53 protein-coding genes and 3 pseudogenes (1 of these 56 running past the window's edge) are annotated in these 57,191 nt (G+C 67.5%); 36 read left to right on the top strand and 20 right to left on the bottom strand.

Features of this window, described 5'->3' with window-relative positions:
- Together ACFTZB_RS02130 and ACFTZB_RS02135 are read left to right on the top strand one after the other, a co-directional pair.
- Nucleotides 1-671, top strand: a pseudogene (locus tag ACFTZB_RS02130) (pyruvate dehydrogenase); the annotation flags it as partial.
- 17 nt (nucleotides 672-688) lie between these two features.
- Entirely contained in the window at nucleotides 689-1,861 is a 1,173-nt protein-coding gene (locus ACFTZB_RS02135; protein ID WP_378429887.1) for an NAD(P)/FAD-dependent oxidoreductase, read from the top strand.
- Here ACFTZB_RS02135 and ACFTZB_RS02140 read toward each other — a convergent pair.
- Nucleotides 1,834-2,727: a DMT family transporter gene (locus ACFTZB_RS02140; protein WP_378429888.1), complete on the bottom strand. Its 894-nt coding sequence runs from the start codon at nucleotides 2,725-2,727 to the stop codon at nucleotides 1,834-1,836. The two genes, ACFTZB_RS02135 and ACFTZB_RS02140, sit on opposite strands and share 28 nt — an antisense overlap.
- A gap of 69 nt (nucleotides 2,728-2,796) precedes the next feature.
- Between ACFTZB_RS02140 and ACFTZB_RS02145 the strand changes: the two genes are divergently transcribed.
- Nucleotides 2,797-3,663, top strand: a complete 867-nt coding sequence (locus ACFTZB_RS02145; protein WP_378429889.1) for a LysR family transcriptional regulator — start codon at nucleotides 2,797-2,799, stop codon at nucleotides 3,661-3,663.
- Here the strand turns inward: ACFTZB_RS02145 and ACFTZB_RS02150 are convergent.
- Nucleotides 3,660-4,910: a LuxR C-terminal-related transcriptional regulator gene (locus ACFTZB_RS02150; RefSeq protein ID WP_378429951.1), complete on the bottom strand. Its 1,251-nt coding sequence runs from the start codon at nucleotides 4,908-4,910 to the stop codon at nucleotides 3,660-3,662. The genes ACFTZB_RS02145 and ACFTZB_RS02150 overlap by 4 nt on opposite strands.
- Nucleotides 4,911-5,101: 191 nt before the next feature.
- On the opposite strand from ACFTZB_RS02150, the gene hxlB reads away from it, so the two are divergent.
- Together hxlB and hxlA are read left to right on the top strand one after the other, a co-directional pair.
- On the top strand, nucleotides 5,102-5,683 hold the full coding sequence (hxlB, locus tag ACFTZB_RS02155; RefSeq protein ID WP_378429890.1) for a 6-phospho-3-hexuloisomerase: 582 nt from the start codon (nucleotides 5,102-5,104) through the stop codon (nucleotides 5,681-5,683).
- Between the two features lie 45 nt (nucleotides 5,684-5,728).
- Nucleotides 5,729-6,358 (top strand): 3-hexulose-6-phosphate synthase, encoded by a 630-nt coding sequence (hxlA, locus tag ACFTZB_RS02160; protein ID WP_378429891.1) that lies wholly within the window; start codon nucleotides 5,729-5,731, stop codon nucleotides 6,356-6,358.
- Between the two features lie 125 nt (nucleotides 6,359-6,483).
- Here hxlA and zwf read toward each other — a convergent pair whose 3' ends face one another.
- Complete coding sequence (gene zwf / locus ACFTZB_RS02165; RefSeq protein WP_378429892.1) at nucleotides 6,484-8,043, bottom strand: glucose-6-phosphate dehydrogenase; 1,560 nt, start codon at nucleotides 8,041-8,043, stop codon at nucleotides 6,484-6,486.
- 197 nt (nucleotides 8,044-8,240) lie between these two features.
- On the opposite strand from zwf, the gene gnd reads away from it, so the two are divergent.
- Together gnd and pgi are read left to right on the top strand one after the other, a co-directional pair.
- Entirely contained in the window at nucleotides 8,241-9,146 is a 906-nt protein-coding gene (gnd, locus tag ACFTZB_RS02170) for a phosphogluconate dehydrogenase (NAD(+)-dependent, decarboxylating) (protein ID WP_378429893.1), read from the top strand.
- Complete coding sequence (pgi, locus tag ACFTZB_RS02175; RefSeq protein WP_378429894.1) at nucleotides 9,143-10,804, top strand: glucose-6-phosphate isomerase; 1,662 nt, start codon at nucleotides 9,143-9,145, stop codon at nucleotides 10,802-10,804. Before gnd ends, pgi begins: the two co-directional genes overlap by 4 nt.
- 26 nt (nucleotides 10,805-10,830) lie before the next feature.
- Here the strand turns inward: pgi and ACFTZB_RS02180 are convergent, their stop codons facing one another.
- Together ACFTZB_RS02180 and ACFTZB_RS02185 are read right to left on the bottom strand one after the other, a co-directional pair.
- Nucleotides 10,831-11,238 carry a hypothetical protein gene (locus ACFTZB_RS02180; protein WP_378429895.1) on the bottom strand — a complete coding sequence of 136 codons (408 nt, stop codon included), beginning with the start codon at nucleotides 11,236-11,238 and terminating at the stop codon, nucleotides 10,831-10,833.
- Nucleotides 11,239-11,288: 50 nt separating this feature from the next.
- Nucleotides 11,289-12,719, bottom strand: a complete 1,431-nt coding sequence (locus tag ACFTZB_RS02185; protein WP_378429896.1) for an aldehyde dehydrogenase family protein — start codon at nucleotides 12,717-12,719, stop codon at nucleotides 11,289-11,291.
- 272 nt (nucleotides 12,720-12,991) lie between these two features.
- On the opposite strand from ACFTZB_RS02185, the gene ACFTZB_RS02190 reads away from it, so the two are divergent.
- The 4 genes from ACFTZB_RS02190 (at nucleotide 12,992) to ACFTZB_RS02205 (ending at nucleotide 17,601) form a co-directional block, all read left to right on the top strand.
- Nucleotides 12,992-15,214 (top strand): thiamine pyrophosphate-dependent enzyme, encoded by a 2,223-nt coding sequence (locus tag ACFTZB_RS02190; RefSeq protein ID WP_378429897.1) that lies wholly within the window; start codon nucleotides 12,992-12,994, stop codon nucleotides 15,212-15,214.
- A 127-nt stretch (nucleotides 15,215-15,341) separates the two neighbouring features.
- Entirely contained in the window at nucleotides 15,342-15,875 is a 534-nt protein-coding gene (locus ACFTZB_RS02195) for a gluconokinase (RefSeq protein ID WP_378429898.1), read from the top strand.
- Complete coding sequence (locus ACFTZB_RS02200) at nucleotides 15,872-16,645, top strand: SDR family oxidoreductase (protein ID WP_378429899.1); 774 nt, start codon at nucleotides 15,872-15,874, stop codon at nucleotides 16,643-16,645. Before ACFTZB_RS02195 ends, ACFTZB_RS02200 begins: the two co-directional genes overlap by 4 nt.
- Before the next feature lie 29 nt (nucleotides 16,646-16,674).
- Nucleotides 16,675-17,601, top strand: a complete 927-nt coding sequence (locus ACFTZB_RS02205; RefSeq protein WP_378429900.1) for a D-isomer specific 2-hydroxyacid dehydrogenase family protein — start codon at nucleotides 16,675-16,677, stop codon at nucleotides 17,599-17,601.
- On the opposite strand, the gene nac is transcribed toward ACFTZB_RS02205, so the two are convergent.
- Nucleotides 17,595-18,512, bottom strand: a complete 918-nt coding sequence (gene nac, locus ACFTZB_RS02210) for a nitrogen assimilation transcriptional regulator NAC (protein ID WP_072944342.1) — start codon at nucleotides 18,510-18,512, stop codon at nucleotides 17,595-17,597. The two genes, ACFTZB_RS02205 and nac, sit on opposite strands and share 7 nt — an antisense overlap.
- Before the next feature lie 283 nt (nucleotides 18,513-18,795).
- Between nac and ACFTZB_RS02215 the strand changes: the two genes are divergently transcribed.
- The 8 genes from ACFTZB_RS02215 (at nucleotide 18,796) to ACFTZB_RS02250 (ending at nucleotide 26,666) form a co-directional block, all read left to right on the top strand.
- Entirely contained in the window at nucleotides 18,796-19,602 is an 807-nt protein-coding gene (locus tag ACFTZB_RS02215) for a LamB/YcsF family protein (protein WP_378429901.1), read from the top strand.
- The gene (locus tag ACFTZB_RS02220; RefSeq protein ID WP_378429902.1) at nucleotides 19,590-20,312 is read left to right on the top strand and encodes an allophanate hydrolase subunit 1; all 723 of its coding nucleotides are present in this window, start codon (nucleotides 19,590-19,592) and stop codon (nucleotides 20,310-20,312) included. The genes ACFTZB_RS02215 and ACFTZB_RS02220 overlap by 13 nt, the downstream gene beginning before the upstream one ends.
- A complete protein-coding gene (locus ACFTZB_RS02225; protein WP_378429903.1) occupies nucleotides 20,305-21,348 on the top strand; it encodes a biotin-dependent carboxyltransferase family protein in 1,044 nt (347 codons plus the stop codon). Before ACFTZB_RS02220 ends, ACFTZB_RS02225 begins: the two co-directional genes overlap by 8 nt.
- Nucleotides 21,345-22,694 carry an MFS transporter gene (locus tag ACFTZB_RS02230; protein ID WP_378429904.1) on the top strand — a complete coding sequence of 450 codons (1,350 nt, stop codon included), beginning with the start codon at nucleotides 21,345-21,347 and terminating at the stop codon, nucleotides 22,692-22,694. Before ACFTZB_RS02225 ends, ACFTZB_RS02230 begins: the two co-directional genes overlap by 4 nt.
- An 89-nt stretch (nucleotides 22,695-22,783) precedes the next feature.
- Nucleotides 22,784-23,539: an SDR family oxidoreductase gene (locus tag ACFTZB_RS02235; RefSeq protein ID WP_378429905.1), complete on the top strand. Its 756-nt coding sequence runs from the start codon at nucleotides 22,784-22,786 to the stop codon at nucleotides 23,537-23,539.
- An 8-nt stretch (nucleotides 23,540-23,547) separates the two neighbouring features.
- On the top strand, nucleotides 23,548-24,612 hold the full coding sequence (locus ACFTZB_RS02240) for an L-idonate 5-dehydrogenase (protein ID WP_378429906.1): 1,065 nt from the start codon (nucleotides 23,548-23,550) through the stop codon (nucleotides 24,610-24,612).
- Between the two features lie 140 nt (nucleotides 24,613-24,752).
- Nucleotides 24,753-25,961 carry an aspartate transaminase gene (locus ACFTZB_RS02245; protein ID WP_378429907.1) on the top strand — a complete coding sequence of 403 codons (1,209 nt, stop codon included), beginning with the start codon at nucleotides 24,753-24,755 and terminating at the stop codon, nucleotides 25,959-25,961.
- 33 nt (nucleotides 25,962-25,994) lie between these two features.
- Entirely contained in the window at nucleotides 25,995-26,666 is a 672-nt protein-coding gene (locus ACFTZB_RS02250; RefSeq protein WP_219460307.1) for a 4-carboxy-4-hydroxy-2-oxoadipate aldolase/oxaloacetate decarboxylase, read from the top strand.
- Nucleotides 26,667-26,715: 49 nt separating this feature from the next.
- Here the strand turns inward: ACFTZB_RS02250 and ACFTZB_RS02255 are convergent, their stop codons facing one another.
- From ACFTZB_RS02255 to ACFTZB_RS02270, 4 genes are all read right to left on the bottom strand, one after another.
- Complete coding sequence (locus ACFTZB_RS02255) at nucleotides 26,716-26,883, bottom strand: hypothetical protein (RefSeq protein ID WP_378429908.1); 168 nt, start codon at nucleotides 26,881-26,883, stop codon at nucleotides 26,716-26,718.
- 136 nt (nucleotides 26,884-27,019) lie between these two features.
- Complete coding sequence (locus ACFTZB_RS02260; protein ID WP_378429909.1) at nucleotides 27,020-27,316, bottom strand: putative quinol monooxygenase; 297 nt, start codon at nucleotides 27,314-27,316, stop codon at nucleotides 27,020-27,022.
- Nucleotides 27,317-27,424: 108 nt separating this feature from the next.
- Complete coding sequence (locus ACFTZB_RS02265) at nucleotides 27,425-27,679, bottom strand: hypothetical protein (protein WP_378429910.1); 255 nt, start codon at nucleotides 27,677-27,679, stop codon at nucleotides 27,425-27,427.
- Nucleotides 27,676-29,223 (bottom strand): amidase, encoded by a 1,548-nt coding sequence (locus tag ACFTZB_RS02270; RefSeq protein WP_378429911.1) that lies wholly within the window; start codon nucleotides 29,221-29,223, stop codon nucleotides 27,676-27,678. Before ACFTZB_RS02270 ends, ACFTZB_RS02265 begins: the two co-directional genes overlap by 4 nt.
- Nucleotides 29,224-29,506: 283 nt before the next feature.
- On the opposite strand from ACFTZB_RS02270, the gene ACFTZB_RS02275 reads away from it, so the two are divergent.
- From ACFTZB_RS02275 to ACFTZB_RS02325, 11 genes are all read left to right on the top strand, one after another.
- Nucleotides 29,507-30,469 (top strand): helix-turn-helix domain-containing protein, encoded by a 963-nt coding sequence (locus ACFTZB_RS02275; RefSeq protein WP_378429912.1) that lies wholly within the window; start codon nucleotides 29,507-29,509, stop codon nucleotides 30,467-30,469.
- A gap of 81 nt (nucleotides 30,470-30,550) precedes the next feature.
- Nucleotides 30,551-31,483 carry a helix-turn-helix domain-containing protein gene (locus ACFTZB_RS02280; protein WP_378429913.1) on the top strand — a complete coding sequence of 311 codons (933 nt, stop codon included), beginning with the start codon at nucleotides 30,551-30,553 and terminating at the stop codon, nucleotides 31,481-31,483.
- Nucleotides 31,484-31,636: 153 nt separating this feature from the next.
- A complete protein-coding gene (locus ACFTZB_RS02285) occupies nucleotides 31,637-32,692 on the top strand; it encodes a phenylacetaldoxime dehydratase family protein (protein WP_378429914.1) in 1,056 nt (351 codons plus the stop codon).
- Between the two features lie 39 nt (nucleotides 32,693-32,731).
- Nucleotides 32,732-33,355: a nitrile hydratase subunit alpha gene (gene nthA, locus ACFTZB_RS02290; RefSeq protein WP_378429915.1), complete on the top strand. Its 624-nt coding sequence runs from the start codon at nucleotides 32,732-32,734 to the stop codon at nucleotides 33,353-33,355.
- A gap of 25 nt (nucleotides 33,356-33,380) precedes the next feature.
- A complete protein-coding gene (gene nthB / locus ACFTZB_RS02295; protein ID WP_378429916.1) occupies nucleotides 33,381-34,022 on the top strand; it encodes a nitrile hydratase subunit beta in 642 nt (213 codons plus the stop codon).
- Nucleotides 34,023-34,135: 113 nt separating this feature from the next.
- Entirely contained in the window at nucleotides 34,136-35,362 is a 1,227-nt protein-coding gene (locus ACFTZB_RS02300; protein WP_378429917.1) for a GTP-binding protein, read from the top strand.
- Between the two features lie 167 nt (nucleotides 35,363-35,529).
- Nucleotides 35,530-36,639, top strand: a complete 1,110-nt coding sequence (locus ACFTZB_RS02305; RefSeq protein ID WP_378429918.1) for a ring-opening amidohydrolase — start codon at nucleotides 35,530-35,532, stop codon at nucleotides 36,637-36,639.
- A 100-nt stretch (nucleotides 36,640-36,739) separates the two neighbouring features.
- The gene (locus ACFTZB_RS02310; protein ID WP_378429919.1) at nucleotides 36,740-38,245 is read left to right on the top strand and encodes an amidase; all 1,506 of its coding nucleotides are present in this window, start codon (nucleotides 36,740-36,742) and stop codon (nucleotides 38,243-38,245) included.
- A gap of 9 nt (nucleotides 38,246-38,254) precedes the next feature.
- Nucleotides 38,255-39,949 (top strand): PucR family transcriptional regulator, encoded by a 1,695-nt coding sequence (locus ACFTZB_RS02315; RefSeq protein WP_378429920.1) that lies wholly within the window; start codon nucleotides 38,255-38,257, stop codon nucleotides 39,947-39,949.
- Nucleotides 39,950-40,035: 86 nt separating this feature from the next.
- Nucleotides 40,036-40,251 carry a hypothetical protein gene (locus tag ACFTZB_RS02320; RefSeq protein WP_378429921.1) on the top strand — a complete coding sequence of 72 codons (216 nt, stop codon included), beginning with the start codon at nucleotides 40,036-40,038 and terminating at the stop codon, nucleotides 40,249-40,251.
- Nucleotides 40,252-40,927: 676 nt separating this feature from the next.
- Nucleotides 40,928-41,593 carry a ScbR family autoregulator-binding transcription factor gene (locus ACFTZB_RS02325; protein WP_378429922.1) on the top strand — a complete coding sequence of 222 codons (666 nt, stop codon included), beginning with the start codon at nucleotides 40,928-40,930 and terminating at the stop codon, nucleotides 41,591-41,593.
- A gap of 1,096 nt (nucleotides 41,594-42,689) precedes the next feature.
- Here ACFTZB_RS02325 and ACFTZB_RS02330 read toward each other — a convergent pair.
- Nucleotides 42,690-43,763, bottom strand: coding sequence for an LLM class flavin-dependent oxidoreductase (locus ACFTZB_RS02330; protein ID WP_378429923.1), 1,074 nt, complete (start codon nucleotides 43,761-43,763; stop codon nucleotides 42,690-42,692).
- Nucleotides 43,760-44,398, bottom strand: a complete 639-nt coding sequence (locus ACFTZB_RS02335) for a TetR/AcrR family transcriptional regulator (protein ID WP_378429924.1) — start codon at nucleotides 44,396-44,398, stop codon at nucleotides 43,760-43,762. The genes ACFTZB_RS02330 and ACFTZB_RS02335 overlap by 4 nt, the downstream gene beginning before the upstream one ends.
- 84 nt (nucleotides 44,399-44,482) lie before the next feature.
- Here ACFTZB_RS02335 and ACFTZB_RS02340 point away from each other — a divergent pair, with 84 nt between their 5' ends.
- The 4 genes from ACFTZB_RS02340 to ACFTZB_RS02355 all read left to right on the top strand — a co-directional run bounded on the left by ACFTZB_RS02340 (nucleotide 44,483) and on the right by ACFTZB_RS02355 (nucleotide 48,290).
- A complete protein-coding gene (locus ACFTZB_RS02340; protein WP_378429925.1) occupies nucleotides 44,483-45,685 on the top strand; it encodes an FAD-dependent oxidoreductase in 1,203 nt (400 codons plus the stop codon).
- 524 nt (nucleotides 45,686-46,209) lie between these two features.
- The gene (locus ACFTZB_RS02345; protein ID WP_378429926.1) at nucleotides 46,210-46,467 is read left to right on the top strand and encodes a sulfatase-like hydrolase/transferase; all 258 of its coding nucleotides are present in this window, start codon (nucleotides 46,210-46,212) and stop codon (nucleotides 46,465-46,467) included.
- Entirely contained in the window at nucleotides 46,464-47,756 is a 1,293-nt protein-coding gene (locus ACFTZB_RS02350; protein ID WP_378429927.1) for a sulfatase-like hydrolase/transferase, read from the top strand. Before ACFTZB_RS02345 ends, ACFTZB_RS02350 begins: the two co-directional genes overlap by 4 nt.
- A gap of 222 nt (nucleotides 47,757-47,978) precedes the next feature.
- Complete coding sequence (locus ACFTZB_RS02355; RefSeq protein ID WP_378429928.1) at nucleotides 47,979-48,290, top strand: hypothetical protein; 312 nt, start codon at nucleotides 47,979-47,981, stop codon at nucleotides 48,288-48,290.
- A gap of 114 nt (nucleotides 48,291-48,404) precedes the next feature.
- On the opposite strand, the pseudogene ACFTZB_RS02360 reads toward ACFTZB_RS02355, so the two are convergent.
- Nucleotides 48,405-48,500: pseudogene (locus ACFTZB_RS02360) on the bottom strand (DUF4193 family protein); the annotation flags it as partial.
- A gap of 273 nt (nucleotides 48,501-48,773) precedes the next feature.
- On the opposite strand from ACFTZB_RS02360, the gene ACFTZB_RS02365 reads away from it, so the two are divergent.
- A complete protein-coding gene (locus tag ACFTZB_RS02365; protein WP_378429929.1) occupies nucleotides 48,774-49,046 on the top strand; it encodes a hypothetical protein in 273 nt (90 codons plus the stop codon).
- A 16-nt stretch (nucleotides 49,047-49,062) separates the two neighbouring features.
- On the opposite strand, the gene ACFTZB_RS02370 is transcribed toward ACFTZB_RS02365, so the two are convergent.
- The gene (locus tag ACFTZB_RS02370) at nucleotides 49,063-49,779 is read right to left on the bottom strand and encodes a TetR/AcrR family transcriptional regulator (RefSeq protein WP_378429930.1); all 717 of its coding nucleotides are present in this window, start codon (nucleotides 49,777-49,779) and stop codon (nucleotides 49,063-49,065) included.
- A 93-nt stretch (nucleotides 49,780-49,872) separates the two neighbouring features.
- Here ACFTZB_RS02370 and ACFTZB_RS02375 point away from each other — a divergent pair, with 93 nt between their 5' ends.
- A complete protein-coding gene (locus ACFTZB_RS02375) occupies nucleotides 49,873-51,084 on the top strand; it encodes an FAD-dependent monooxygenase (protein ID WP_378429931.1) in 1,212 nt (403 codons plus the stop codon).
- Here ACFTZB_RS02375 and ACFTZB_RS02380 read toward each other — a convergent pair.
- The 6 genes and pseudogenes from ACFTZB_RS02380 to ACFTZB_RS02405 all read right to left on the bottom strand — a co-directional run.
- Nucleotides 51,049-51,462 (bottom strand): VOC family protein, encoded by a 414-nt coding sequence (locus ACFTZB_RS02380; RefSeq protein WP_087556144.1) that lies wholly within the window; start codon nucleotides 51,460-51,462, stop codon nucleotides 51,049-51,051. The two genes, ACFTZB_RS02375 and ACFTZB_RS02380, sit on opposite strands and share 36 nt — an antisense overlap.
- A 101-nt stretch (nucleotides 51,463-51,563) precedes the next feature.
- A pseudogene (locus ACFTZB_RS02385) lies at nucleotides 51,564-52,855 on the bottom strand (CHAT domain-containing protein).
- A gap of 75 nt (nucleotides 52,856-52,930) precedes the next feature.
- The gene (gene ahpF, locus ACFTZB_RS02390) at nucleotides 52,931-54,523 is read right to left on the bottom strand and encodes an alkyl hydroperoxide reductase subunit F (RefSeq protein WP_378429932.1); all 1,593 of its coding nucleotides are present in this window, start codon (nucleotides 54,521-54,523) and stop codon (nucleotides 52,931-52,933) included.
- Between the two features lie 172 nt (nucleotides 54,524-54,695).
- Nucleotides 54,696-55,259 (bottom strand): alkyl hydroperoxide reductase subunit C, encoded by a 564-nt coding sequence (ahpC, locus tag ACFTZB_RS02395; RefSeq protein ID WP_072944388.1) that lies wholly within the window; start codon nucleotides 55,257-55,259, stop codon nucleotides 54,696-54,698.
- A 243-nt stretch (nucleotides 55,260-55,502) separates the two neighbouring features.
- The gene (locus ACFTZB_RS02400) at nucleotides 55,503-57,017 is read right to left on the bottom strand and encodes a tetratricopeptide repeat protein (RefSeq protein WP_378429933.1); all 1,515 of its coding nucleotides are present in this window, start codon (nucleotides 57,015-57,017) and stop codon (nucleotides 55,503-55,505) included.
- Between the two features lies 1 nt (nucleotide 57,018).
- Nucleotides 57,019-57,191: the 3' end of a hypothetical protein gene (locus ACFTZB_RS02405; RefSeq protein ID WP_378429934.1), read on the bottom strand. It continues 862 nt past the right edge of the window; only the last 173 of its 1,035 coding nucleotides appear in the window; its start codon lies off the right edge, out of view; it ends in the stop codon at nucleotides 57,019-57,021.

Genomic DNA, 57,191 nt, shown 5'->3' on the forward strand with positions numbered 1-57,191 from the left:
CCGCGGAGGGTGGGGCGCATCAGTCGATCAAGACGCCGTCGATCGGGCTGGAGCAGCCCGGGTGTGTGAGTTTCGAGCCGGCGTTCGCGATCGACACCGAATGGACTTTGCTCGACAGTATTTCCCGGTTGGGCCGGCCGGAGGGGTCGTCGTCGTATCTGCGGCTGTCGACCCGACCGGTGGATCAGACTCTCGCCGCGGTGCCGTCGGATCCGGCGGCGCGGGAGCGTCGCCGCCGGCAGGTGGTCGCCGGCGCCTACACGCTCCGGCACACCGGCACGCCGGTGGTGACGTTGGTGGGGATGGGGGCGGTGATCACCGAAACCCTGACTGCGGCGGACCGGTTGGCGGAGCAGGGGATTGCGGTGGATGTGGTGTGTGTGACCAGTGCGGGGTTGTTGTTCGAGGCGGTGCAGGCGCGGCGTGGTCTGACCGAGGGTCCGTCGTGGATTCTGGATCAGGTGTTTCCGGCTGACCGGGCGGCGCCGATGGTGACGGTGCTGGACGGGCATCCGCACACTTTGGCGTTCCTGACCGGGATCAACCGGGTGGCCGGGGCGGCGCTGGGTGTCAGCAGGTTCGGTCAGGTCGGGTCCCTCGACGAGGTGTACCGGTATCACGGCATCGACACCGACAGCATCGTCCGCGCCGCCCTCGACCTCACCGACTGAAAGCTGCCGTGTCCGTCGTGAATTCACGGTGCGCCTGGGACGATGACCCGGTCGTGGCGGCGTGGGCGGGGTTGCCCCGGTTGGAATCAGGCCTGACCGCGGATGCGTGCGTCGTCGGACTCGGCGGTTCCGGTCTCGCCGCTGTCGAGGAACTGACGGCCCGCGGGCTCACCGTCGTCGGCCTCGATTCGGGTCGCGTTGCCTCGGGCGCGGCCGGACGGAACGGCGGATTCCTGCTGGGTGGTCCGGCGGCCTTCCTGCATTCGGCGGTCGCCGACTGGGGTGCGGCGTCGGTGGACCTGTACCGGGCGACGCTCGCCGAACTTGAGCGCCTCGCCGACATGCTGGGTACGGACGTGATCGCGCGAACCGGGTCGATTCGGCTGGCCGGACTTCCCGGCGATCCCGTCGACGACACCGAAGCAGCTGAGCGGGCGGCCGAACTGGAGGATTGCCACGCGCTCGCACAGGCGTTGCGGGACAATGCCATCGCCGTCGAAACCTACGACGGGGAGCTGGGGCAGGGAATATTCCTGCCCGACGACGCGGCGACGAATCCGTCGCGCCGAGCATTGGGTCTCGCGTCGATACTGCGGAATTCGGCGGGCCTGTACGAGAATTCGCCGGTCACCTCACTCGTGCCCGGGGGCGTGCACACCGGGCACGGCACGGTGAGCGCACCGGTGATTCTGGTGGCCGTGGACGGAAAGCTCGAGCAGGTACTTCCGGAGCTGGCCGGCCGAGTCCGCACCGCGCGACTGCAGATGCTCGGCACCGCGCCCGGGCTGCCGCCGCGGCTGCCGTGCCCGGTGTACGGGCGGTGGGGATACGACTACGCCCAGCAATCCACCGACGGCCGATTGCTGGTCGGCGGTGGCCGCGACCTGTTCGCCGACGCCGAGTGGACGTCCGACGCGGAGCCGACCCGACCGGTGCAGTCCCACATCGAGAGGGTGGCCGAACGGATGGCCGGGCGGCCGGTGTCGGTGACACGGAGATGGGCGGCCTCCGTCGGCTTCACTCCCGACGGTCGCCCCCTGTGCTGCGAGGTGCGGCCCGGCGTCTTCGCGGTCGGCGGGTACAACGGGACCGGCAATCTGGTGGGGCCCGTCGCCGCCCGGGCCGCGGTCGCACTGGCGCTGGACGGAATCGCGCCGCCGGGCTATCTGGTTGCGTCGGTGGCCGACTGAACCCGGCGCTCCCGACTCTGCCGTGCAAAACCGGCAACGGTGACGGCGATGTTGCTCGCGGCTATGAGACCGATTCCGGTCAACTGGTGGGCAGACAGCATCTGATGCAGGATCAGCCAGCCGGACAGCGCGGCCCACACCGGGTTCAGGCTGGTGAGGGTTCCGAACAGGCCCGCGGGCAGTCGTCGCAGTGTGATGAGGTCCGCGGCGAAAGGTATGGCGGAAGCCAGGATTCCGCACGCCACCGCGAAGACCAGCGATTCGCCGGTCGGCGGGTGGTGGACGAACCAGACGGCCGTCAACGGTATCCACGCTACGGCGGACAGTGCGCTGGCGGCAGCGGTTCCCTGAACGCCGGGAAGTCGTTGGCCCAGAGTCTTATTGAGCAGAATGTACCCGGCCCACGCCGCCGCGGCGGTCAGGGCTGATCCGATCCCGAGGTAATCGGTGGTCGGGCCGGGATCGGTGAGCACCAGGACGCCGGCGCCCGCCACGATCGCGCACGCGACGTCGACGACACGTCGCGAGGTGAGCACTGCCACGGCCAGCGGGCCGAGGAACTCCAACGTCACCGCCAGTCCGAGACCGATGCGCTCGACGGCGATGTACAGACTGGCGTTCATGACGCTGAAAACCACCGCAAGCCCGAGGACCGGCCGGAACTGCGCACCGGTCATCGACCGGAACCGAGGCCGCACGGCAGCGCCGAGGACCAACGCGGTGACGAGTTGGCGCACCGCGACCACCCCGACCGGCCCGATGACCGGGAACGCCAGTGCGCCGATCGCGGCCCCGGCCTGGTTGCTGACGGAACTTCCGACCATCGTCGCGACACCCATCTGGACATTCGATCGTGGCTGTGTCACGACAGATACGGTAGGTCGGCTGCTCGGATACGTAAAATGCATTCTGTGGGGGAGGTATACGCTTTGGTTATGGATTGGACCTTGCGGGAACTGCGATACTTCGTCACCGCCTGCGATCTCGGATCGTTCACCGACGCCGCGGCCGAACTCGACGTGTCCCAGGCCGCTGTCTCGCGCACCATCGCGAGCCTGGAGAACCGGCTGGGTGAGCGTCTCGTCCGGCGGACGCCGCGTGGCTGCGAACCCGCAGCGCTCGGGCAGCATGTGATGCCGCAGGTCCGGCGGGTGCTCGCGGAAGTCGCCAAGCTCGACGAGGTGATCCGTACCCGGCAGGCCATCCTTCGGGTGGGTTACGCGTGGGCCGCCGTCGGCCGTCACACCACACCGTTGCTGCGCACGTGGCCGAAGGCGCATCCCGACATCGACCTGCAACTGGTTCGGCACAACTCCCACACCGCGGGGCTGGCCGAAGGCGTCTGTGACGCGGCGATCGTGCGCACGCCCGTCGACTCGCGCCGATTCGATTCCGTCGTCATCGGCCTCGAACGCCGCATGGTTGCGTTCGCGTCGGACGACCCGGAGTGGCGCCGTCGACGGCAGGTGACGATGTCGGAGATCGCCACGCGCACAATCGTGATCGATCCCCGGACCGGCACGACCTCCAGCGAGTTGTGGACCGCGGGAACGGGTCCGGAGCGCTTCGTCGAATCCACCGATGTGGAGGAGTGGCTCGACACCATCGCCGCGGGCCGGGGTGTCGGAACCACCGCGGAAGCGACGGCGTCGCACCATCCTCGCGACGGCGTCACCTACCGCCCCATCAGCGATGGCCCGCGGGTTCCGGTGCACCTGGCCTGGTGGCGTCACGACCCACCGACCGGACTCGCCGCGCTGATCGACACCCTCACCGCGACCTACACCGACGCGCCCCGCTAGCGGCGTGAGACGGCGACCGTCGTTGCTCCGGGTGAAATGCCGGCGCGGATTCCGATCGCACCGGCCTCGCCGCGGTTGGTGACGTCGAGTTTCTGCAGCACGCTGGCGACGTGGAACTTGACCGTGCTCTCGCTGATGCCCAGTTCGGAGGCGATGGCCTTGTTGCGTTTGCCGACCGTCAGATGCGCGAGGACCTCGAGTTCCCGGGGATTGAGGGTGGACAACAGGTGCTCGTCCGGGCGTGCGGCCGGGGGATCCAGCGGAATCACGAGCGACACCCGGCTGCCCCACCCGGCGATGCTCTCGATGTCGACGCGTCCGCGCAGCGTGTGCAGCCGCCCGGCCAGTTGCCGGGTGAGGGCGCTGCCGTCGATCGCCCCGGAGCCCTGATCTCGGACCTCGAGCAGCACGTTGTCGCCGTCGCAGTCCCACGCGACCCGCAGCCGGGCCAGCACGGGTTGCGCCCCGAACGCCAGGACGATGGTGCGGACCATCGCCCTGGCCGCATGCGCGATCTCGCCCGGAAGCGGTCGCCCGTCCGCCGGGGGATCGACGTAGTCGATCTCGACCTCGCAATGCCGCAGCAGCGGACGTAGTTCTCCCTGGAGCCGGGCGAACGCGGTGGTGACCGCCTCCTCGGAGAGGGCGCGGTCGGCATCGCCCGCCGATCGCAGCGCGATCAACGCCGCCGACGCCGTCTCGCTGGCGGTGATGCGGGAGCGGCGATCGTCGAGATCGTTCGATCGCAGTGTCCCCAGGATCGAGGACAGGGTGGCGTCGTGAATTTCGGTGAGTTCGGCGATGGTGCGGGCCCGTTCACTGGACGCGGCGCGGGACTCGGCGAGGTAGTCGGGGCTGGCCTGGGCGACCTGCTGACGGATCGAGGTGGCGACGATCCCGAACAGCGCCACGATCAGGTCCGGGTCGGGCGGTTCGGGTTGCACCCGCTTGGGCACGACGACCAGCAGGGTGTCGGTGGCATCGCGCACCACCCAGAGCGGACGCCGCGCCCCTCCGAGAATGTGGACCCCGTCGAAAACCGTGCCGAGGTCGGCCGACTTCTTCAGTGCGTCGAGTTCGTCGATGGTGACGCGGTCGACGATCTCCCGGTTCCCGGCGACCTTCCGTGGTCGCCCGGTGCATTCACACGTGAAGATCACCAGCGCGTCATGCGACCACAGTGAGGTCAGATACCGCGAGAAGCGCGCCGCGATGTCCGGCAGCGGGCCCGCGATCACGGAGCGCATGTCCACCCACGACTGCGCTTGCTTCCGATCGGTGTCCTCGACGCTTACCACGGGACCCACCGTAGGGCCGATCGGTGTGCGGCGGCACTGGCCATCTGGCCAGCGCGCACTCGTCGAGCGACCGGGTGCCGTCGGGGTGCGGGCTCGGCAATCTTGTCTCCACGACCGGACCCGCTCTACCGAGGAGGATCATGACCGTCACCATCGAAGACACTCGAACGCGGTTCGACGATGGGCGTCGCATCGTGCTGGACGAGAACGCACGGCTGCTCAATTCCGTTGCCGCCGAACAGTGGGATCGTGCCGGCGCGCTGATCACCTCCGCCCGCGCGGTGTTCGTGATCGGCAACGGACGCAGCGGACTGGCCGTGCAGATGGCCGCGATGCGCCTGATGCACCTCGGCCTGCGCGTCCACGTGGCCGGTGAGGTCACCGCCCCCGCCGTCGGATCGGGCGACGTCCTGATCGCCGTGTCGGGGTCCGGGACCACCGCCTCGGTGATCGGCGCCGCCGACACCGCCCGGAAGGTCGGCGCCGCCGTCGTCGCGGTCACCATCGCCGCCGAGTCGCCGCTCGCGCAGCGCGCCGACGAGACCCTCGTGCTCCCGGCGGCCGACAAGCAAGACCACAGCGCCGCCATCACCGCGCAGTACGCGGGCAGCCTGTTCGAGCAGTCCGTCCTCCTCGCCTTCGACGCGCTGTTCCAGGCGCTGTGGAACAACGCGGACCAGACCGCCGAACGGCTGTGGGAACGCCACGCCAACATCGGCTGAACCAGCACCACCCCAGAACCCCCAAGAAAGAAACAGGAGAAATACATGACGAAGCTGCAGGTAGCAGTCGACCTTCTCACCACCGCCGACGCGCTGGCCCTGACCAACAAGGTCGCCCCGTACGTCGACATCATCGAACTGGGCACCCCGCTGATCAAGAGCGCTGGCCTCAGTGCCATCAGCGCGATCAAGGCAGCGCACCCGGACAAGGAGGTCTTCGCCGACCTCAAGACCGCCGACGCCGGTTTCCTCGAGGCCGACCTCGCGTTCGCGGCCGGTGCCGACCTGGTCACCGTCCTCGGTGCCGCCGGTGACGCCACCATCAAGGGTGCCGTCGAGGCCGGTCAGAAGCACGGCAAGAAGGTCGTCGCCGACCTGATCGGTGTCGAGAACCGTGTCGAGCGGGCCCGGGAGATCGCCAAGCTCGGTGTCGCGTTCGTCGAGATCCACGCCGGACTCGACGAGCAGGCCCAGCCCGGCTACTCCATCCAGACCCTGCTCGACGACGGCAAGATCGCCGGCGTCCCGTTCTCGGTCGCCGGTGGCGTGAAGGTCGACACCATCAAGGCCGTGCGCGACGCGGGTGCCGATGTCGCCGTCGCCGGTGGCGCCATCTACAGCGCCGCCGACCCGGCCGCCGCGGCGAAGGCCCTCAAGGACGCACTCGCCAAGTAGTCTTCCGGAACCCGAAATACCCTGAGCAGAATCGCTGCTCAGGGTATTTCGCGTGCCTGGGAACTACGGGAGACAGGTGAGTGCCAAAGCGTGCCGGGGCACACTTTGGCACTCACGTGGGGCGACTACCGCGCTGAAAACTCGAGCGTGCGCCACACCCGGCCGGAGCGGCTCAGGATGTCGTCGGCGGACGCGGGGCCCGAGGTGCCTGCCGGGTAGGTGTCCGGCCGGCCGGCCGCGGCCCAGTGCTGCAGGAGGGGGTCGATGATCCGCCAGGAGTGCTCGACTTCCGCGCGACGGGGAAACAGTGTTCCGTCCCCACGGAGGACGTCACCGATCAGCCGCTCGTACGCCTCCGGCGCCGGATCGAACACCGATCGGAAGTCCATGCCCAAGCTCACCGGCTGGATCTGCATGCCCCCGCCCGGGCGCTTGGCGCCGATGTGCAATTCGATCCCGTCGTCGGGTTGGACGCGGTACACGAGGACGTTCGAGACGCCGGCGGCGCGGGCCGCGGGCGACCCGTGAGCGGGTGGCGTGAACGTGACCGCGATCTCGGTGGTCCTGCGCGCCAGCCGTTTTCCGGTGCGGATGTAGAACGGCACTCCCGCCCAGCGGCGGGTGGTGATCCCGATGGTCAGGGCGGCGAAGGTCTCGGTCGACGAGTCGGCAGGGAACCCGTCCTCCTCCGTCAGGCCGGGCAGCCGAACGTCGTCGTCGATGCCGGGCCCGTACTGGCCGCGGGCCGACGTCTGATCCAGAGGTCCGAGTAGTTCGGTGGCGGAAAGGATCTTGACCTTCTCGGCGGCGATGCTGTCGGCGTCGAAGCCGACGGGTTCCTCCATCGCGATCAGCGCCAGCAACTGGAGCAGGTGGTTCTGGATGACGTCGCGGGCGGCGCCGACGCCGTCGTAATAGCCGGCCCGCCCGGTCACCCCGACACTCTCGGCCATCGTGATCTGCACGTGGTCGATGTGCCGGTTGTTCCACAGCGGTTCGAACATCCCGTTCGCGAACCGCAGCGCGAGGATGTTCTGTACCGTTTCCTTGCCCAGATAGTGGTCGATCCGGTAGATCGACGACGGTGGAAAGTATTGGGCCAGTACGACCTCGAGTGCCCGGGAGCTCGGCAGGTCGTGACCGAACGGCTTCTCGACCACCACCCGTCGCCACCCGCGCGCGGGCCGATTCAACCCGACGACCGCGAGCCGGCTGCACACGGTGGCGAAAGCGGACGGCGGGACCGACAGGTAGAAGACGTAATTGTCCGGCTTGCCGCGGCGCTGATCGAGGACGGCCAACAGCGAAGCCAGCTGCCTGAATCCGCCCGGATCGTCGAACGACCCCTCGACCAGGTGGATGCGCTGTGTCAGGGACTGCCAGACTGCGGGGTCGAACGGCCGCCGGGCGTGAGCTTTCACCGATTCCCGCAACACCGGTTCGCTGTTCGCGGCGTCGCGGGCGAATCCGACGAGATCGAATCCCGCGGGTAGCTGACCACAATGCGCGAGATCGTAGATGGCGGGAACCAGTTTCTTGCGGGCCAGATCCCCGGTGATGCCGAAGATCACCAGCGAAGACAAGTCGGCCACCGGGCCGAGGTCACCGATCACCAGTTCCCCGCCGACGCGGCCACCGACCTCGCTCGAGAGCGGGACGCTCTGCTGCACTTCAGACACGGTCACTTCTGCTGCACTCCGTACATTCGCTCCTCGACAGGCGCATTCGGACAATGCGTCGGCTATCAGTGTCGGAGTGGCGAACGGCGAAAGCACTTGGCCGGGCGACCAGTAGCGGCTCCCCATCCGGTCAGGTGAACCGCGCGTCGCGCGGCACTACACATAGAGCAGGTACTCGACGGATCGACGGCGAAAGTGAAACGGTGACGATGAAACTCGGTGTGGTAGGGCTCGGTCGGATGGGATCGAACATGCGTGAGCGTCTGCGTGACAAGGGGCACGACGTCCTCGGCTACGATCCGAATCCCGACGTCAGCGACGTCCGCAGCCTCGAGGCCCTCGTCGAGGCCCTTCCCGCACCCCGGGCCGTGTGGGTGATGGTGCCCGCCGGCGCGCCCACCCGCCAGGTGATCGAGCAACTCTCCCGGCTCCTCGCCCCCGGCGACGTGGTCGTCGACGGCGGCAACTCCCGGTTCACCGACGACAAGGTGAACGCAGCGCTGCTCGCCGAACACGACGTCCGTTACGTCGACTGCGGAGTATCCGGCGGCGTCTGGGGACGTCGGAACGGGTACGCGCTCATGGCCGGTGGTCATGAAGACGACATCACAAGGCTGCTACCGATCTTCGACGCCCTCCGCCCCGAAGGGGACCGTGCGGACTCGTTCGTCCATGCCGGCGGCATCGGAGCCGGGCACTACGCGAAGATGGTGCACAACGGGATCGAATACGGGCTCATGCAGGCGTACGCCGAGGGCTACGAACTCCTCGCGGCCGAGGAATCCATCGCGGACGTCCCGGCGGTGCTGCGGGCCTGGTCGCAGGGCACCGTGGTCCGTTCCTGGCTGCTCGACCTTCTGGTGCAGGCCCTGTCCGAAGACCCGGGGCTGGGCTCGATCTCCGGGTACACCGAGGACTCGGGTGAAGGCCGGTGGACGGTCGAGGAAGCGATAGCCCACGCCGTCCCCGCCCCCGTGATCTCCGCGGCACTGTTCGCCCGGTTCGCGTCCCGTCAGGACGACTCCCCGGCGATGAAGGCGGTCTCCGCGCTGCGCCGGCAGTTCGGTGGACACGCCGTCCGCAGCGCCGAGCCCGTCGAGGTCGCGTGACCGCGACGTCCGTATCACCGAGCATCACAGCATTTCTCGAATGGCAGCGCCTGCAGGACCACTACGGTGACATTTCCCGGGTGCATCTGAGGGAACTGTTCGGCGCCGACCTCCGGCGCGGCAGGGATCTGACGGTCATCGCCGGGGATCTCTTCATCGACTACAGCATGAGCCGCATCGACCGCGACACGCTGCCGCTGCTCGTCGCGCTGGCCCGTGCCGCCGGCCTCGAGGACCACCGCGACTGCATGCTCCGCGGGAACCCGGTCAACACCACGGAGAACCGGCCCGCCCTGCACACCGCGTTGCGGCTGCCCCCATCTGCGGAACTGTCCGTGGATGGTCGCGATGTCGTCGCCGACGTGCATCGCGTGCTCGACCGGATGGCCACATTCACCGACCGGGTGCGCAGCGGACGGTGGCGAGGGGCCACCGGCCGGCGCATCACCACCGTCGTCAACATCGGAATCGGCGGATCCGACCTCGGTCCGCGGATGGTGTGCCAGGCGCTGCGCCCCTACTCCCACCGCGATCTGTCGGTGCGATTCGTCTCCAACGTCGATCCGGCCGACCTGCTGGCCGCCCTCGACGGCCTCGACCCGGCGGCCACCCTGTTCGTCGTCGCGTCGAAGACCTTCGCGACGATCGAGACCCTCACCAACGCCACCGCGGCCCGGTCCTGGGTCACCGGGGCGCTCGGGGAGGACGCGGTCGACCGGCATTTCGTCGCCGTGTCCACCAACGCGGCGAAGGTGGCCGAGTTCGGCATCGACCCGGCCAACATGTTCGAGTTCTGGGACTGGGTCGGTGGCCGCTACTCGATCGGCTCGGCGATCGGCCTGCCGGTGATGCTCGCGATCGGACGAGGTGCGTTCGGCGACTTCCTCGCCGGCATGCACGCCGTGGACCGGCACTTCGCGACGGAGCCGCTCGAGTCGAACGCACCGGTCCTGCTCGGTCTGTTGGGTTTCTGGTATGCGAACTTCTTCGGTGCCGAGACCCGGGCGGTCCTGCCCTACGCCAACGACCTCGCCGCCCTGCCCGCGTACCTGCAGCAACTCGCGATGGAATCGAACGGCAAGTCCGTGCAGCTGAACGGGATGCCGACCGACGTCCCCACCGGGGCGATCTGGTGGGGTGAGCCCGGCACCAACGGGCAGCACGCCTTCTACCAGCTCCTGCACCAGGGCACTCGCATGGTTCCCGTCGACTTCCTCGGATTCGCCGAACCGGCCGCCGATCTGCCGCTGAGCGACGGCAGCGGCAGCATGCACGACGTTCTGGTCAGCAACTTGCTCGCCCAGCGCAGAGTGCTCGCATTCGGCCGCACCGCCGCGGATCTCGCCGCCGAGGGGATCCGGGAAGACCTCATTCCCCACCAGGTGATGGCGGGGAATCGTCCGTCGACCACGATTCTCGCCCCCGAGCTGAGCCCCGGCGTGCTCGGGCAGCTGATCGCGCTCTACGAGCACCAGGTCTTCACCGAAGGTGTGCTGTCGAACATCAACTCGTTCGACCAGTGGGGTGTCGAACTCGGCAAGGATCAAGCCCTGCAACTACACCGGGCAGTCGGTGGGAACGGGGTCGCCGAGGGAGTGGACAGTTCCACCGAATCGATCGTGCAGTGGTACCGGGCAATCCGGGACGGTTCCGGGTGAACGTGAGCACCGCCGCTCAATGAGCGTCATCGCATCATCTCGCTCCGGATGGCGTCCTGGACCTTCTCCCGGGTTCCGGCGATGTGGCCCGCCATCTCGGCGAGATCTGCGGTTCGGTTGAACGACTCGGTGTGTTGCGAGAGCTCCTCGAGTTGTCGCAACACGTCCGGGCCGGCGACGACCTTTGCCTGGCTGAGCAGGCCGTCCAATTCTTCGATGCCGATAGTCTCCGTCTCGGCAGCGGGATTCGGCGCCCCCGCGTGTGCTTGTGCTGCGAGGCGGGCCGTCGCTCCCAGTAACTCGGCATAGATGGCGAGCCGCAGCTTCATGAGCTGGTCTTTCCGCGCATTCTTGCTGCGCAGGCGTTCCGCGATCCACGGTGAGACGGCCGTGCCGATGATCCCGGCGATGCCCATCCACATGATCGGATTCACGATCCATCCCTCCAGTGCCTCCGTCGTGCCGAATTCGGAACGCTCCCAGCTCAGTTCTCGTTGTCGCCGAAGATGGCCTTCGCTTCGAGGTATTCGGCGAGACCGAATTTGCCGAACTCGCGGCCGTTGCCTGATTGTTTGTAGCCGCCGAAGGGCGCGTCGAACGCCAGCGGCGCCCCGTTGACGTGGACCATTCCCGTCCGCAGTTTCCGGGCGACGTTCCGTGCGCGCTGCGGGTCGCTCGAGGAGACCATTCCGGAGAGCCCGTACGTGGTGTCGTTCGCGATGCGGATCGCGTCGGCCTCGTCCTCGTAGCCGATCAACATCATGACGGCGCCGAAGATCTCCTCCCGCGCGATGGTCATGTCGTTCGTGACGTTCGCGAACACGGTGGGCCGGACGAAGTATCCGGCGGAGAGCCCGGGCGGGCGGCCGACACCGCCGGCGACGAGTGTGCCGCCCTCGTCGATGCCGGTCTGGATCAGACGCTGAACCTTGTCGAACTGTGCCTGCGAGACGAGGGGACCCACGGTCGTTCCGTCGGCGTCCGGAGGCCCGACCACGATCGTCTCGGCGGCCGCCTTCGCGATCGCGCAGGCCTCGTCCATGCGATCCGACGGAACGAGGATGCGAGAGCCCGCGTTACAGGACTGGCCCGCGTTGACGACCACGCCCATCACGTCCCGGGTGATGACTTCGTCGAAGTCCGCGTCGACCAGCACGATGTTCGCGGACTTGCCGCCGAGTTCCTGCGCGACGCGTTTCACGGTCGGCGCAGCATTTCGCGCGACCTCGACACCGGCACGGGTCGATCCGGTGAACGACACCATGTCGACGTCCGGATGCGTCGACAGGGCGGCTCCGACGGTAGGTCCGTCACCGTGAACAAGGTTGAAGACGCCGGCCGGGACCCCTGCTTCGTGGAGTATCTCGGCGAAGATGATCGCATTGAGGGGCGCGATCTCGGACGGCTTCAGCACCATCGTGCATCCGGCGGCCAGTGCGGGCGCCACCTTCGCGGCGATCTGATTGACGGGCCAATTCCACGGTGTAATGAACGCGCACACGCCGACCGGCTCGTGCACGACCGTAGTGGTGCCGATCTTCTCCTCGAATTCGAACCCGCGGAGCGCATCGAGGGCGGCGGCAAGGTGCGCCATGCCGCACGGTGCCTGAGCGGTCGCGGCGAGCCCCGCAGGTGCGCCCATCTCCTGGGTGATGGTCGTGGAGAGGTCGTTCATCCGCCGCCCGTAGACCTCGATGACCCTGCTCAGCAACTCGATTCGGTCGGCACGGGTCGTCGCCGCGTAACTGTCGAACGCTGTTCGCGCCGCGGTGACGGCTCGGTCGACGTCCTTCTCGTCCCCCAGCGCGATCGTGGCGATGGCCATCTCCGTCGCAGGGTTGACGACGTCGAGCGTGTCGGTGCCGATCGGCTCGACCCACTCGCCGTCGATGTAGAACTTCCGGGTGTTCTGCATGGTGCTCCTCGTTGTCTGCCGTCCGGTGTGTGCGGCATGTGACAACGATGACGTCTCGCCGTCCCGACGTCTGTCCGCCGACGGGGCCTTCCTCGGGGTGAATGCGCTGTCCCCCGATCGGGGGATGGCCCCGATGGTCGATACCGTTTCGGTTCGGCAACTGGTCCCGGACGAACGGGACGGTCGTTGCGTCAGATCGAACGGGCGTCCCGTTCGTGCGGTGACGGGCGTGCTCGGCGGCTATCATCACCAGCACGTCAGGAGGTGGATCGATGGCCGAACAGATCGACGACTACTTCACCTCCGTCGTGTCGGGGCTTGTCCGCGGGAAAAGCAGCACCGGGGTCCGTCCGGAGGACCCGATCCGGCCCCCGTCGCCGTTGTCGGTGCAGTCCGCTCTGGATCTCTTCGACGCCCAACTGGGCAGCAGGCATCTCGATCTGGCGGCCCGGTGGTTGCGGTCGCAGGGTAAGGGTTTCTACACGATCGGTTCCTCCGGGCACGAGGGCAATGCTGCCGTCGCCGCCGCGCTGCGTCCCACCGATCCCGCTCTGCTGCACTATCGTTCCGGTGGATTCTTCCTCGCACGGGCGCGGCAGGTGGGCGGCAGTGATCCGCTCCGCGACGTCCTCCTCGGCGTCGTGGCGGCGACGGAGGAGCCGATCTCGGGTGGACGGCACAAGGTGTTCGGCCGCCACGATCTCGGCATCATTCCCCAGACCTCTACCGTCGCTTCGCATCTGCCGCGTGCGGTCGGTGTCGCGTTCTCGATCGCCCGGGCACTCAAACTCCACCTGCCCTCGCCGTGGCCCGCCGACGCGGTGGCGGTGTGCAGTTTCGGGGATGCGTCGGCGAACCACTCGACCGCGGTCGGCGCGATCAACACCGCCGTCCACTCGGCCTATCAGGGGTTGCCGCTCCCGTTGCTGTTCGTCTGCGAGGACAACGGGATCGGGATCAGTACCAGGACGCCGACGGGGTGGATCGCCGCGAATTTCGGTGAGCGGGCGGGTCTGGAGTACTTCGAGGCGGACGGTTCCGACCTGCCGGCGGCGTATGCCACCGCAAAGCGTGCCGCCGACTGGGTGCGCGTGCACCGCAAGCCGGCGTTCCTGCACCTGCGGACCGTCCGGTTGATGGGTCACGCCGGATCCGATCTCGAGTCCGCATACCGGACGTCCGCCGAGATCACCGCCGACTTCGACCGGGACCCGGTGCTGTGCACCGCAAGATTTCTGATCGAAGGCGGACACCTCGGCCCCACCGAGATCCTCGCGCGCTACGAGGACACGCGCGCGGAGGTCCTCGGACTCGCCCGGGAGGTCGCCGAACTACCCCAACTGGACAGTCCCGCGGCGGTGATGAGGCCCCTCACCGAAACCGCCACGCAGGCCGCCGGGGCGGTGCCGGAGCGCGTCGACCCGGCCGAGCGCGCGGAGTTCGTCGGATCGCCGCTGCCGGAGGAGGAAGGCAGGCTGACCCTCGCCCTGTCGATCAACCGTGCCCTGCTCGACGTGCTCGCCCGCTGCCCCGAGGCGCTGGTGTTCGGTGAGGACGTGGCCCGCAAGGGCGGGGTGTACGGGGTGACCCGCGGCCTGATGAAGAAGGCCGGATCGGCGCGCGTGTTCGACACCCTGCTCGACGAGCAGGCGATCCTGGGACTCGCGTTGGGTGCGGGGGTGTCCGGGTTGCTGCCCATCCCGGAGATCCAGTACCTGGCGTATCTGCACAATGCGGCCGACCAGATCCGCGGGGAGGGTGCGACGCTGCAGTTCTTCTCCGACCGGCAGTACCGCAATCCGATGGTGGTGCGGATCGCCGGGTACGGGTATCAGAAGGGCTTCGGCGGGCACTTCCACAACGACAACGCCGTCGCCGCACTGCGCGACATCCCCGGTGTGGTGGTGGCGTCGCCGTCCCGCCCCGAAGACGCCGCGGCCATGATGCACAGCTGTGTGGCGGCGGCGCGTACCGCCGGCGCGGTGTGCGTGTTCCTGGAACCGATTGCGCTGTACCACATCAGGGATCTGTACGACGAGGGCGACGGGCTGTGGCTGGCACCGTACCCGGACCCCGCGACGCAGGCCGAGAACCACGTTCCGATCGGCTCGGCCCGCACCCACGGTGACGGCACCGACCTGACGATCGTCACCTACGGCAACGGTCTGCGGATGAGCCTGCGGGTCGCGCGGAAGCTCGAGCGTGCGCACATCGCCGCCCGGGTGGTGGACCTGCGGTGGCTCGCACCGCTGCCGGTGCGGGACGTCGTCCGGGAGGCGCACGCTACCGGCCGGGTGCTCGTGGTCGACGAGACCCGCACGTCGGGGGGTGTGTCCGAGGGCGTGGTCGCCGCGCTGGTCGACGAGGGCTTCACCGGGCCGCTCGCGAGGGTGACGAGCGAGAACAGCTTCATCCCCCTCGGCGACGCCGCGCTCGAGGTGCTGCTGTCCGAGGACACCATCGAGGCGGCGGCGATCGCACTCGTGAGCCGCTAACACCGGCATCCCTCGCACTTCGGTATGACGGCAACGTCAACCGGTATCCCCTCCGCCATTGCCAAGCCGTCGTGCGGTCGGGCATGTTCGAACTGCATCTCTCCACACCGGCGGACAGGAACAATTCATGAGTGGCGATCAGCTACCCCACATCGTGGTGATGGGGGTGACCGGCTGCGGGAAGACGACAGTCGCGCAGCAACTTTCCGCACTGACCGGCCACCGGTTCCTCGACGCCGACGATCTGCACCCGCCGTCGAACGTCGCGAAGATGGCCGCCGGCATCCCGCTGACCGACGACGACCGGGCCCCGTGGCTGGGCGTCGTCCGGGACCGGCTGCAGGAGCTGTCCGGGCAGGGGCGCCGCGGTGTGGTGGCGTGCTCGGCGCTGCGGCGCAGCTATCGGAGGATCCTCGGCGACGTCTCCGACCCGGTGCTGTTCGTGCACCTCACGGGAGACCAGCAGGTGATCCGAGGGCGGATGCAGGCACGGAGCGGGCACTTCATGCCGCCTGCGCTGCTCGATTCCCAGTTCGCGCTCCTCGAACCGCTCGACGCCGACGAATTCGGTGTCGCGCTGGACGTCGCACCGGCGCCGGACCTGATCGCCCGAGCCGCCGTCGAATACCTGCACGAAGAACGAAAGGTCGCCACACAGTGAGTTCGCATCGGAGCTTCGACGTCGAGGGCAAGATCGCGCTCGTCACGGGGTCGAGCCGGGGAATCGGTTTCGCACTCGCCAACGGACTCGCCGAGGCGGGCGCGGAGGTCGTGCTCAACGGACGCGACGCGGCAGCCCTGGCGCGCAGTCGCGACGAGATCGTCAAACACACCGGCGCGACGGTCCACACCTGCGCCTTCGACGTGACCGCTCCCGAGGAGGTCGCTGCCGCCGCGAAGCGGGTCGAGAACGAGATCGGCCCCGTCGAGATCGTCGTCAACAACACCGGCGTCCAGCACCGCAGCCCCCTGCTCGAGTTCGGCGACGACGACTTCCGTCGTGTTCTCGACACCAATCTCAGCAGCGCCTTCTTCGTCGGCCGCGAGTTCGCGCGGGCGATGGTCGAACGCGGGCACGGCAAGATCGTCAACATCTGCTCCGTGCAGAGCGAACTCGGCCGGGCGGGCATCGCCCCGTACGCCGCCAGCAAGGGTGGGCTGAAGATGCTCACCCGCGGAATGTGCGCCGACTGGGCGCCATTGGGGCTGCAGGCCAACGCCATCGCGCCCGGCTACTTCGACACCCAGCTCACCGAGGCGCTGGTGAACGACGCCGAGTTCAGTGCGTGGCTCACCAAGCGCACGCCGGCCGGGCGGTGGGGCCGCACGGACGAACTCGTGGGTGCGCTGCTCTTCCTCTCCTCGCCGGCGTCGGACTTCGTGAACGGCCAGATCCTGTATGTCGACGGCGGACTGACCGCCGTAGTCTGATCCCCACCCGACCGACTCGAAAGACGAAGATGCCGAACACCGCACCGCCCCGCATCCACCTCGGACCGCACCCCGACGCAGCCCTGATACGCGGGATCGAGAGGGGCGGCGGCGTACTCACCCCGCTCGACGACGCCGAGGCCGTCGTCTGGGCGCAGGGCCCCGACACGTTTCCGGCGGAACTGCCGGACTCCGTGCGCTGGGTGCAGCTGCCCTCGGCGGGGGTGGAGCCCTGGATCTCCGCGGGCATCGTCGACACCGACCGGGCCTGGACGTCCGCGGCCGGCGCCTACGCCGGCAACGTCGCGGAACACGGCGTCCTGCTGCTCCTGGCCGGGGTTCGGGCCCTCACCGAGCAGGTGCGCGCGACGTCGTGGCGCAAGGCCGAGTTCGACCCCCAGGTGGGCACGCTGCGCGGGGCGACGGTCGCCATCGTCGGCTGCGGCGGCATCGGTCGCGCGATGATCCCGCTGCTCGCCGCGTTCGGCGCGGACGTGCTGGCGGTCACTCGCTCGGGCACCCCGGTTCCGGGTGCGTGCGAGACGCTGCCGGCCGACCGGACCTCGGAAATCTGGTCCAGGGCAGACCATTTCGTCATCGCCGCACCGGCGACGTCGGCCACCGCCCACCTCGTCGACGAGGCCGCGCTCGCACAGATGAAATCGACGGCGTGGATCGTCAACGTGGCGCGCGGTTCCCTCATCGACACCGAGGGTCTGGTCCGCGCGCTGCGCGCCGGGTCGATCGGCGGCGCCGCACTCGACGTCACCGACCCCGAACCGCTGCCCGACGGGCATCCGCTCTGGGCCCTGCCGAATGCGATCATCACCCCGCACGTCGCGAATCCCGCGACCAGACTGACCGGGTTGCTCGCCGATCACGTCGCGACCAATGTCGAACGCTTCGCCGCGGGCGCGCCGCTGCTGGCGCCGATCGATCCGGCCCGGGGTTACTGAGGGCCGCGTTCGGCTTCCGAACTGGTCCTGATGTAGTTGGCCACGACACTGCGCAGCACCTCGCGCACCGCCTCCGCCGGTCCGGACAGCGGCTGATTGGCGGGTGTCCCGAGGGAGACCTGGACTTCGATCGACGGTTCGATGCGGCGGAGTTCCAGGTTCTCCACGTTCATGATTCGGCGTGCCACCGAGAACGGTAATACGGTCGCGCCCAGTCCGTTTCGGACCGCCTGCGCCATCAGTGTCACCGATTCCACCTCGCCGACCACCCGCGCGTGCTCGAAGGCGTGCTCGTATGCCTGCTCCACCACCTTGCGGATCGTGTGCATCGGACCCGGCAGCAGCAGCGGGAGATCGACGAGGTCCTTGATGGCGACGGCCGTCCCGGTGTCGCCGGGCAGTCCGGTGCCCGCCGGGGCGACGACCATCAGTTCCTCGGTGAGTAGACGCTCGAAGTTGACGCCCTTGATCGGGCCGGCGTCGTACAACAGGGCCATGTCCATCCTGCCCGTCATCATGGCCTCGCTCAGCACACCGCCGAAATTCTCGTTGATGTGCAGAAGGATGCTGGGGTAGCGCGACCGCACCGCGGTGAGCAGCGGCAGCGCGATGGAGCTGACGGTGCTGTACGGCGCGAGTCCGACGGAGACACCGCCCGCCAGTTCCCGGCCGACGACGCTCACCTCGGCCTGAGCGCTCTCCACCTGCCGCAGGATCACCTGTGCGTGCCGGTACAGCGCGCGCCCCGCGTCGGTGGGTTCCACTCCCTGCTTGCTGCGGATCAGCAGTTGCTGACCGAAGTGCGTCTCCAACGCCGTCATCTGCTGGCTGAGAGCCGGCTGCGCGATGTGCAGTATGTCCGCCGCCCGCGTGATGGATCCGGCGTCGACGATGCGGACGAATGAGAACAAGCGTCGGGTATCCACGAGCGATCTGCCTTTCTGACGATGCGCGCGACGCGAGCACGCCGCGGTTTCGAGAAGGTTGCCGGGCGGAAACACCGCTGTAGCCAAGTGCGGGGCCCGATTCTTCCGTCTGTGCATCGTCGCTGTTCAAACACCATAGACGTTCGTTATCGCCTCACGTAAAACAGGTATTAACCGCCTGAACCGGAACCTGCGTAGCGTCCGTTTACATCGAAAGTTCACTGGAACGGCACCCGCGGTTCCACTGCAGGCCCCCCTTGGAGGCACCGTGACTGTCACGATCGATCTCGTCGCCGACCTCGGCGAGAGCTTCGGCGCTTGGACGATGGGCGACGACGACGCATTGCTCGACGTGCTGACGTCCGCCAACGTCGCGTGCGGCTTTCATGCCGGCGACCCCCGGACCATGGATGCGACGGTCCGAGGGTGCGTCGCCCGCGGAATCGGCATCGGCGCACACCCCAGCTTCCCCGATCTCGCAGGGTTCGGCCGGCGCGCGATGGACCTCACCGCCGAGGAGGTCCGCACGGACGTTCTGTACCAACTCGGCGCACTGCACGCCTTCGCGACGGCCCACGGCACAGCGCTCTCGCACCTCGCACCGCACGGTCGGCTGGGAAACCTCGTCGCGACCCGCGCCGACTACGCGGGCGCCGTCGTCGACGCGGTGGAGGCGTTCGACCCGCGACTCATCGTGCTCGCCCAGGACGGGGAACTCGCCGACCACGCCCGGGCGCGGGGGCTCCGGGTGGCCATCGTCGCCATCGTCGACCGTGCGTACCGGGCGGACGGCACCCTGGTTCCGCGGTCCGAGGCCGGCGCCGTGATCCACGACCAGGCCGCGCTGGTGTCGCGCACCGTGCAGATGGTGACCGAAGGGGTCGTCGAAGCCGTCGACGGCACGCGCATCCCGATCGAGGCAGACACGGTGCTGCTGCACGGCGACGGCGCCGACGCGGTGGGCAACGCGCGAGCGATCCGAGAGGCACTGCTGCGCGCGGGCGTCGTCATCGCCCCCGTCACCGAGGTCCTCGAGGCCAAGGCCGAGAAGGAGTCCGCATCGTGTCCGGCGTGACGTGCATCCGGCCGCACCGCGACTTCGTCCTCGCGGACTGCGGGGACTCCGCGGTCCGCCTGACGTCGCTGTCCCCCGACGCGGAGGAGCGCTGGCAGGCCGTCCACACGGTCGCCGCCGCGCTCGACGCCCGCGGCGACGACGTCGCGGTCACCGGCATCATCCCCACCTACGACTCACTGCTGGTCGAATTCGACTGTGCTGCAACGACACATGGCGCCATCCGCGCGCTGGTCGAACGGCTGATCGAGCTGCCGGCGCAACCCGCGACGCGCGGTCCGCGGCAGTTCGACATCCCGGTCGTCTACGGGGGCGAATTCGGACCCGACCTCGACGACGTGGCAGATCACCTCGCACTCTCCCCGGCCGAGGTGATCCGACTGCACAGCGCCCGCCCCCTCACCATGCGCTGCTACGGGTCCCCGGGCGGCGCCCCCATGCTCGACGGCCCCGCATTCCCGCAGCCCGTTCCCCGCCGCACCATTCCGCGGCCGCACGTTCCGGCAGGCGCGGTGGCGGTCGCGGGCAGGCAGGCCGTCATCTCGGCGCGCCCGGCGCCCGGCGGCTGGCCGGTGATCGGCCGCACGCCCCTGACCATCGTCGATCCGGCGACGGAACCGCTGTCCGACTTCCGGCCCGGCGACACGTTCCGCTTCGTGCCGATCACCGCGGCCGAGTGGCCGGCGTACGAGGGGGTCCGGCATGGCTGAGACGATCACCGTCACGACACCCGGTCTCACCTCGATCCAGGATCTCGGACGACTCCGGGGCTCCCGGTTCGGGCAGATGACCGGGGGAGCCTCCGACCAGTACAGCGCCGACGTGGCGAACGCGCTGGTCGGCAGTCACCGCACCGCGCCGCTGCTCGAAATGGTGGCGATGGACTTCGGCGCCGTCGCGAGCGTCGACCTGCTCGTCGCGGTGACCGGCGCGCCCGCGGAGGTCCAGGTCGGAGGTGTCACCCGGCCCCAGTGGGAGCCGTTCGTGTGGACCGCGGGCGAAGAACTCACCGTCCGCGGAATCCACGACGGGCTCCGCGTCTACCTCGCCGTGCACGGCGCGATCGCCGCGCCGTCCCTGCTCGGCAGCTGCGCCCCCGACTCGGTTCTCGGTTTCGGCCGGCAACTGACGGTCGGCGAATCCGTCGCCATCGACGTCGACGGACCGCCGATCGACCACCCGTACTTCCGGGTACCGCTGTTCCGGCTCGGCGCCGAACCCGCATCCTTCACCGGCCGCTGGACCATCGACGTCACCGACGGTCCCGACGTGCACGAGTTCGGCGCGTCCGCCGCCCGGTTGTTCGACACCCCCTTCGTCATCGGTGCCGATACGAACCACATCGGTCTTCGCCTGACGCCGACCGATCCGGGGAGCGACGTTCCCCGGCGGGACCGGTCGACGGAAGTGCTCTCCCGCGGGGTACCGATCGGCGCCGTCGAGGTTCCCGCGGGCAACGAGATCCTCGTCCTGCATCGGGGCCGGGGAGTGACGGCCGGATATCCGGTGCTCGCGGTCGTGACCGCCACCGCACTGTCCCAGCTCGGCCAGGCACGCCCCGGCCAGGAGGTCCGGTTCCGCAAGGTGAGCGTCCCCGACGCCGTGGACGGTTACCGGAGCCAACGACGCGCGATCGCACAGCTGCGGTCCCGCGTGGCGAGCGCCTTCGCCGGTCTTCGGATCCCCACCCACACAGAAACGACATCCGCCCAGCACCACTCTGTAGCCCAGATGGAGTCAGCATGACCAACGCGATCTCACCCGACACGGCCGGGCACACGCCCGAACACGAGGTGCAACCCCGCCAGCTACGCAAGGTCGTTCTCGCAGGGTGCGTGGGCATCTTCGTCGAGCTCTACGACAACGGCATCTTCGCCTTCATGGCGACCGCCCTGGCCATCGTCTTCTTCGACGTCTCCAAGTCGAGCGACGCGCTGATGCTCGTCTTCGCCGGTTACGCGATCTCGTTCTTCGTGCGACCGCTCGGCGCGGTCGTCTGCGGCATCCTGGGCGACAGGATCGGCAGGCAGAAGATGCTCGTCTTCGTGATCATGCTGATCAGCGTCGCCACCGCGGGCATCGGTGTTCTCCCGACATACGCCGCGATCGGCGTCGCCGCGCCCGCGCTGTTGATTCTCCTGCGCATCCTGCAGGGATTCTCGGTGGGCGGTGAGGCGGCGGGCGCCATGACCTTCCTCGCCGAGCACGCACCGGAGGGCAAGCGCGGACTGATCACCAGCTACGCACAGATCGCGTCGTTCCTGGCCCTGCTCACCGGCACGCTGGTCGCGTTCGCGATGTCGCCGTGGCTCAACGAGGCCGCGATCGAGGGCGGCGGACCGGCGAGCTGGGCGTGGCGCGTCCCGTTCCTGGTCGCGATCCCGATGGGCATCATCGGCTGGTACATCCGGCGGGCCATCAGCGACACCCCGAACTTCGAGAAGCTCAAGTCCGAAGGCGGACTGTCCCGCAACCCGCTGAAGGAAGCTTTCGCGACTCCCGAACACCGCAAGGCGATGCTGCTCGCGCTGTTCATCCCGTTGATGAACGGCTCCGGCTACTACGTGCTCTTCTCCTACATGCCGACGTTCCTCAAGGGCGAGAACATCGGCTTCTCCACCGGCACCGCCCTGCTGGTGACCGCGGCGAGCCTGGTGGCGATCTGCTTCGCCATTCCCTTCATGGGCGCGCTCTCCGACCGTGTCGGCCGCAAGAAGGTCATCGCCGGTGCGGCGATCGCCATGGCCGTCGGCGCCATCCCCTGCTACGCCCTGATCGCGACCGGCAACTTCGCGCTCGCGGTGCTCGGAGCGTGCCTCATGGCCGTGATCTTCGCCGGCCACACCGCCGTCATCCACATCCTCATCGTCGAACTCTTCCCCACCCGGGTGCGGTACTCGGCGTACGGGCTGGGCTACAACATCTCCTCGGCGGTGTTCGGCGGCACCGCGCCGCTGCTGATGACCTGGCTGATTCCGCAGTTCGGCATCCACGTCCCCGCGGTCTACGCCGTCGTCACCGCACTGGGAACCCTCATCGCCGTCAGCACCGTCACCGACCGGGCGCACGTGCCGCTCCGTGACACGCTCTGACGGATCCAGACTCGGCCCGGTGGTCTCCTGGCCACTCGAAGACCACCGGGCTGCACCAACTTTCACCACCAGCAAGGCAAGGGAGCGTCATGCCATTCAACGACTACCGGACCGCACTCGTCACCGGCGCCAACACCGGAATGGGCGCCGCGGTCACCGAGATCCTCACCAAGCGGGGTCTCACCGTCTACGGCGTCGCCCGCAACAAGGAACGGCTCGACGAGGTGGCGGAGAAGACGGGCATGATCCCGCTCGCCGTCGACATCACCGACATCGACGCCCTCACCGCCGCCGTCGAGGGCCTCGAGATCGACGTGCTGATCAACAACGCGGGAGTCTCGGCCACCGGCAACATCCTGGATGCGTCCGCCGACTCGGTCGACGCCATGGTCGACGTCAACCTCCGTGCGGTGCTGCACCTGTGCCGGCTGCTCATGCCGGGGATGGTCGAGCGGGACCTCGGCCACATCGTCAACATCAGTTCCATCGCCGGCCTGTACAACTTCTACGGCCACACCGCGTACCACGCCACGAAGGCGGCGGTGCACCAGATCTCGCGGCAACTGCGCAACGACACCATCGGCAAGCGCATCCGCGTGACCGAGATCTGCCCGGGCCGGGTCGAAACCGAGATCTTCGGACGCAACCTCGGCGGCTCCCCGGAGGCGATGAAGGAGGCGTGGGAGACGTATTACGAAGGCTTCGAATCCATCACGACGAAAGACATCGCCGACACGATCGAGTTCGCGATCGACGCTCCGCGCCACGTCAACCTCGGCCTGATCGAGATCATGCCCACTTTCCAGGTACCGGGCGGTCTCGACTTCGTCCGGCGCAACGACTGAGGCCGGCCGTGACCACGACGCCGCACGAATCCTCCGCCCCGCTGCCCACCGAGACGCTCGGGGTGGTGGCGCACGCCGCAGGCGACCTGCGTATCGAATCGGTTCCCCTCCGGCGGCCCGAACCGTCCGAGGCGGTCGTCGAGATCGCCTACGGTGGGATCTGCGGATCCGACCTGCACTATTGGACGCACGGCGCCGCCGGCGAGTCGATCCTGAAGGCGCCCATGCTGCTCGGACACGAAGTGGTGGGAACGGTCGTGCAGGCCGCCGCAGACGGGACCGGCCCGGCCCCGGGTGACCCGGTGGCCGTGCACCCCGCGACCCCCGGCGGTCGCGGCGCCAGGTTCCCCGAGGACCGCCCGAACCTCTCGCCGGGATGCACCTATCTCGGCAGCGCGGCGCAATTCCCGCACACCGAGGGGGCATTCGCGAAGTACGCGGTGCTGCCGTCGCGGATGCTGCGGCGACTGCCGGCGAACCTGCCGCTGCGCACCGCTGCCGTCGCGGAACCCGCCGCCGTGGCGTGGCACGCCGTGGCCCGCGCAGGCGACGTGGCCGGGAAGAGCGCGCTCGTCGTGGGGTGCGGTCCCATCGGCGCCCTCGTCGTGGCCGTCCTCCGCCGGGCCGGGGCGAGCGAGATCACCGCGGTCGACGTGCACGACTATCCCCGCACGGTCGCGAAGGCGCTCGGTGCGGACACGACGCTGGACGCCACCGACGCCGTGAGCATCGCGGCCGTCGACGCCGACGTCGTCGTCGAGTGCTCCGGCAACCGCTTCGGACTCGAATCGGCCATTCGCGGCGCGACGCGCGGCGGCAGGATCGTCATGCTCGGACTGCTCCCCACAGGGCTTCAGCCCGCGCCGCTGTCGCTCGTCATCACGCGGGAACTCGAACTCGCCGGTTCCTTCCGGTTCAACGACGAGATCGATGCGGTGCTCCAGGCTCTGGCGGACGGCAGCCTGAACGTCGAACCGGTGATCAGCCACGAGTTCGGCATCGAGGACGGTCTCGAGGCGTTCGCCGTCGCGAAGGACGCGTCCGCGTCCGCGAAGGTGTTGCTGGCGTTCTGAATCCAGCCATGCCGAACGGCTATCACCCGACACACAATCGGTCTTGTACAGGTGCGGCCCCCGCCCGATAGCGTGGGTGTGAAGATACCGCCCCGACTTCCCGGCTCCTTTCGTCCCCACGCCCTCTACCAGGAGGAACCATGTCCACCTTCGTTCCAGCAGCGCGAGTCGACCAGATGCGTGAATCACCGAGTGTGGCAGCCGCGCAACGGGTTCGCGAACTCCGGGCGTCGGGGCGGGAGATCCTCGACCTGACGGTCGGGGAGCCCGATTTCGACACCCCGGACCACATCAAGGCGGCGGCCGTCGCGGCGATGGAATCCGGTCTCACCAAGTACACCCCCGTCAACGGTATTCCCGCACTGCGGGAGGCGATCTCGAAGAAGATGCTGGCCCGCACCGGAGTGGAGTTCGCGGACAACGAGATCACCGTCGGCGGAGGCGCCAAGCAGGTCATCTTCCTCGCGCTGATGGCGACGGTGGAGGTGGGCACCGAGGTGATCGTGCCCGCCCCGTACTGGGTGTCGTACCCCGACATGGTGACCGTGCACGGCGGGACACCCGTCGTCGTCGACTGCCCGGAATCCGACCGGTTCCTGCTCACCGCAGAGAAGCTCGAGGCCGCCATCACCCCGGCGACGAAGTGGGTCATCCTCAACGCGCCATCGAACCCGACAGGCGCCGTGTACAGCGAGCACGAACTGGCGGGGCTCGCGAAGGTCCTCGACCGGAACCCGCACGTCAACGTGCTCTGCGACGAGATCTACGACGAGATCGTGTTCACCGACTCACCCGTACCGAACCTGCTGTCGTCCGCGCCGCACCTGCGCGATCGGATCCTGGTCACCAACGGTGTGTCGAAGGCCTACGCGATGACCGGCTGGCGCCTCGGGTACGGCGTCGGGAACAGGGGGCTGATCGGCGCGATCAACAAGCTGCAGTCGCAGAGTTCGTCCTGCCCGTCGTCGATCAGTCAGGCCGCCGCCGCCGAAGCCCTCACCGGGGATCAGAGTTTCGTCACCACGTCCGTCGCGAGCTATCGCGCCCGGCGTGACGTCACGTTCGAATTTTTCTCCGGCATCGACGGTCTCGAACCAGTACTGCCGCAGGGCGCCTTCTACCTGTTCGTCGGATGCGCCGGCCTCGTGGGCAAGCGGACACCCGACGGCACGCTGCTCGAAAACGATCAGGACGTGGTGCTGTTCCTCCTCGACCACGCGTCGGTGGCCACCATCCAGGGCTCTGCGTACGGGGCCGAATCCTATTTCCGGGTCTCCTTCGCCACGGCCGAGGACGTGCTCAGGAATGCGGCAGCCGCGGTCGAGAAGGCCGTCGCCTCACTCAGCTGACCCCACCCGCCATCACAGAGCTACGGAGACATCATGGTTCACGTCACTACCAAGATCGATCGCGCCGACAAGGCCGCCATCGACAGCCTGGGCGCCTTCTCGGCCGCCACCATCCACGAGGCGCAGGGCCGCAAGGGCGCACTGGATTCGGGGATCAAGCCCATCGACCGCGACATGTCGTTCTGCGGATCGGCCTTCACCGTCGTGTGCCATCCGCGTGACAACATCATGCTCCAGGTCGCCATCAGCTACGCGCAGCCCGGTGACGTGCTCATCGTGTCCTCCGGCGACCAGCCGGCGGGGCAGTTCGGTGACGTGCTGGCCAATGCGTGTGTGGCGCGGGGCATCAGCGCACTCGTCACGGACGGTGGCGTGCGGGACAGCCGGGAGATCCGCGAACTCGGGTTCCCCGTCTTCTCCAAGCACGTGTGCATCGAGGGAACGGTGAAGGAATCCCTCGGTCCCGTCAATCAGCCGCTGGTGTTCGGCGGCCAGATCATCTACCCCGGCGACGTCGTCAAGGGCGACTGCGACGGTGTGGTCGTGGTCCGGCGCGACGAGGTCCAGTTCGCCATCGACGCCTCCCGCGAGCGGGACGCCGCCGAGGCCGCCTACATCGAGCGGTACAAGAAGGGCGAAACCCCGATCCAGGTCAGCAACCTCGCCCCGGTGCTCGAGGCGAAGGGTCTCACCGTCGACCAGTGAGCCGGCGGTGTCAGTGCCCTGAGGTCGGTGTCAGTTCCCTCAGGGCGTGTCAGGGGGACGTCACGGCGTGGACACCTGCTCCCGAGGGGACTTCGTGGAGGCGATGTTCGTCCTCGCCGGGTGTGTCCGACCCTCCGGTCAGTTCGTCGAGGAGGATGTATCCGCCGTAGCCGAGGCCGGCGACGGCGAGGACAGCGGCGTACAGCCGGTCGAGCATCTGTTTCTCCGTATCGTTTTCGGAAACCCCGAGCCGGGCAAGTATGCCGTGGCGCGGACGGTCGGGGACCTACCCGATCGGGTAGGTTTACGGGCAGGATTCGACTGACCGAACGGTAGGAAACCCGGCGGGCTCCCTACTTGACAGCGACCACGTCGACCGGTCGGATGTCGGGGTCCTTCGCGAGCAGGTCGGGGCCGACGGTGGCCAGTGCGGCGGGGATCGCTCCCGTCAGGTGCGCCTGCCTGCCTTCCTCGTCCTGGAATGTGTCGAAGATGCCGTACGTGGTGTCGCCGACCTTGAACGCGTACCAGGTGACGGTGCCTTCCTCCTCCGCCGCCAGGGCGCGCCCCTGCTTTAGGAACGCGGCCAGTTCCTCGCCCTTGCCCGGCTTGGCCTCGAGCAGTGCCAGAATTCCTCTGTCGATCGTCACGATGTCTCCTCCTCGTTCGTTCCGACTCGCGTACACCCACCTACGACGCTACGAGCGTCGAGCGGCCGACCACCACCCCTCTGACACAAGTTGCGACCGGACTGTTCGTCACCTGGTGGTGACTGCCTTCGGTCTCAGTGCTGTCAGCATCGACGTCTCGAAGAATCGGTCGAGTCGTGCGGCGGTACTCGCGTTCGAGGTCTGCAGGTAACGGTCGATGGCGCGCGCCAGACGCACGCGATATTCGGCCGGTTCGACGCCGAAGTCGCGCTTGATCTTGTCGGCCGGTGGATCCCCGATGGGAAGCCACATGACGGCGAGATCGAGAATCTCGTCGTCCAGAGACAAGCGTGGTGGTGTCATCGAGCAGAACTCATCACGGCCGGCGGGGTGGGGAAGCCGCCGACGGCCTGTTCATAGGTGTGTGCCACGCGCAGGACCGTGGCGTCGTCGAACGAGTTGCCGACGATCATCAGCCCCGTCGGCAGGCCGTCGACGAGCCCCGCGGGAACCGAGCAGGCCGGGTGACCGGTGACATCGAACGGGGCGGTGTTGCCGACCATCGACAGCGCGACGTCGAGGTAGTCGCCCAATGCCACATCGGCGGGCGGGATCTTCTTCGCGGTGTAGGGGACGGTGGGCATGACCAGCACGTCGTAGTCGGTGAGGGCGGCGTCGTAGGCCGCGCGCAGTTCGGGGACGAGTTGGCGGGCCATCGCGTAGTACTTTCCGCCGCCGACCTCGAACGTGTACCGTCCCGACAGCCCCACCAGCTTGACCGTCTTGGACAACTCGTGACCGCGTTCGAGGCGCTGAGCGGCGAAATGCGCGATCAGTTCCGGGTCGTAGAACCCGTCGGTGTTCATGCCGTAGGCGTTGCCGTCGAGCATCTGGTAGGCGGCGCCCTCGGTCGCGATCACGTTCCAGACGTGCATCGCGTCGAGGTGCCACGGAATCGACACCTGCTCCGCCGCGAGTCCGGCGCTGCGCAGCACGTCGACCGCGGCGTGGACGGCGGCGTCGACCGCCGGATCGGACACCGCGGTGCCGAAGCCCTCGGTCACGACGCCGATCCGCAGCCCGGAGGTGGGTTCGGTGAGCGCAGCCAGGTAGTCGACCGGCTCGACCTGGCGTGATTGTCGCGGATCGGCCCCGTCCGTACCGGCGAGCACACTGAGCATGGTGGCGGCGTCGGCGACGGTCCGGGTCATCGGGCCGAGATGGTCGATGGTCCTCTCGATCGGAAATGCACCGGTGTAGGGGACCAGTCCGTGCGTCGGTTTGTGACCCACGATCCCGCAGAATGCGGCAGGAATGCGGATGGAGCCGCCCTGATCTCCGCCGACGGCCAGGTCGACCTCACCGCCGGCGACCAAAGCCCCGGAGCCACTGGAAGATCCACCCGAATTGCGGGTCGTATCCCACGGATTGCGTACCGGTCCCGGCTGCGAGGTGAAACTCCCGCCCGAGAAACACAGATCCTCACACACCGATTTCCCTGCGATCGTGGCGCCGGCATCGAGCAGCCTGCGGACGACCGTGGCGTCCTGCCGCGGGACGAACCCCTCCAGGGTGCGTGATCCGTTCATCATCGGCACTCCCGCGACCGCGACGTTGTCCTTGACCGCCACGGTGCGGCCGGCCAGCGGACCCTCGGCGGAGCCGTCGATCGAGGTGGTGACGTACCACGCTCCGAGACGATTGGCCTCCGGTGCAGGCGGCGCCCACGACCGCTCGGGGGCCGGTGACTCCGCACGCGCATAGAGCTGCTCGACGGCGATCGGCGCCGCGAGGGTGGCCTCGACGGCAGGGGCGAACTCGTCGAGGTCGGCGGTGGACAACCCGAATCGGAAATGCTCGTTCAACGCCGCCAATCGGGCGGAATCGGGTGCAGGCAACGAAGTCATGAAGGTGCGCTCCTCAGCTGTACGGTGGCGCCCGAGGGCACCTGGTCGAGGGCCGGCGGTCGGGCCGGATGCGACGCGGGACCCGCCGGCATTTTCCCGGTGTTCTACGAACCGTAGAAGCAGCCGAACCGCAGCGTTTGTCTCACAGCGACAGCCCGCTTGGCGCTCAGCGCCAACCTCGCCGCTGAGGCGTGTTTCCCTGCGGAAACAGTGGTCAACTGGCATTGACAGTGACGCCGGATTGCTCATAGCGTGACGTGCAGGCGAGGGAAAGGGGCTGCTCATGCCGTTGTCGCTCGCACCGGGTGGCGAGCACCGCCGCACGGAGGTGATCCGGACAGCTGCCCTCCGAGACTGGGTCGAGGTGATCAGCGAGACCTTCGTGGCGTTGAAGATCAGCCCGGGCGAATCCGAGCGCTTCGCGGGTGCGGTCCACACCCGTCGCTTCGCGCATCTCCTGGCCGCCGACGTCCTGGCCACACCTCAGACCTTTCACAGGACGCCGCAGCTGACCGACCGGCATCCGCTCGACCTCATGCAGATCGGCATGGTCGTCGCCGGCGAGGGGCAACTCGTCCAAGACGGGCGAACCTGCACGCTGCGGCCGGGCGACTTCGCCATCTACGAATCCGCCCGCCCGTTCACCTGGAACCTGCGACCGGAATGGCACCTCCAGGTCTTCACGTGGCCGCGCGGTGCCGTCTCGCTGTCCGAGGGCGAGTCGCAGAAACTGACGGCACGGACCGTGCGATCCAATTCTGCAGTAGGACAGCTACTGTCGCCGATGCTCGCCGGTCTCCTCGCAGTCGAGAAGGAACCGTCGCCGGGCGGTGCGATGCGGCTGGCGGACGGAATCGCAGACCTGGCAATCACAGCCGCACTGGAGGAGGGTGAGCCGGACGATCCCGACGTCACCGCACGCGATCTGTACGCGAACATGCTGCGGTACATCGAGCGGAACCTCGACGACCCGGACCTGTCCCCGCAGCGCATCGCCCACGCGTTCTTCATCTCCACGAGAACCGTGCACCGAGTGTTCGCCCGATTCGGGAACACCGTGGCAGCCACGATCCGGGCGCACCGACTCGAGGTCTGCCGTGACGCGATGCTGTCCCCGCGCAACGCCTCCCGTTCGCTGACCGAGATCGCCGCGCAGTTCGGATTCATCGATCTGTCGGTGTTCAGCCGGGCGTTCGCCGCAAGATACGGCGTCAGCCCGAGCCGGTACCGGGAATTGCACCGGTAGCCCGAAAGTTCTCGGGGGAGAATTGCGCAATCAGACCGAAGAGAGGTTTCGATGCTTGTCAGGTCCGGGTTTTCATTACCCGTGCGGACGACACGGGCCTCCGACTGGGAGGACATGCTGCGCGAGCACTTCGTCGCCCTCAGCGTCTCGGACATCGAAGACGGCCCCCGGTTCACCGGTGCAGTGCGGTCCTCCGAACTTGCTCATCTCAAGGTGTCCACAGTCCAATCGACCGAGCAACGGATCGCCCGCAGCGGCAGCCTGGCCAGATCTGACCGTGCCGACTACCTCCAGATCGGGCGGATCCGTCGTGGGCGTGCCGTGGTCACCCAGGATGACCGGGAGTGCGTACTCGACCACGACGACTTCGTCCTGTACGACACGTCTCGCCCGTTCGAGTGGCGGATCGACGGGCATCCGGATGACGGTTCCTGGGTGCTCGAGGTCTTCACGTGGCCGAGGAGCTCACTGTCGTTCACCGAAGCGGAGATTCACGACCTCACCGCAATAGCCTTCGACGGCCGTGCCGGAGCCAGTGGGCTCGTCGGCCGGTTCCTTCACGACATCGTGACGAGCCGGATCGCATCCGGTGCCGGAGCGGCGAACGCGATCGTGGACGAGGTCGGCGACCTGGTCACTGCCGTCCTGCGGGCCGTCGGCCGGCCGGTCGGCGCGCCACGTTCGAGTACCTACCGCGCAGCGATCACGATGATCGACGAGAGCCTCGGAGATCCATCGCTCTCGCCGTCCGTGATCGCCTCGGCCCTCGGCATTTCCACCCGGCACCTGCACCGGGTATTCGCCGAGCAGGACACGACGGTGTCGCGCGTCATCCGCGTGCGGCGACTCGAACAGTGTCGCCGCGACCTGGCGCAGAGCGCGACCACGCATCGCTCGCTGGGGCAGATCTCCCGCCGTTGGGGTTTCGCCGACCCCTCGCTGTTCAGCCGGACATTCAAGAGCGAGTACGGGATGAGCCCGCGGCAGTACCGGGCAACGACGGCCGCACCCTGACGTCGGGACGCAACTCGGGTTGTCCCTCTCGTCCAAATACCTGTCCCTCTCCGTCAGATTCCCCGTCGATCGGGGCGGTAATTTCTGCGTTGCCGGGATTTTGAGCCGTCGAAGCGGCGGCCCGCACGCGATGAACCAGAACCAGGAGTCCTCATGGAATCTGCAATCAGCGATCACCTCCAATGCCCCCGCACGTTGACCCGACGCGTCCCGGACGGCTACCAACCACCCTTTCCCATGTGGGTGGGACGTGCCGGCGAAGAAGTGCAGCAGGTGGTGATGGGATACCTCGGTGTGCAGTTCCGCGGTGACGCGCAACGCCCGGCCGCGCTGCGCGCCATGCGCGACATGGTGGCCGGTTTCGATCTGCCCGACGGCCCGTTGCATCATGACTTGACCCATCACGTCGACAATCAGGGTCATGAGAATCTGATGATCGTGGGCTACTGGAAAGACACTGCTGCCCATCATCGTTGGCTCGAATCGCCGGAGGTGGCCGACTGGTGGGCCTCGGACGAACGGCTGTCGGAGGGGCTGGGGTACTTCCGTGAGATAGTCGCCCCGCGCGCCGAACAGTTCGAGACGTTGTACGCGTTCCAGGATGCCCTTCCGGGTGTCGGTGCCGTCATGGGCGGTATCAGCGGCGAGATCAACGAGCACGGCTATTGGGGCTCGATGCGCGAGCGCTTCCCGATCTCCCAGACCGACTGGATCCAGCCGTCGGGTGAATTGCGTGTACTCGGTGGTGATCCCGCCGCAGGTGGTCGCGTGGTGGTTCAGGGCCACGACAACATCGCACTGATCCGCTCCGGGCAGGACTGGGCCGACGCCGAAACGGCGGAACGCAACTTGTATCTCGACGAAATCCTGCCCACTCTGCAGGACGGCATGGACTTTCTGCGCGACAACGGACAATCGGTGGGCTGCTACAGCAACAGGTTTGTGCGCAACATCGATCTGGACGGAAACTTTCTCGACCAGAGTTACAACATCGGCCACTGGGGTTCGCTGGACAAGCTCGAACGCTGGGCGGAATCTCATCCCACCCACCTGCGAATCTTCACTACGTTCTTCCGCGTCGCCGCCAGCCTGTCGAAACTTCGTCTTTACCATGAAGTCTCGGTATTCGACGCGCGCGACCAGCGATACGAGTACATCAATTGCCATCCGCAGACCGGCATGCTGCGTGACGCGCAGCCGCCGCAGTAGAGCTATTCGCAATTTCAGCCCCTACAGAGAAGGTGAAGAATGTCGGTAACGATCGAACACACACCGGAGAACGGGACTCCCGCACAGGCACCGGCCGCCGACCGTGCCTGGGCGCTGTTCCGGGCGCTGGACGGAAAGGGATTGGTTCCCGAGGGATACGTCGAAGGCTGGAAGAAGACATTCGAAGAGGAGTTCAGCCCCCACCGCGGGGCTGAACTGGTCGCGCGGGCATGGACCGACGACGAATTCCGGCAACTTCTGCTCACTGACGGTACCGAGGCAGTCGGCAGGTACGGGTACCTGGGACCGCAGGGTGAATACATCGTGGCGCTGGAGGACACGCCGACACTGAAGAACGTGATCGTGTGCTCGCTGTGCTCGTGCACCGCCTGGCCGATCCTCGGCCTGCCACCGACGTGGTACAAGAGCTTCGAGTACCGCGCTCGCGTGGTTCGTGAACCGAGAAAGGTGCTGTCCGAGATGGGTACCGACATTCCGGAGGGTGTCGAGATCCGGGTGTACGACACTACAGCGGAAACGCGCTACATCGTGTTGCCCGAGCGGCCGGCAGGCACCGAGGGATGGAGCCGGGAGCAACTCCAGCAGATCGTCACCAAAGATTGCCTGATCGGGGTCGCGATCCCGCAGGTTCCGAGCGCCTGAGCACCCGAAGAGAAGGAACAGATCCATGGATGGAGTACACGATCTCGCCGGTGTCCAGGGGTTCGGTAAGGTCCCGCACACCGTCAACGCCGACATCGGCGGACCCTTTCACGCAGAGTGGGAGCACCTTCCCTACAGTCTGCTGTTCCTCGGCGCCGCAGACCTGGGGGCGTTCAGCGTCGACGAAGTCAGGCACGTCGTCGAACGAATGGAACCACGCCACTACATGATGACGCCGTACTACGAGCGGTACGTCATCGGCGTCGCAACCCTGATGGTGGAGAAGGGAATCCTGACCCACGACGAGCTCGAGGCGCTCGCGGGCGGCCCATTCCCGCTGTCCCTCCCTGCGGAGTCGGAAGGCCGGCCGGCGCGGACGGATGACATCACGTTCGAGGTCGGTCAGCGCGTTCGGGTCCGCGACGAGCACGTGCCCGGGCACATCCGGATGCCGGCGTACTGCCGCGGCCGGGTCGGAACGATCACCCACCGCACCACCGAGAAATGGCCGTTCCCCGACGCGATCGGCCACGGGCGCGACGACGCCGGTGCAGAACCCACCTATCACGTCCAGTTCGCGGCGGAGGACCTCTTCGGCGCGGACACCGACGCCGGCAGCGTCGTGGTCGACCTCTTTGAGGGATACCTCGAAAAGGTAGCCGCCTGAACGCATCCGACACGATGAACACAGACCGGCGGTGGAGGGCCCGCCCGTAACTCCGCGCCTCCGCCGCCGGTCTGTTCGCGAGTACAACCAGGTTCGCCGGAAGGAACTGACCAATGAATGACACGCGCCTCCCCGTCACCGTGCTGTCCGGATTTCTCGGTGCAGGAAAAACGACACTCCTGAACCAGATCCTGCGCAACCGCGAAGGCAGGCGCGTCGCGGTGATCGTCAACGACATGAGCGAGATCAACATCGACAGTGCCGAGGTCGAACGAGAGATCTCGCTGAGCCGATCGCAGGAAAAGCTCGTCGAGATGACCAACGGTTGCATCTGCTGCACGTTGCGGGAGGATCTCCTCGACGAGATCAGAACCCTGGCCGCCGACGGACGATTCGACTACCTCCTGATCGAATCGTCCGGCATCTCCGAGCCCCTGCCCGTCGCCGAGACCTTCACGTTCATCGACACCGACGGGCACGCGCTGGCCGACATCGCGCGGTTGGACACCATGGTGACCGTCGTCGACGGCCACAGTTTTCTCCGGGACTACCGGTCCGGCGGTCCCGTCGAGGCCGACGCTCCCGAGGACGAACGCGACATCTCCGATCTTCTGGTCGATCAGATCGAGTTCGCCGACGTGGTCCTGATCAGCAAGGCCGACCTCGTCTCCGCCGAGCACCTCACCGAACTGACCGCGCTGATTCGATCGCTGAACAAGACCGCGGACATCCACGCGATATCTCACGGACAGGTCCCACTCGACGCCATCATGGATACCGGCCTGTTCTCGTTCGACAGGGCAGCCCAGGCACCCGGCTGGCTGCAGGAACTCCAGGGAGAGCACACTCCTGAGACCGAGGAATACGGAATCGGTTCGGTCGTCTACCGCGAACGCGCCCCCTTCCACCCGGGGCGATTACACGAGTTCCTCACCGGTGAATGGACGAACGGCAGACTTCTCCGCGCCAAGGGCTACTACTGGAATGCCGGCCGGTTCACCGAGATCGGCAGCATCTCCCAAGCCGGTCACGTGATCCGGCACGGGTACGTCGGCCGGTGGTGGAAGTTCCTCCCCGACAGCTACTGGCCGGAAGACGACTACCGCCGCCAGGGAATTCTCGACAAATGGGAAGAACCGGTCGGTGACTGCCGACAGGAACTCGTCTTCATCGGCCAGGGCATCGACGCCGACACACTTCGGAACGAGCTCGACACGTGTCTTCTCACCACCGAGGAAATCGACGCCGGCCCCGACACGTGGTCGGGGTGGCCCGACCCCCTCGGCGCCGGTCACTCCGATCACGTGACCAGCCAGGTAGCCCAGACGAGCACCCTCTGATCCTGTGACCTGCGGCACTGGTCAACTCTGCCCAATGTGAGTTCTGGTTTGGGCAAACTTTGCCAATGTCCGAACGTGATCGCCCTCATAGCGTGGGCTGCGTTGGAGTTCCGATCGCCACAAGCTGATCTCGACTACCCCGCAAGCCACGTATAGAGGAGATGTCAATGCCCGAAGCAATCGAGGTCCGCAAGGTTCCCCTGCACAGTGTGTCCGACGCCGGCGAGCTGGCCAAGCTCATCGACGACGGTGTGCTCGAAGCGGACCGCGTCGTTGCAGTCATCGGCAAGACCGAGGGCAACGGCGGCGTCAACGACTACACGCGCATCATCGCGGATCGGGCTTTCCGTGAGGTCCTCTCTGCCAAGGGCAGCCGAAGCGCGGACGAGGTGGCGGGGGTGCCCATCGTCTGGTCCGGCGGTACCGACGGTGTGATCAGCCCGCACGCATCGATCTTCGCAACGGTGCCCGCGGAGAAGGCTGTGAAGACCGACGAGCCGCGACTGACCGTCGGTGTCGCGATGAGTGAGCAGCTTCTCCCCGAAGACATCGGTCGCACGGCGATGATCACCAAGGTGGCAGCGGCGGTGAAGATGGCGATGGACAACGCCGGCATCACCGACCCCGCCGACGTGCACTACGTGCAGACGAAGACGCCGTTGCTGACGATCCACACCATCCGGGACGCCAAGAGCCGCGGCGAGACGGTGTGGACCGAGCACACGCACGAGTCGATGGACCTGTCGAACGGTGTTACGGCACTGGGGATCGCCGTCGCTCTCGGCGAGATCGACATGCCCGACGATGCGGACGTCATGCACAGCCGGGACCTCTACTCGTCGGTCGCATCCTGCTCCTCGGGTGTCGAGTTGGACCGGGCTCAGATCGTGGTGGTGGGCAATGCGCGCGGTGTCGGCGGCCGCTACCGCATCGGGCACAGCGTGATGACGGATCCGCTCGATCAGGACGGCATCTGGTCGGCGATCCGGGACGCGGGACTCGAACTGCCCGAGCGGCCCCACACGAGCGACCTGGACGGCCGGCTCGTCAATGTCTTCCTCAAGTGTGAGGCGAGTCAGGACGGGACGGTGCGCGGCCGCCGCAACGCGATGCTCGACGACTCGGACGTCCACTGGCACCGCCAGATCAAGTCGTGCGTAGGCGGTGTCGCGGCGTCGGTCACCGGTGACCCGGCGGTGTTCGTGTCCGTGTCGGCCGCGCACCAGGGCCCGGAGGGTGGCGGACCCGTCGCCGCCATCGTCGACCTCGGTCAATAGTTCCTGGTCGCACCGTGAACGAGGGTGCGTGGCCGCCACCGGGCCGCCGCGCACCCTCGATCGCCGGCAATCGCATCCGAAACCGTGGAGAGGTTCACAAGTGTCACACGTCATCGATCCCGTCGACGCAGGTGATTCGCCCCTGACTGACGTCGAACCCTTCGGCAGGACAGAAGGATACGACAATCTCGTCATGTGTGACGCGCTCACGCTCAGCGGTTTGATCAAGAGCCGCGAGGTGTCGTGCGCCGACGTCATGACCGCCTATCTCGACCACATCGAACGGCACAATCGAAGTGTCAACGCCATCGTTGCCCTGCGGGGCCGGGACGAGTTGCTGGCCGAGGCGCGCGAACGGGACCATCAGCTCGCCGACGGGCACTACCTCGGCTGGATGCACGGATTTCCGCACGCCGTCAAGGATCTCTCCGCGGCCAAGGGGCTTCCGTTCACGTCCGGATCACCCATCTTCGCCGACCGGATCGCCGACGCGGACGACCTGTTCGTCGCGCGGATCAAGGCAGCGGGTGCCATTGTCATCGGCAAGACGAACACGCCCGAATTCGGACTCGGGTCCCAGACGTACAACCCGGTGTACGGTACGACGGCGACACCGTACGACACGTCACGCACCGCAGGTGGAAGCAGTGGCGGCGCCGCCGCGGCCCTGGCACTGCGGATGGTCCCGGTTGCCGACGGCAGCGACTACATGGGGTCACTGCGGAATCCACCAGCCTTCAATAACGTTGTGGGATTTCGCCCGTCATGGGGACGCATCCCGGAGGCAGGCTTCATCGCTCAGGGCGCGGTGGTCGGCCCGATGGGACGGTCGGTGGCCGATGTGGCGCAGCTCTTGTCGACGATGGCCGGGCCCGACGCCGGCGCCCCGCTCGGCATCGGCGAGGACCCAGAGGTCTTCACACGGAACCTCGAGCGGGACTTCCGCGGAACGCGGATCGCGTGGGTGGGTGACTGGGACGGGTACCTGGCGACGGAACCCGGAGTTCTCGAGCTGTGCGAGTCCTCGTTCGACGCATTCAGGAACATCGGCTGCCGCGTCGAGGCGGCGCTCCCCGACTACAAGCCCGAAGACATCTGGCAGCTGTTCCTGAGATGGCGCTGGTGGGCACAGCTCGGCCTGGTCGACCTCTACGAAGACCCACAGACACGCGCGCAGATGAAGCCCGAATTCGTGTGGGAGATGGAACACGGAATCGCGCTGTCCGCGCTCGACGTCACGAAGGCCGCGGCGGCCCGCAACGACTGGCAGGCCGCCCTCACGAAGATGTTCGAAACGTATGACTACATCCTCGCGCCCAGCGCCCAGGTGTTCCCGTTCGACAAGTCCGCACACTGGCCCGCCGAGATCGCCGGCCGGCCCATGGATACCTATCACCGGTGGATGGAGACCGTCGCACCGTGGACGATGACGAGCCTCCCGGTTGCCGCGATGCCGGTCGGTTTCGATGACCGGGGGCTCCCGATGGGAATTCAGATAATCGGACGACACGGCGCCGACCGAGCCGTCCTCCAACTCGCCCACGCGTACGAGCAGAAGACGAAGTGGACGCAGCGCGTGTTTCCGCCGGCACTCCTCCCGAGCTGAGCTGCACCCGTGGACGCGGTCGATCTGCCGTCACCAGCCGGCTACGCGTTGACGATTCGGGAGGTGTTGACCCTCCCCAGCTTGGCCGGCGCCAAGCTCATCGCGGGGGCGGGCGGACTGGAGCAGACCGTTCTGCGAGTCAACGTCATCGAGGTACCGGACATCCTGCCGTGGGTGAAGCCAAACGAACTGCTGATCACCACGGGGTTCCCTCTGCGACATGCGGATTCGGGTGAGCCGTTCGACCCCCGCGCGCTGGTCGAACTCGTCGAGGGCCTCGCCCGGTGCGGCGCAGCCGCGCTCGGTGTCAAGGAGGGCCGGTACCTCGGCGATCTCCCTGCCGCGATGCTCGAGGCATCGGACCGTCTCGACATTCCGCTGTTTCTCATTCCGCGCGACGTCGGTTTCGACGAGGTGATGTCCGAGGTGTTCACACACCTCGTCGATCGGCAGGCGTTCGCCCTCGACGTGGCCGATCGCATGCACCGTGCCTTGACGAAGATCGTCCTCGAAGGTGGCGACCTGCCGCAGATCGCGGACGAGGTCGCCGCGCTGTTCGACGCTGCGGTGCTGATCTGCACACCGGACGGGCGGGTCAACGCGTCAGCGGGTACGACGGCCACCCTGCAGGGGTTGGAAGGGCTGCCGCTGTTCGACCCGTCCGGCCGGCTTCGCACCGAGCGCCTGCGCCACGGCCTTCAGCCGGCGCCGGGCACGGAGGCCGGCCAGATCGCCGTCGCGCCGGTTCACGCAGGCGGGACCGACCACGGCGTCATCGTCGCCTTCGTGGGCGACGGCGGATTGGGCTCCGTCGCCGTGCAAGCGCTGGAGCGAGCCGCAACCGTTGTCGCGCTGGCGGTGACCAAGCAACTCGCCGTGTCGGCAGTCGAATCAAGGTTTCACGGCGACTTCCTGCGCGACGTCCTCAACGGGAATGCCGGTACGGTTGCACAGATCACGGAGCACTGCGCGCAGCTCGAATGGGACGTGAACCGCGCCATGGTGGTCGTCGTCGCGGAGCTCGACCCGGACCCCGCTCGCTCGACCCCCGGCCCTGAGATTCGGCCGCCGGGTGCCGGACGGATGCCGCAACAGAGACTCACTGCTGCCTGGAAACAGGTGGTCCGGCGCAGGGACCGGTACGCACCGGTGGTCGGGTTCAGCCACGAGGTGGTGGTGTTGATGCCGGTCGGCGACGAGGGCTCGCGAGTGGTCGTCGACGATCTGATTGCGGCCGTCACCGGTGACCGTGGAGGCGGCAGGCATTCGTTCTGCACCGGCGTGAGTCGGGTCATCGACTCGGCTGCCGACCTTCCGCAGGCGTACGACCAGGCGCGTAAGGCGGTGACGGTGGGGCGGCGCATGCGCGGGAACGGTTCTGTCGCACACTTCGACAGCCTCGGCGTCCACAGACTGCTCTCCCTGGTCGACGACAGCGCCGAGCTCCGATCGTTCGCCACCGAGATCCTCGGGTCGCTGGCCGGCGGCACAGACGAGGCGATCGATCTCCGCCAGACGATGCAGGCACTCCTGGACACCAACTGCAACGTCGCCGAGACTGCACGCGTCCTGCATTTCCACTACAACACACTGCGTTACCGGATCGGCAAGCTGGAGAGCATCGTCGGCCCGTTCACGACGGATCCCATTCTGCGCCTGGATGTCGCGCTCGCGCTGAGGGTAGTGGAGATGGAAGGCTTGTGACCGATCAGGACACCCGGGCATCGGTGGAAAGCTGAGCGCAGCGTGCAGAAACAGCGCCGAGGCAAAGTCCCGCGGATGAAATCGAGGTGCTGGACATCCTGCCGTGGGTGAAGCCCGACGAGCTGTTGATCTCCACGGGGTTCCTTCTGCGGCACGCAGATTCGGTCGAGCCCCTCAATCCCCTTGCGCTGGTCGAACTCGTCGAGGGCCCGCCCGGTGCGGCGCAGCGAAGCGGCCCGGTCGGAGCGTTGTCGGCTCCGGCCGGACCTCGCCGGGACATGCAACAGGTACCCGCTGCGTGAGCCTCGACCGCGCTCGCCACGCAGTGCGCGTCCCGGAAGGACGTGTACTCCGGTCGGGCGGTGCGGTTCCGCGTTGGTGTACCTGGGTGATTGGCGTCGCTGATGGCTCCTCGGGCGTATGTCGTATGTGTAATTTTCGACCGAATCGGCGGATTCGGCGATGCGAGGAAATAGTAGATCCGCTGCCCACCCCGATCGCCCGTATGTGACCCACGCCACATACCTTTCTGGGTTGGCCGTACCTGCGGCTCACGGCCGTCGGTCCGTGCTCGCCGATTCGCGCGACCCGCATTCGAGTGCGGGCCTTGATTCTGCCGGGGGCGGGCTCGGCGCCTGACCGATCAACTTGATTGACAACGATCTTGGTGTGGGCCCGTGGGCTGGATTGCCGATTGGCGAGTCTGCTTTCGCCTGGGGATCGGTGGGGGAGCCGACCTGGCAGTACGGCCGCGACCACCGATAGCGGCAGGTGGGGGCGCGACGCCCGGCGGTCTCACCGAAAAAGCGCCCCGGTGGTCTGTTTTCGTGTGAGCCGGTGTCGATGCCCGCACAAGTGGGTGCCGGTCCTTTCCGGGGGGCGAGGCGCACCGGTGTCGGTGGTAGCGTCGCGCAGGCTGCGTCGGTGCGATCGAAAGATACCGCGCTGCAGCCGCGAACGGCACGGAAGGTGCGACACATGGTTCAACAGCAACGGGCGGCGGTGACCCGGGCACAGATCGTCCGCGGAGCAGCCGAAATGTTCGACAAATCCGGGTTCGAGGGCGCCAGTCTCGTCGAGATCCTCGAGGCGGCGGGCATGACGAAGGGGGCGTTGTACTTTCACTTCCGGTCCAAGGAAGATTTGGCCCGGCACATCATCGCCGAGCAGCACCGGATCTCCATCTCCGCGGTGCAGGCGATCGCCGCACAGGAGGCGTCGGCGATCGAGCAGATCGTGATGCTGTGCCACGAGATGGCCAGGCAGATCGTGCACGATCCGATCGTGCGGGCGGGGATCCGCATCACCCTCGAGCTCAGTGCCGACGACCGTGGCCCCGCGGGCCCCTATCTGGATTGGATCAGCGCCTGCCAAGGGTTGGCGGCTCGTGCGGTCGCCGAGGGCGATCTCGTGCACATCATCGATCCGCCGGCGTTCGCGCGGTTCGTCATCGGCGCGTTCACCGGAGTCCAGACCGTGTCCCAGGTCCTGACCTGCCGCGTAGATCTCGAGCAGCGGGTCGACGAGATGTGGGGGTTCCTGTTACCGGGGATCATGCCGACCACCCGGCAATGCGGGATGATGCGGATCCGGGCGGCCCGCGCCGACGTTCCCGTCACCGGGCCGCCCGACCGTGAGAGTTAGTGCGCTCGGCGTGCCGGGTGCTCCGCAGGAGCGCCGCTGCCGATCTCATCGGGAGATCCGAGTTTGCACCACCCCACCGCGGACCGGACCGCGATGTGGCGTCGTCTCGGTGTGGTCCGGATTCACTCGTTGTGGGTTGACCGCAAACTTCCCGTTGCGGAATTGTTATCTGACCGGTATAAATACACGCATCGTGTGCTGTGTATCACGATTCTCTGAACAATCGAACTGGAGTTACAAAGATGGACCTCGCTTTCTTGGCCGACTTTTTCTCGAACGTCTCCACCCTTCTCGGCGTCCTCGACTTCTTCTCGGGTTCTGCTGGGTCACTCAGCGGCTAGTAGCGCTGGTCAGTAACTGAACTGGCACTGTGGCGGTAGAAGGGGGCTCGCACTTCGCCTGCGTGCCCCCTTCGCTGTACTGGATCTTCCCTCGTGTCTCCGCCGCGTCGGTCCTCGCTGGAAGTCCGGTGAATGTCATTTTCCGCGCGGGTGGTCCAACCGTTCAAGATCATTTTCTGATCTGGACGCTGACCTATCTCGATTCGGTAACTCGAAACTCGCGATCCGAATTGTGTGTGTCGCCGAGTTGGGGGAACGCGGGGCTGCCCTGAGCCTGGATGCACCGATCCGGAACGCAGAAGAAGGCCCACTCGCGTCTTCGGCCCGGCGGTTGACGCGGCACCTGCCCGCCCTCGATGCGAAAGAGCAAGTGGAACAGCCCGACACGAGCGTTCGGATGCTCAACCATGCCCACATGCCGACCGTTGCTGCACACCGAAACTCACCCCGACTGGTCAGCGAATCGGTGTATTCGGGCTCGGACCGGGGGAGCAGACACGTCCCGGGACGATGTGAACGAGGTGACATCAGCGGGGTCGGTGAGGGGTTGACGGATTTCGCTGGGGGTGTGCGTGGATCTGCTGTGACCGGACCACCCCCGCGTTCCGCGTCGCCGGGCACACAGGCAACCCGGCGGTTCGTCAGCGGTGTCATCACGAACTGTTACCTTGTCGCGTCGGCTTTGCGAACTGGGTTGGCGCACAACATCGGTCGGTGATCGACTGCGGTGGGGTCGACGGACGTCGAATGGCGGGTTATGACGACGCAGCCGCTCCGGCCGCGCCCGAGGGATGTGGAGGGTGTGGGCGCATGGTTTCGAGCATGTAGTCGAGTTCGGCGATGGTGCGGTGGGGTGGGAGGGTGAGGATCGGCATCTCGGCGCCTGCGGTGTACCAGTGCTGGAGGTGGTCGTGGGCGGTGTCGGGTGTCCCCCAGACGGTGAGCTCGTCGAGCAGAACATGGGCTGCGGCCGGCACGTCGGTGGTGTCGTGGGTCGGGTTGGCGGCGAGCACGGCCTCGACCTGGTGGTGGTACCCCCGTTCGCTCAGCGAGCGGCGGTAGAGCGAGCCCATGCTGGTGATGTAGAAGGTGATCCACCAGGACGCGATCTCGCGGGCCGTTGCCTGATCGGCCGCGACGGCGGTGGGGACGGCCGGACCCACCACGGGGCGTGTGGTGCGGCCGGATCGGGCGCCCGCCTTCTCGAGCACGTCGATTCCGCAGGGCAGCCACGACCGCGGCACCAGGAAGGGCGTCCAGCCGTCCGCCAGTTCGCCGGCGAGTTGGATGGATTTGTCGCCGAGTCCGGCGAGGTGGATCGGCAGGCCGGTGCGCGCGGCGACACCCAGCCGTAGGGGCCGGTGGTCGTGGGTTGCCGTCGGGCGGACCCGCTCGCCGTCGAGCAGTCGACGAACCTGTGCGGTGACCGCGCGCAGCTTGGCCACCGGCGCGGTGAACGATTGGTCGTGCAGGCCTTCGACGAGCTGTGGACTGCTTGCACCCAAGCCGAGGACGAAACGGCCGTGTGAGACCTCATCGAGGCTGGCGGCGAGCATCGCGAGGGTGCCGGCGGTGCGGCCCCAGACGCTGAGCACACCGGTACCGATGGTGATTCGTTCGGTCTTGGTGGCGATTTCGGTGAGCAGGACGGCGGCATCCTGGCTCCACCCTTCCGCGAGGAAGAACCCGTCATAGCCGAGATCTTCGGTGCGGCGAGCGACGTGCAGTATCACCTCACGGCGCGTTTCGAGTGGCGTCAGGCAGATGCCGAGGCCGCGCCGGGTAGCGCTGACGCCGGAGGCGACGGTGTCGGTGGTGTGGGTACTCATGGGCGGGTTGCCGTCCGTTCTGGTGTCGGTTCTCGCCTGGACAGGCGCGTGCGCACCGCGAGGCGGGCGCGGTCGAGACAGCGTGTGTCGGCGAAGAGGTGGAAATATGAGTTGGCTGCCAGCAGTGCGCCTTCCAGCTCGAACGCGAGCTGTTCCGGATCGGTGTCGGTGCCCAACTCGCCGGATTGCTGCGCCTCGCGTGCCGCCTGCACGAGGGTTCCCATCCACTGGCGCTGGCACTCGATGACGGCGTCACGGACCGGGCCGGGCGTCTTGCCGTCGAACTCGGCCATCGCGGCGGCGAAGAAGCATCCGCCCGGAAAGACGCCCCGTTCGACATACGACAGGAACGACTCACAGAGGGCGGTGAGGCGGTGCATGCCCGGACCGGACCCGAGCGCCGGCGTGATGACCTCACGCACGTACCGCTGCCGCGCGACCTCGATGGTGGCCAACTGGAGGTCTTGCTTGGACCCGAAGTGGGCGAACAGCCCACTCTTGCTCATCCCGGTCAGGCTCGCGAGGTGCCCGATGGTGAGTCCGTCCAGACCGTTGATCGATGCGACGTCGGCGGCCGCGTCCAGCACGGTCTCTCGCGTCTTGGCCCCTGGGGTCGTGCTCCGTTTCTGTGCCACGCACTCACCCTAGTACAGCACGAACGATCGTGCTATCTTTGATTTGGGTTCGGCATTCGAAACCGGCCCGAAGGAGAAGGCCCGATGTTCGACGTGATCGTGGTGGGCGCCCGGTGCGCGGGCGCGTCGTTGGCGATGCTTCTGGCACGCGGCGGGCACCGTGTCGCGGTCCTCGATCGAGCGTCGTTTCCCAGCGACACCATGTCCACCCATTTCCTGTGGCAACGCGGCGCGTCCCGACTGCGGGAGTGGGGGTTGCTCGGCCGGTTGCACGCCCGCGGCTGCGCGCCGATCGAGCAGATCACCTTCGACGTCGGCCCGGTCCAGATGTCGGGTATCGGGCCGGGCGTCGAAGGACAGACCGCCGTGTACTGCCCGCGGCGGACCGTTCTCGACACGGTGCTGGTCGAGGCGGCCGTCGAGGCGGGCGCCGAACTGATCGACGGCGTCGTCGTCGACGACGTGGTGTGGACGGAGGGTCGGGTATCGGGGGTGCGCGGCCGTCGCCGGGGTGGCGGCGGCTCGGTGTCGTTGCGGGCACCTCTGGTCGTCGGGGCCGACGGTCTGCACTCGACCGTCGCGCGGCGAGTCGCTGCTCGTGTCTACAACCACCATCCGCCGCTGACGTGCGTGTACTACTCCTATTGGAGTGGCCTCGGCGATCTGCGCGCGTCGTTCCACGCCCGCACCGGCCAGCTGATCCTGGTCTGGCCCACCAACGACGGACTGACCTGCATCTACGTCGGGTGGCCCCGCCGGGAATTTGCGCGCGTCCGCACAGACCTCGACCGCAGCTTTCACACCGCCCTCGATCTGGTGCCGGGACTGCGTGACGCGGTCGCCTCCGGCCATCGCGAACACCGTTTCGTCGGCACCGCCGACCTACCCAACCAGTACCGAACATCGGCCGGACCGGGCTGGGCGCTGCTCGGCGATGCCGGCCACCACAAGGACCCGTCCACGGGGATGGGCATCTCCGATGCATTTCTCAGCGCCGAGCTGCTCGCTCAGGCCATCGACAGCGCGCGCGCCGGCCGTCGCGTCGACGACGCACTCGGCGACTACCAACGTCAGCGCGACCAGCTCACCGCCAACGGCTTCGAACTAGCCCTCAGCACGGCCCGCCTCGCCCCGCTCTCGAACGGACTGCAGGCGTTCTACCGAGCAGCCGCGTCCCGACCAGAGGTAGTCGAGCGGATCTTCGGTGTCCTCGGCGGATCGGTGCCCATCCGAGACGTCTACTCTGCGCCGCGCATCGCGTCGGTACTCGCACACGCTGACGCGTAGACGCCCATCTATTTCTCGCGTCGTCGACGGCCCAGCGCCGACGGACGAGATGGCGACACGGAAAGCAAGGCACACGGAGCCGCCGAGGTCGATACCCGCGATAACACGTTGGACTGGCAAACCTGACCGGGTTGGTCCAGATAACGGTGGTCGCCTTCCTCTCGGTGCAACGTGCGCTCGTGACGGCCGGCTCACCGCGGGACACAGCGGCGGCCATGTCGTCCAGTCGCAGTGAGCCATCGGCTTCCGGACGGTGCCGACCGCTGCCGTCCTATTGCGCCGGGTGTCGATCTCGTCCCGGTGAGTGGTTCGTTTTTGGGATGGTTCGTGTTGCGCGATTGTGTCTCGTTGTCGGTTGTCGTCCCGCTTGAATGGATCGCATGGCACATCTTCAGGGCTTAGGAGATGCTCCGCACAGCATGCTGCTGGATGCCTGTGATACGACCAGACGCCCTCACCATCTCTGAGCCACCCGGGGTCGTCGGGATCCGGCCGGAGCCGAGGGCAAAAGGAGCGTGGAAAACATGAGCGACACGAAGCCGAACATCGTGTTCTTCTTCTGGGACAACTTCGGGTGGGGTGAGCTCGGCTGCTACGGGGGCGGGATTCTCCGCGGTGCGCCGACACCGCGGATCGACCAACTCGCGGCCGAAGGTCAGCGCCTGCTCAACTTCAACGTCGAGGCGCAGTGCACGCCGAGCCGTTCGGCGCTGCTGACCGGCCGTCACCCGCTGCGCTCGGGCACGCAGCGGTACCCATCACCGGCGGCCCGGATGGATTGACTCAATGGGAGACGACGATCGCGCAGGCGCTCTCCGATGTCGGGTATGCAACCGGCATGTGGGGTAAGTGGCACCTGGGCAGCGATCCCGAATCGCGTGGCCCGATCAACTTCGGGTTCGACGAGGCCGTGTGGAGCCCGCGCACCGCCGACGAGGTTCTGTGGACGATGCAGTCGTACTTCCCCGATGGACCGGTGACCGCCACCCCGTACGCCGGCGACACGCCGATCCGCCTCGAGCCCGAGCTGATCTACTTCCGGAAGAAGGGCGAGCAGCCCGAGGCGATCGCCACCTACGACGCCGGCTTCCGTGCCCGGTTCGACCGCAAGATCACCGAGTGGGCGATCGATTTCATGAGCAGATCCAAGAATGAAGGCAAGCCGTTCTACCTGTACCTGCCGTATACGCAGGTCCACATCCCGACGATTCCCGATCCCGAGTACGCCGGGACGAGCAAACACGGAAATTGGGCCGACCTGCTCACGCAGATGGACGACTTCACCGGCATGATCCTGGACAAGCTCGACGAGTTGGGGCTCATGGAAGACACGATCGTGGTGTGGGCGTCCGACAACGGTGCCGATCCCAACTACCGGATGCCCGCGATCGACCCCGACCCGGTCGGTGGGCAATGGAAGGGCTGCTCCGGACCGTGGCGGGGTGGGTATTTCACCTCGCTCGAAGGCTCCAACCGAACGCCGTGCATCGTCCGGTGGCCGGGAAGGATCCCCGCCGGGAAGGTCAGCAACGAGCTGGTCCATCAGGTGGATTGGTTCACCACGCTGCTGCTGGCGGCCGGCGCGGCGGTCCCCGACGACCGCCAGATCGACGGGATGGACATGCGGGAGTTCCTCCTCGGAGACTCCGGGGTGTCCGGCCGGGACACCGTCCTGTGCATCCAGGGCAACCGGCTGCAGGCCGTGAAGTGGCGGCAGTGGAAGGCGCACCTGTTCCAACAGGACGAGTTCCTGTCCACCTGGACGCCGTACAACATGCCGCACCTCCACAACCTCGAATGGGATCCGCGAGAGGAGAACGAGGTCGACTTCCCACACGGCTGGGTCCTGCACCCGATGGCTGCCGCGGTGGGCGCGTTCCTCGGGACGCTCGCGGTGGAGCCTCCGATCAAGCCGGGAACACCCGATCCGTATGTGCCGCCCCGGCCGGGCGAGATGCGACCCGAGGAGCACCTCCAGCTCGGCGTCATCACCCAGTTCGTGACCACCCTCGTGCGGTCGCACGAGGAGTTGCCGCAACCACACAGCGGGCTCGATCACCAGAGCGGGTGATCGGCGGATCCAACACCGGATCGGTGCGGCCACGGCGGCTGGTGCCGGCTCCTCCCGACGCAATGCACCGCCCACAGGATCCCCGCTTCCCCCTTCCTTCGATTGCGCGACGGACTCCGACACGGTGTTTCTCGCGCGTTGCACCGTGAGCGCCGGGACAGGCTCACCCGGGGTGCTTATGCTCGATCTCGGGAGTTCCGCCGAGCGAAGAGGTGCATCAGCATGGCCCGAAACAGCGGCAACCGGCCGGTCGATGGCCAAGCGTTGACGGTCGGTGTCCGGGTGCTGGTCCGCAGAAGTGCCGGGGCCGACCTCACCGGTGAAGTGGTCGAGGACTACGCGGCGGTGACCGACCCGGGCGGCGGTGGGCACGCCTGGGCGCCGGTGCATCGGTGGGCGGTCGCGCTCGACGACGGGCGGCTGGTCTTTGTCGACACCGAAGACCTGACCATCGATCCGGGCTTCCCCCGCCCCGCCCCGAATCCGAACCCGGATTCGGCCGCGCGGACACCAGGTCGGCACCGGGCAGAGTAACGGGCACATCGCGCCCGCGGACCCCCGGGGATGTGGGGGGTGGGGACCCGATGCTGTCAGCAAGCATCGACGCGTCGAAGTGCCCGGGGTAAGTGGCGGGGCCCGAGTGGTCGGTCAGCTGCAGTCCCGGCAGATCAGCTGCCCCGAGTCGGCGAGGCGGCTGCGGTGGTGGACGAGGATGCAACTGGTGCAGGTGAATTCGTTCGCCTGGAGTAGCAGTCGATGGGCAGGGCTGCTGCGTCCTCATGCTCTGGGTGTTCGGATCCGCCATGCCAAGGCCTTCGCCGTTCCCACCCCCGTGCGGGCCGGGCGGCGAAAGCATCGGCGATAGTTGCTCAACCGGTGGGAGATCTTGGTGAATGGCTACTGTCGCCGCACCCGGGCACCGGTGGAAAGCTGAGCGCAGCGTGCAGAAACAGCGCCGAAGCAAAGTCCCGCGGATGAACTCGTCCTCTCCGTCCACCGCTCTGTGATAGGACAGCAATGAACGCTCTGCTCTACCCAGGCATTGTGCTTCTCATTGTCTCCCACGTGCTGATCCCCCCGGCCCTTCTGCGTGTCCACACCGGAACCAGTCACCTTCTGAGCTGGAATGTCACCCTGTCGGTGACGGGTGCGGCGACGCTGCTGGCGAGCGCGCTGACTTCCACGGATGCATCGATGGGGCAGCGTTGGGCCACAGCGCTTGCCGGAGTTCTGTGCGGCGGCGTCCTGGCTGTGACGATCGCGGTGGTGCTCAGGCCTCGATTCACCTGATCGGACCGCGGCTCCGCTATCCGGCGCGTTCCGCGACGAGTGCGGCGAGGCCGTCGAAGATCCGGGCCAGGCCGAATTCGAGCGCATCGTCCTGCCCGGAAGACGAACTGGCCGAGGCGAAGGCCGCCGCCGCCTCGGGGTAACGTTCGGCGTTGTCGGTGAGGATTCCCGTCATGATCGCGTTCAGGGCCTTCTCGGGTGTGTCGGTTTCGGCGCCGGCGGCCGTCGACTGTTGCGCGAGGCTGCGGACGTGGCCGGTGATCAGGACGACCGAATCCAGTCGTTCTCCGCCGGTGAGCCCGGTGCCGCTCAGTGCCGAGAGGCCGGTTTCGAGCCAGCCCAGTTCGTTCGGTCCCATCACGCGGGGGCCGACGGCGACGTCGACGACCCACGGATGCCGTCGCAGACCCGCCCACATGCGCAGTGCCCACTCGTGGAGCGCTGCGCGCCAGCCGCCGTCGATGTCGGACAGGTCGGGTGCGGGTCCGAGAGCGGCATCGAGCATGAGGGCGGTCAGCTCGGCCTTCCCCGGGGTGTAGCGGTAGAGGGACATCTTGGTGAACCCGAGGTCCTCCGCGAGGCGCTGCATCGACAGCGTGGCGAGGCCCTCCGCATCGGCCATCGAGATGGCGGTGGCGACGATCCGCTCGAGACTCAGCGCCGGCTTCGGACCGCGCTTCGGTCTGTCCGGTGATCCCCACAGCAGCTCGGCGGTACGGGGCTGGGTGACCATCTTGCGCTCCTCCGGTCGACTCTTGATCCGGAATGGTGTCTACCATACACTGAATTATGTCTATAAGACACAATTAATTCCCGGAGGGCTCCCATGCCGAACGACACCGTCCTGATCTCTGGTGCCGGCATCGCCGGGCCCGCCCTGGCGTTCTGGCTCGCTCGCAGCGGCTACGCCGTCACCGTCGTCGAGAAGGTGCCGGTCCTTCGGCTCGGCGGCCAGGCCGTCGACTTCAAAGGGGAGGTGCACCGGCAGGTGCTGGAGAGGATGGGGATTCTCGACGAGGTGCACCGCAGGCAGACGGGAAAGACCGACCTCCGGATCGTCGACGAACGTGACAAACACTTGGCGACCATGCCCGGTGAATTCATCGGCGGCGACGTCGAGATCCTGCGGGGCGACCTGACCGAGATCCTCTACGAACGGACCGCGGATTCGTGCGAGTACCTGTTCGGTGACTCCGTGACCGCGCTCACCGACACAGAGTCCGGTGTCGAGGTCACGTTCGAGAAATTGCACGCACGCCGTTTCGACCTGGTGTTCGGCGCCGACGGCATCCACTCGGCGGTGCGTAAACACCGGTTCGGGCCGGAGGAGAACTTCGTCCGATTCCTCGGGTACTACTACGCCGTCGTCGGCACCACGGACGCGGTGACTGCGGCGTCGCCCGACCGGGAACGCGCGACGGGATGGATGTACAACGAACCCGGAAGGATGGCCGTCGTCGGTGGACCGAAGGCTCCCGAGTTGTTCGTCTTCGCCTCCGACCCGATCGACTACGACCGTGGCGACATCACCGAGCAGAAGCGCCTGCTGGCCGCCGCGTACGCAGGTGCAGGCTGGCGCGTGCCCGGGTTGCTCGGGCACCTGGACGACGCTCCCGACTTCTACCTCGACTCGATCGCGAGGGTCGAGACCGATACCTACACCGCCGGGCGCGTCGCCCTACTCGGCGATGCCGCGTACGGAAACACGCTGGGCGGCTTCGGAACCGGTCTCGCCCTCGTCGGTGCGTATGTGCTCGCTGGCGAACTGGCCGCAACCGGTGGCGACCACCGCGTCGCATTCGGACGCTACAACGAGCAGATGCACCGGTATGCGAAGGTCGCCCGCAAGGCCAGCGCCGGACCGTTTCTCGCGCCGAAGTCGTCGACTCGCATCAGGCTGCGGAATTGGACGTTCAAGTCCAAGGCGCTGTTCGGCCTGATGATGAAGCTGACCGACTCCTTCGCCACCGACATCGACCTGCAGGACTACCCGGCGCTGAGATCAGCTGGGCGTCCCGGCAATGTTGACCATCCATGAGATACCGAATTGGTCGGTACAGGCACCGAATTCGTCTCCCCACATCTGCTTTTCGAGGGGCACCGACACGGAGCCGGCGTCCGAGAGCTTGGCCCAGTAACCGCGGAGCAGGTCGCCGTCGTCGCCGCTCAGGCTCACCGCGATGTTGGTGCCCGGGTTGTGTTCCATGCCGGGCGGCGTGTCTGCCCCCATGAGGGTGAATCCATTGTCGGATTCGAGCATTGCGTGCATGATCTTGTCGGCTCCCTCGGCGTCCGGGGCGCCGAACTCACCGAATGTGCTCACCGCCAGGGTGCCACCGAAGACGTCCTTGTAGAACTCCATCGCCTGCCGAGCGTTGCCGTCGAAGCTGATGTAGGGGTTGAGACGAGAGGTCATGAGGCATGCTCCTTCTAGGTGCCGGAACCGACAGCAACGACGGTACAACGACCGACCGACACGATGTGGGGAACGCAAAGCTCGGTACTGCACCAGGTGTTTCAGGGCACCGCGACGGTCGCGAACGCCGCCCACAGCACCGGCGAATGCTCGATCGTCCGTTCGTCCCGCCAGGCGGCGACCCGGTCGCGCTGCCACGCGCAGAGCGCGCCGACCGCGTCGGGCAGTTCGTGCGCCGCGTCGATCGAACAGATGACGTCCTGCAGCGGGCGCGCGTGCGGTGCTGCGCCGGCGATGCGCTGGAACGCGAGGTCGGTGGGAAGTGCCCAGCGGCTCGCGGTGACGAGTTCCGCCCCGCCGGCGATCATCGCGGCGACCAGTCCGAGGGCCTCGCTGAACCGCAGGTCGCCGCCGCTCTCGCAGGCGATGAGCGCAACCCGGCTCGGGATCGGCCACACGTCGGCGCCGCGGATCGGTTCGTCGGTGAGCGTGTGCGTTCCCAGCAGGAGGTCCTTCGCGGACAACGGCCGGTGCGCGCGCGTCGGCTCCGCGAACCCGACGGCGTCGGCGGAGCAGGCGAGGTGCAGTTCGGCGTGCTCGCTCTGACCGGATTCGGGTGCCGCCGCGGTGACGTGCCCGACGTACACCAGCCGGCCCGCGCCCTCGCGCAACGCCGCACCGAGCCATGCCCGGTCGACGTCTTCGCGGCGGAACACGTCCAGTGGTCCGTCCACGGCCGGGAGCAGCCGGCCCTTGCCGGCGTACGTCGCGACCCGCTGCGACAGCGGGCTGTCCGCGGCCATCCGCCCCAGGACGGAACCGAGAACCGAATCGGCGCGGAACCCCGGAACCCGGGGGTCGAGGACCGCGACGACGGGAAGCCGGTGGCCGTCCGTCCAGGTGCGGACCGGGCGGCCGGGTGAGTGCACGATGCTCAGCGGGGCCAGCAGGCTGACGTCCGCGATGTCGATGAGACGCAGCCCGGCGTCGGGGGCGATCAGTTCCCACGGCACCTGCGCGACCCCGGGTGACGGCTGGATCCGGAGATGGGGGCGCACGCCGCGGGTGAACAGCCGTGCAACTGCCCGGCGAGACCGAACGGGAGAAATGTGCGCGAGAGGAGTTGAGCCAGATCGTGTTCGGACTCGTAGCCGGAGAACGCACCCGCGGTCAGTGAACGGTGCAGCCCCTGCGGGTCCCTGAGGTCGGGCAGGGCCCGGGCCAGTGCGGCGACGGCCTCGTCCACCTGCGCGGCGGGTGCGACGCCGACCCCGGCGGGGTGGGAGTCGTGGGTCCAGCGCCACGACGTGTACAGGTCGCCGGCGTCGGCCATCCGCACGATCGCGGTGGGCTGCTCGTGCGAGGTCGGCGGGTGGGGCAGGTGAGTCGGCACCGCCCCAGCATTCCCTACCCACCCGGGCGGTGGCGTGTGTGCCACGCGCCCGGGTGGATGAGGGGTCCAGCGGAACTAGCCGACGGTTGCGGCGGCGGACTCCTCGGCAGGCACGCCCGTGCGGATGAGCCGATCGAATGCGCTCAGCGCTGCCGTGGCGCCGGCACCGGCGGCGATGACGATCTGCTTGTACGGCACTGTGGTGCAGTCGCCGGCTGCGAACACGCCGGGGACCGACGTCTGGCCGCGGTCGTCGATCGCGATCTCGCCGCGATCGGACAATTCGACGCTGCCGGCCAGCCACTCGGTGTTGGGCAGGAGACCGATCTGGACGAAGACACCCTCGACGTCGAGCGTGTGCGCGGTATCGGTCGTGCGGTCCTGGTACGCCAGACCGGTGACCTTGTTGCCGTCCCCGACGACCTCCGTCGTGAGCGTGCTCAGGAGGATGTCCGCGTTGGGGAGGCTGCGCAGTTTGCGCTGCAGCACCTCGTCGGCGCGGAGCACCGAGTCGAACTCGATGAGCGTGACGTGCTCGACGAGTCCGGCGAGATCGATCGCGGCCTCCACTCCGGAGTTGCCGCCACCGATCACGGCGACGCGCTTGCCCTTGAACAGCGGTCCGTCGCAGTGCGGGCAGTAGGTAACGCCCTTGTTCCGGTACTGGTCCTCGCCGGGCACGTTCATCGAGCGCCACCGCGCACCCGTCGACAGGATCACGGTCCGCGCGAGAAGGGAAGCACCGCTTTCCAGTTCGATCTCGACGAGACCGTTCTCGGTGGCGGCGGGCACGAGCTTCGCGGCCTTCTGGGTGTTCATGATGTCGACGCCGTACTGGCGGACGTGATTCTCGAGCGCGGACCCGAACTGGGGGCCCTCCGTGTAGGGGACGGAGATGAAGTTCTCGATCGCCATGGTGTCGAGCACCTGACCGCCGAAGCGCTCGGCGGCGATGCCGGTGCGAATTCCCTTGCGCGCGGCGTACACCGCGGCCGCGGCGCCGGACGGGCCGCCACCGACGACGAGCACGTCGAACGGGTCCTTCTGCGCGATCGCGGTGGCGGCGCGGTCGGCGGCACCGACGTCGAGCTTGCCGATGATCTCCTCGAGGCTCATCCGGCCGGAGCCGAAGAGTTCGCCGTTGACGAAGACCGTCGGCACGGCCATGATCTGGCGGCCGTCGACCTCGTCCTGGAACAGGGCGCCGTCGATCGCGACGTGGCTGATGCGCGGATTGAGCACGGACATCAGGTTCAGGGCCTGCACCACGTCGGGGCAGTTCTGGCAGGACAGCGAGAAGTACGTCTCGAAGTGGAAGTCGCCGTCGAGGTTGCGGACCTGCTCGAGCAGTTCGGGGGACTCCTTCGACGGGTAACCGCCGACCTGAAGCAAAGCGAGTGCGAGCGAGGTGAATTCGTGGCCGAGCGGGATCCCGGCGAAGCGGACCTCGGTGTCGGTGCCACTGCGGCGGACGGCGAAGGACGGGCGTCGTGCGTCGTCGTCGCGGCGTTCGTAGGTGACCTTGTCCGACATCGCCGCGATCTCGGTGAGCAGTTCGGCGAGTTCGGTGGACTTGGGACCGTCATCGAGTGAGGAGACGAGCTCGATCGGCAGGGTCAGCCGTTCGAGCAGGGACTTCAGTTGGCCGGCGAGCGAGGCTTCGAGCATGCGGATCTACTCCATCGATCGGGGAGGAAAAGGGATCGGAAACCGGAAACCAGCTGGGCGGTCCGGAAAGTGTTGGTGCGACACCGATTGCCCCTCACGGGAGCGGAGCACCGGGAACCGCGCGCACGGGCTCAGAAGTTCTGAGCCCGTGCCTACGGTCGACTGGGCTACGTCAGATCTTGCCCACGAGATCGAGCGACGGAGCGAGGGTCTCTTCGCCCTCTTCCCACTTGGCGGGGCAGACCTCGCCCGGGTGCGACCGGACGTACTGAGCGGCCTTGACCTTGCGGACCAGCTCGGCGGCGTTGCGGCCGATGCCTTCCGCGGTGACCTCGGTGAACTGGATGACGCCGTCGGGGTCGACGAGGAAGGTGCCGCGATCGGCCAGTCCCTCGTTCTCACGCAGAACCTCGAAGTTCTTGCTGATCTCCTGCGTCGGGTCACCGATCATGGCGTACTTGATCTTGCCGATGGTGTCGGAGGATCCGTGCCACGCCTTGTGCGTGAAGTGGGTGTCGGTGGACACCGAGAAGACCTCGACGCCGAGACGCTGCAGTTCCTCGTGGTGATCGGCGAGGTCGCCGAGCTCCGTCGGGCAGACGAAGGTGAAGTCGGCCGGGTAGAAGTAGAAGACAGCCCACTTGTCCTTGATGTCGTCCGCGGAGACGGTGATGAACGCGCCGTCCTTGAAAGCGGACGCCGCGAAGGGCTTGATCTGCGTGTTGATCAGGGCCATTGGAACCTCTATTCGTAAGACTGGAAGCCGACAGCGACGAGGCTATCCAGCAGATTGGAATAGGTCCAATCTATGAGACCTATTCCATAGATTGGATGGGGCTATCAATGGCCGTCGAATCGGACACTTCGCAGGTCAGCGTGGACATCCATCCACGCGTCGCGGGGCGGTCGCCGGACGTGCGGTGTGACCACCGTGACACCCTTCGGCCCTGAATCTCCGCGCAGCGAACGGAAAGCGGGATCACCAGGCCGGCACTACGCGGTGGTCGCGGACCTCGCGCCCATAGCGTTCCTCGGCGACCGCAATCGCGGAGCCCAGCACGATCCGTCCGTCCGACGTCACGGTGAGCCGCGGGGGGAGGGGTACCGGCAGGCCGGCGCCGGCCGCGACTCCGGCCAGTGCGGCACCGAGCAGGAAGGAGCCGTCGGTGTCGGCCGCGCCGACAGGGGGAGGGTCGGGCAACTGCAGGGGCAGCCGCGGCGCGATGCCGTGCCCGGCGCGGCCGATGTCCACCGTCGTCCCCGAACACTGCGCCTCGACGAGATCGGCGACCAACCGGGCGTCGCCGGCGGCGTAGGCGAGACGGAACGCCAATTGCATCGCCGGATCGGCGATCTCGCGGTTCCACTGCTCGCGCTGTCGGCCGTTCGGAAGTGTGTATCGCACGGCGTCGATGGCGATCGCCGCGGGCACGGCGAGCGCGGTGGCCCGTGCCTGCGCCGCATCGTCGGGTGTGCCGGCGGCGGTCAGTGCGGATTCGAGGAGGGTCGCGTGCCAGAAGTCGACCTGCGCGCAGTGCAGTCCGAGCCCCAGTCCGCGGTACGTGGCGAACGCGGCGGCGAGCAGTCTCTCGCCCTCGCCGGGTCGGCCCTCGGCGAAGGCGACGGTGGCGAGGCGCGTCTCGACGTCCGCGACGTCGAGCACAGCTCCGGACCCCCGGAAGTAGTCGAGGCTGCGGCGGTAGAGCGCCGCAGCGCGTGCGGTGTCGCCGCGGCCCTCGGCGAGAAATGCCAGCACCTTCGATCCGATTCCCGCCCGGTGGCCGATTCCGGCCCGTTCGAAATACGTCTGACTCGATTGCAGCAGCGGTTCCGCATCGTCGAGGCGACCCGCGCGGGCGCGCATGATGCCCAGGTTCTGCTGCGTCTCGGCGACGGCGTTGACGTCGCCCGCAGTCTCGAATGCGGCGAGCGCCTGCCCGGCGAAGTCGTCGGAGAGATCGAAACGCCCGGTCTCGAAATGGATGGCAGCGAGATTCATCAACGGATGGCCCGCGAGTCCCGGCGCGAAACGGACTGCCGCGTCGAGGGACTCGGTGGCCACGTCGGCCGCGTGCGCCCACTGCTGCCGATGCATCGCGACCGCGGTGAGCGACAACAGACACGCGACCCGCAGGTCACCCTGGTCTTCGACGCCGGCCGCGAGCAGTTCCCGCGCCTGCTCGAGCGCGTCCTGCGCGCCGTCGAGATCGCCAACGTGCTGCAGTGCCTGCGACAGGTTGACCAGCGCCGCCGGACGCATCCGGATCGCGTCGGCAGGCATCACCGCGAGGGCCTCCCGGTACAGGTCGACGGCCTTCGCGTGCTCGCCCAATTCGTCGGACATGCTGGCCGCATTGATGATCGCGCTCGTCCGGAGATCGCCGGTGGCCGCGGCGGCGACCTGCTCGAACGTCCGGAGCGCCTCGGCGACGTCGCCCCGCGCATAGGCCGCGGCTCCCGCGGCAAGAAGGTCGCGGCCCGTCTGGTCGTCCACGTCAGAAGTCCGAATCCGAGGCGGCCGCGTCTATCTCGGCGAGTAGCGGCGCGTCAGGTGCGTCGTCCGGAGTCGGCTCCGCGGCCCGCCGCAGCCGCAGACGGGCCAGGGCCCGAACCCGCTCCCGGACGTCTGGACCTCCGACGTCCGCGGAACCGTTCACACCGAACCCGG

This window comes from Rhodococcus sp. NPDC057014 (assembly GCF_042673295.1).
Taxonomy (GTDB): domain Bacteria; phylum Actinomycetota; class Actinomycetes; order Mycobacteriales; family Mycobacteriaceae; genus Rhodococcus_F.

Coding starts and splice junctions, on each gene's coding strand:
- ACFTZB_RS02330 (WP_378429923.1), bottom strand. CDS start 43,763: ATGAGTACCCACACCACCGACACCGTCGCCTCCGGCGTCAGCGCTACC.
- ACFTZB_RS02380 (WP_087556144.1), bottom strand. CDS start 51,462: ATGACCTCTCGTCTCAACCCCTACATCAGCTTCGACGGCAACGCTCGG.
- ACFTZB_RS02345 (WP_378429926.1), top strand. CDS start 46,210: ATGAGCGACACGAAGCCGAACATCGTGTTCTTCTTCTGGGACAACTTC.
- ACFTZB_RS02230 (WP_378429904.1), top strand. CDS start 21,345: ATGACCAACGCGATCTCACCCGACACGGCCGGGCACACGCCCGAACAC.
- ACFTZB_RS02365 (WP_378429929.1), top strand. CDS start 48,774: ATGAACGCTCTGCTCTACCCAGGCATTGTGCTTCTCATTGTCTCCCAC.
- hxlA (WP_378429891.1), top strand. CDS start 5,729: ATGACGAAGCTGCAGGTAGCAGTCGACCTTCTCACCACCGCCGACGCG.
- ACFTZB_RS02205 (WP_378429900.1), top strand. CDS start 16,675: ATGCCGAACACCGCACCGCCCCGCATCCACCTCGGACCGCACCCCGAC.
- ACFTZB_RS02265 (WP_378429910.1), bottom strand. CDS start 27,679: ATGACACCACCACGCTTGTCTCTGGACGACGAGATTCTCGATCTCGCC.
- ACFTZB_RS02195 (WP_378429898.1), top strand. CDS start 15,342: ATGAGTGGCGATCAGCTACCCCACATCGTGGTGATGGGGGTGACCGGC.
- ahpF (WP_378429932.1), bottom strand. CDS start 54,523: ATGCTCGAAGCCTCGCTCGCCGGCCAACTGAAGTCCCTGCTCGAACGG.
- ACFTZB_RS02185 (WP_378429896.1), bottom strand. CDS start 12,719: ATGCAGAACACCCGGAAGTTCTACATCGACGGCGAGTGGGTCGAGCCG.
- hxlB (WP_378429890.1), top strand. CDS start 5,102: ATGACCGTCACCATCGAAGACACTCGAACGCGGTTCGACGATGGGCGT.
- ACFTZB_RS02355 (WP_378429928.1), top strand. CDS start 47,979: ATGGCCCGAAACAGCGGCAACCGGCCGGTCGATGGCCAAGCGTTGACG.
- ACFTZB_RS02305 (WP_378429918.1), top strand. CDS start 35,530: ATGCCCGAAGCAATCGAGGTCCGCAAGGTTCCCCTGCACAGTGTGTCC.
- ACFTZB_RS02145 (WP_378429889.1), top strand. CDS start 2,797: ATGGATTGGACCTTGCGGGAACTGCGATACTTCGTCACCGCCTGCGAT.
- ACFTZB_RS02250 (WP_219460307.1), top strand. CDS start 25,995: ATGGTTCACGTCACTACCAAGATCGATCGCGCCGACAAGGCCGCCATC.
- nthB (WP_378429916.1), top strand. CDS start 33,381: ATGGATGGAGTACACGATCTCGCCGGTGTCCAGGGGTTCGGTAAGGTC.
- ACFTZB_RS02245 (WP_378429907.1), top strand. CDS start 24,753: ATGTCCACCTTCGTTCCAGCAGCGCGAGTCGACCAGATGCGTGAATCA.
- ACFTZB_RS02340 (WP_378429925.1), top strand. CDS start 44,483: ATGTTCGACGTGATCGTGGTGGGCGCCCGGTGCGCGGGCGCGTCGTTG.
- ACFTZB_RS02275 (WP_378429912.1), top strand. CDS start 29,507: ATGCCGTTGTCGCTCGCACCGGGTGGCGAGCACCGCCGCACGGAGGTG.
- ACFTZB_RS02190 (WP_378429897.1), top strand. CDS start 12,992: ATGGCCGAACAGATCGACGACTACTTCACCTCCGTCGTGTCGGGGCTT.
- ACFTZB_RS02225 (WP_378429903.1), top strand. CDS start 20,305: ATGGCTGAGACGATCACCGTCACGACACCCGGTCTCACCTCGATCCAG.
- nthA (WP_378429915.1), top strand. CDS start 32,732: ATGTCGGTAACGATCGAACACACACCGGAGAACGGGACTCCCGCACAG.
- ACFTZB_RS02285 (WP_378429914.1), top strand. CDS start 31,637: ATGGAATCTGCAATCAGCGATCACCTCCAATGCCCCCGCACGTTGACC.
- ACFTZB_RS02150 (WP_378429951.1), bottom strand. CDS start 4,910: ATGCGCTCCGTGATCGCGGGCCCGCTGCCGGACATCGCGGCGCGCTTC.
- ACFTZB_RS02270 (WP_378429911.1), bottom strand. CDS start 29,223: ATGACTTCGTTGCCTGCACCCGATTCCGCCCGATTGGCGGCGTTGAAC.
- ACFTZB_RS02325 (WP_378429922.1), top strand. CDS start 40,928: ATGGTTCAACAGCAACGGGCGGCGGTGACCCGGGCACAGATCGTCCGC.
- ACFTZB_RS02300 (WP_378429917.1), top strand. CDS start 34,136: ATGAATGACACGCGCCTCCCCGTCACCGTGCTGTCCGGATTTCTCGGT.
- ACFTZB_RS02375 (WP_378429931.1), top strand. CDS start 49,873: ATGCCGAACGACACCGTCCTGATCTCTGGTGCCGGCATCGCCGGGCCC.
- ACFTZB_RS02235 (WP_378429905.1), top strand. CDS start 22,784: ATGCCATTCAACGACTACCGGACCGCACTCGTCACCGGCGCCAACACC.
- ahpC (WP_072944388.1), bottom strand. CDS start 55,259: ATGGCCCTGATCAACACGCAGATCAAGCCCTTCGCGGCGTCCGCTTTC.
- ACFTZB_RS02255 (WP_378429908.1), bottom strand. CDS start 26,883: ATGCTCGACCGGCTGTACGCCGCTGTCCTCGCCGTCGCCGGCCTCGGC.
- ACFTZB_RS02370 (WP_378429930.1), bottom strand. CDS start 49,779: ATGGTCACCCAGCCCCGTACCGCCGAGCTGCTGTGGGGATCACCGGAC.